Origin of the sequence: Ruminococcus sp. (assembly GCF_024691275.1) — a bacterium.
Taxonomy (GTDB): Bacteria; Bacillota; Clostridia; order Oscillospirales; family Ruminococcaceae; genus Ruminococcus.
Window position 1 is genome coordinate 1 of the sequence record NZ_JAILNU010000001.1, and the last position, 46,948, is coordinate 46,948.

The 46,948-nt window shown below is 42.5% G+C and carries 46 protein-coding genes and 1 tRNA gene; 18 read left to right on the top strand and 29 right to left on the bottom strand.

Annotated elements, in window-relative coordinates; translation table 11 throughout:
* Positions 1-67: 67 nt before the first annotated feature.
* The 6 genes from K6G33_RS00005 to K6G33_RS00030 all read left to right on the top strand — a co-directional run bounded on the left by K6G33_RS00005 (position 68) and on the right by K6G33_RS00030 (position 5,017).
* Positions 68-141 (top strand) — tRNA-Cys (locus K6G33_RS00005).
* A 163-nt stretch (positions 142-304) separates the two neighbouring features.
* The gene (tnpA, locus tag K6G33_RS00010) at positions 305-781 is read left to right on the top strand and encodes an IS200/IS605 family transposase (protein ID WP_296774847.1); all 477 of its coding nucleotides are present in this window, start codon (positions 305-307) and stop codon (positions 779-781) included.
* A 306-nt stretch (positions 782-1,087) separates the two neighbouring features.
* Entirely contained in the window at positions 1,088-2,530 is a 1,443-nt protein-coding gene (locus tag K6G33_RS00015; protein ID WP_296774849.1) for a choice-of-anchor A family protein, read from the top strand.
* A gap of 110 nt (positions 2,531-2,640) precedes the next feature.
* Positions 2,641-3,435, top strand: coding sequence for a hypothetical protein (locus tag K6G33_RS00020; RefSeq protein WP_296774852.1), 795 nt, complete (start codon positions 2,641-2,643; stop codon positions 3,433-3,435).
* Positions 3,435-4,124 carry a class D sortase gene (locus K6G33_RS00025; RefSeq protein WP_296774855.1) on the top strand — a complete coding sequence of 230 codons (690 nt, stop codon included), beginning with the start codon at positions 3,435-3,437 and terminating at the stop codon, positions 4,122-4,124. The genes K6G33_RS00020 and K6G33_RS00025 overlap by 1 nt, the downstream gene beginning before the upstream one ends.
* Positions 4,121-5,017 (top strand): hypothetical protein, encoded by an 897-nt coding sequence (locus K6G33_RS00030; RefSeq protein ID WP_296774857.1) that lies wholly within the window; start codon positions 4,121-4,123, stop codon positions 5,015-5,017. Before K6G33_RS00025 ends, K6G33_RS00030 begins: the two co-directional genes overlap by 4 nt.
* A gap of 466 nt (positions 5,018-5,483) precedes the next feature.
* Here the strand turns inward: K6G33_RS00030 and K6G33_RS00035 are convergent, their stop codons facing one another.
* Entirely contained in the window at positions 5,484-6,128 is a 645-nt protein-coding gene (locus K6G33_RS00035) for a SprT-like domain-containing protein (RefSeq protein WP_296774860.1), read from the bottom strand.
* A gap of 153 nt (positions 6,129-6,281) precedes the next feature.
* A complete protein-coding gene (locus K6G33_RS00040; RefSeq protein WP_296774862.1) occupies positions 6,282-6,455 on the bottom strand; it encodes a hypothetical protein in 174 nt (57 codons plus the stop codon).
* A 208-nt stretch (positions 6,456-6,663) separates the two neighbouring features.
* Between K6G33_RS00040 and K6G33_RS00045 the strand changes: the two genes are divergently transcribed.
* Positions 6,664-6,843, top strand: a complete 180-nt coding sequence (locus tag K6G33_RS00045; protein ID WP_296774865.1) for an antitoxin — start codon at positions 6,664-6,666, stop codon at positions 6,841-6,843.
* A gap of 582 nt (positions 6,844-7,425) precedes the next feature.
* On the opposite strand, the gene K6G33_RS00050 is transcribed toward K6G33_RS00045, so the two are convergent.
* The 7 genes from K6G33_RS00050 to K6G33_RS00080 all read right to left on the bottom strand — a co-directional run bounded on the left by K6G33_RS00050 (position 7,426) and on the right by K6G33_RS00080 (position 12,402).
* Positions 7,426-8,451 (bottom strand): hypothetical protein, encoded by a 1,026-nt coding sequence (locus K6G33_RS00050; protein ID WP_296774868.1) that lies wholly within the window; start codon positions 8,449-8,451, stop codon positions 7,426-7,428.
* A 120-nt stretch (positions 8,452-8,571) separates the two neighbouring features.
* On the bottom strand, positions 8,572-9,258 hold the full coding sequence (locus K6G33_RS00055) for a zonular occludens toxin domain-containing protein (protein WP_296774942.1): 687 nt from the start codon (positions 9,256-9,258) through the stop codon (positions 8,572-8,574).
* A gap of 305 nt (positions 9,259-9,563) precedes the next feature.
* Positions 9,564-9,806, bottom strand: a complete 243-nt coding sequence (locus K6G33_RS00060; RefSeq protein ID WP_296774871.1) for a hypothetical protein — start codon at positions 9,804-9,806, stop codon at positions 9,564-9,566.
* 198 nt (positions 9,807-10,004) lie between these two features.
* Positions 10,005-10,355 (bottom strand): hypothetical protein, encoded by a 351-nt coding sequence (locus K6G33_RS00065; protein ID WP_296774873.1) that lies wholly within the window; start codon positions 10,353-10,355, stop codon positions 10,005-10,007.
* Positions 10,355-11,716, bottom strand: a complete 1,362-nt coding sequence (locus K6G33_RS00070; RefSeq protein WP_296774876.1) for a hypothetical protein — start codon at positions 11,714-11,716, stop codon at positions 10,355-10,357. The genes K6G33_RS00065 and K6G33_RS00070 overlap by 1 nt, the downstream gene beginning before the upstream one ends.
* A 114-nt stretch (positions 11,717-11,830) precedes the next feature.
* Positions 11,831-11,995, bottom strand: a complete 165-nt coding sequence (locus tag K6G33_RS00075) for a hypothetical protein (RefSeq protein ID WP_296774879.1) — start codon at positions 11,993-11,995, stop codon at positions 11,831-11,833.
* A 56-nt stretch (positions 11,996-12,051) separates the two neighbouring features.
* Positions 12,052-12,402 (bottom strand): hypothetical protein, encoded by a 351-nt coding sequence (locus K6G33_RS00080; RefSeq protein ID WP_296774882.1) that lies wholly within the window; start codon positions 12,400-12,402, stop codon positions 12,052-12,054.
* Positions 12,403-12,730: 328 nt separating this feature from the next.
* On the opposite strand from K6G33_RS00080, the gene K6G33_RS00085 reads away from it, so the two are divergent.
* The 6 genes from K6G33_RS00085 (at position 12,731) to pyrB (ending at position 18,395) form a co-directional block, all read left to right on the top strand.
* A complete protein-coding gene (locus K6G33_RS00085; RefSeq protein ID WP_296774884.1) occupies positions 12,731-12,907 on the top strand; it encodes a toxin-antitoxin system HicB family antitoxin in 177 nt (58 codons plus the stop codon).
* Between the two features lie 21 nt (positions 12,908-12,928).
* Positions 12,929-13,186, top strand: a complete 258-nt coding sequence (locus K6G33_RS00090) for a hypothetical protein (protein ID WP_296774888.1) — start codon at positions 12,929-12,931, stop codon at positions 13,184-13,186.
* A 461-nt stretch (positions 13,187-13,647) separates the two neighbouring features.
* Entirely contained in the window at positions 13,648-14,637 is a 990-nt protein-coding gene (locus K6G33_RS00095) for a tyrosine recombinase XerC (protein ID WP_296774891.1), read from the top strand.
* Positions 14,638-14,732: 95 nt separating this feature from the next.
* Positions 14,733-16,604: an asparagine synthase (glutamine-hydrolyzing) gene (gene asnB / locus K6G33_RS00100; RefSeq protein ID WP_296774894.1), complete on the top strand. Its 1,872-nt coding sequence runs from the start codon at positions 14,733-14,735 to the stop codon at positions 16,602-16,604.
* Between the two features lie 15 nt (positions 16,605-16,619).
* A complete protein-coding gene (locus K6G33_RS00105) occupies positions 16,620-17,288 on the top strand; it encodes an HD domain-containing protein (protein WP_296774896.1) in 669 nt (222 codons plus the stop codon).
* Positions 17,289-17,312: 24 nt separating this feature from the next.
* Positions 17,313-18,395 carry an aspartate carbamoyltransferase gene (gene pyrB, locus K6G33_RS00110; protein ID WP_296774899.1) on the top strand — a complete coding sequence of 361 codons (1,083 nt, stop codon included), beginning with the start codon at positions 17,313-17,315 and terminating at the stop codon, positions 18,393-18,395.
* A gap of 336 nt (positions 18,396-18,731) precedes the next feature.
* Here the strand turns inward: pyrB and K6G33_RS00115 are convergent, their stop codons facing one another.
* Together K6G33_RS00115 and K6G33_RS00120 are read right to left on the bottom strand one after the other, a co-directional pair.
* A complete protein-coding gene (locus K6G33_RS00115; RefSeq protein ID WP_296774901.1) occupies positions 18,732-19,796 on the bottom strand; it encodes an FkbM family methyltransferase in 1,065 nt (354 codons plus the stop codon).
* A 20-nt stretch (positions 19,797-19,816) separates the two neighbouring features.
* Positions 19,817-20,266 carry a PH domain-containing protein gene (locus K6G33_RS00120; protein ID WP_296774903.1) on the bottom strand — a complete coding sequence of 150 codons (450 nt, stop codon included), beginning with the start codon at positions 20,264-20,266 and terminating at the stop codon, positions 19,817-19,819.
* A gap of 283 nt (positions 20,267-20,549) precedes the next feature.
* Here K6G33_RS00120 and rpsO point away from each other — a divergent pair, with 283 nt between their 5' ends.
* Positions 20,550-20,816: a 30S ribosomal protein S15 gene (gene rpsO / locus K6G33_RS00125; protein ID WP_028520517.1), complete on the top strand. Its 267-nt coding sequence runs from the start codon at positions 20,550-20,552 to the stop codon at positions 20,814-20,816.
* Between the two features lie 174 nt (positions 20,817-20,990).
* Positions 20,991-23,108: a polyribonucleotide nucleotidyltransferase gene (locus K6G33_RS00130; protein WP_296774905.1), complete on the top strand. Its 2,118-nt coding sequence runs from the start codon at positions 20,991-20,993 to the stop codon at positions 23,106-23,108.
* Positions 23,109-23,439: 331 nt separating this feature from the next.
* On the opposite strand, the gene K6G33_RS00135 is transcribed toward K6G33_RS00130, so the two are convergent.
* The 15 genes from K6G33_RS00135 to K6G33_RS00205 all read right to left on the bottom strand — a co-directional run bounded on the left by K6G33_RS00135 (position 23,440) and on the right by K6G33_RS00205 (position 37,665).
* Complete coding sequence (locus K6G33_RS00135; protein ID WP_296774907.1) at positions 23,440-24,090, bottom strand: V-type ATP synthase subunit D; 651 nt, start codon at positions 24,088-24,090, stop codon at positions 23,440-23,442.
* A gap of 10 nt (positions 24,091-24,100) precedes the next feature.
* A complete protein-coding gene (locus tag K6G33_RS00140) occupies positions 24,101-25,477 on the bottom strand; it encodes a V-type ATP synthase subunit B (RefSeq protein WP_296774909.1) in 1,377 nt (458 codons plus the stop codon).
* Entirely contained in the window at positions 25,477-27,246 is a 1,770-nt protein-coding gene (locus K6G33_RS00145) for a V-type ATP synthase subunit A (RefSeq protein WP_296774910.1), read from the bottom strand. Before K6G33_RS00145 ends, K6G33_RS00140 begins: the two co-directional genes overlap by 1 nt.
* A 21-nt stretch (positions 27,247-27,267) precedes the next feature.
* Positions 27,268-27,579 (bottom strand): V-type ATP synthase subunit F, encoded by a 312-nt coding sequence (locus tag K6G33_RS00150; protein WP_296774912.1) that lies wholly within the window; start codon positions 27,577-27,579, stop codon positions 27,268-27,270.
* Positions 27,572-28,516, bottom strand: coding sequence for a V-type ATPase subunit (locus K6G33_RS00155; protein WP_296774914.1), 945 nt, complete (start codon positions 28,514-28,516; stop codon positions 27,572-27,574). Before K6G33_RS00155 ends, K6G33_RS00150 begins: the two co-directional genes overlap by 8 nt.
* Before the next feature lie 8 nt (positions 28,517-28,524).
* Positions 28,525-29,118, bottom strand: coding sequence for a V-type ATP synthase subunit E (locus K6G33_RS00160; protein WP_296774916.1), 594 nt, complete (start codon positions 29,116-29,118; stop codon positions 28,525-28,527).
* An 18-nt stretch (positions 29,119-29,136) separates the two neighbouring features.
* Positions 29,137-29,613, bottom strand: coding sequence for a V-type ATP synthase subunit K (locus K6G33_RS00165; protein WP_296774917.1), 477 nt, complete (start codon positions 29,611-29,613; stop codon positions 29,137-29,139).
* Positions 29,606-31,579 (bottom strand): V-type ATP synthase subunit I, encoded by a 1,974-nt coding sequence (locus tag K6G33_RS00170; RefSeq protein WP_296774918.1) that lies wholly within the window; start codon positions 31,577-31,579, stop codon positions 29,606-29,608. Before K6G33_RS00170 ends, K6G33_RS00165 begins: the two co-directional genes overlap by 8 nt.
* A 33-nt stretch (positions 31,580-31,612) precedes the next feature.
* Positions 31,613-31,921 (bottom strand): hypothetical protein, encoded by a 309-nt coding sequence (locus tag K6G33_RS00175; RefSeq protein ID WP_296774920.1) that lies wholly within the window; start codon positions 31,919-31,921, stop codon positions 31,613-31,615.
* A gap of 231 nt (positions 31,922-32,152) precedes the next feature.
* The gene (locus K6G33_RS00180; RefSeq protein ID WP_296774922.1) at positions 32,153-32,611 is read right to left on the bottom strand and encodes an NUDIX domain-containing protein; all 459 of its coding nucleotides are present in this window, start codon (positions 32,609-32,611) and stop codon (positions 32,153-32,155) included.
* Entirely contained in the window at positions 32,604-34,382 is a 1,779-nt protein-coding gene (gene aspS, locus K6G33_RS00185) for an aspartate--tRNA ligase (RefSeq protein ID WP_296774924.1), read from the bottom strand. The genes K6G33_RS00180 and aspS overlap by 8 nt, the downstream gene beginning before the upstream one ends.
* 1 nt (position 34,383) lies before the next feature.
* Positions 34,384-35,718 (bottom strand): histidine--tRNA ligase, encoded by a 1,335-nt coding sequence (hisS, locus tag K6G33_RS00190; RefSeq protein WP_296774926.1) that lies wholly within the window; start codon positions 35,716-35,718, stop codon positions 34,384-34,386.
* 68 nt (positions 35,719-35,786) lie between these two features.
* Positions 35,787-36,188, bottom strand: a complete 402-nt coding sequence (locus K6G33_RS00195) for a methylglyoxal synthase (RefSeq protein ID WP_009984662.1) — start codon at positions 36,186-36,188, stop codon at positions 35,787-35,789.
* Between the two features lie 41 nt (positions 36,189-36,229).
* Positions 36,230-36,967 carry an AAA family ATPase gene (locus tag K6G33_RS00200; protein ID WP_173449456.1) on the bottom strand — a complete coding sequence of 246 codons (738 nt, stop codon included), beginning with the start codon at positions 36,965-36,967 and terminating at the stop codon, positions 36,230-36,232.
* Between the two features lie 191 nt (positions 36,968-37,158).
* A complete protein-coding gene (locus tag K6G33_RS00205) occupies positions 37,159-37,665 on the bottom strand; it encodes a shikimate kinase (protein ID WP_296774929.1) in 507 nt (168 codons plus the stop codon).
* A 161-nt stretch (positions 37,666-37,826) separates the two neighbouring features.
* Here K6G33_RS00205 and K6G33_RS00210 point away from each other — a divergent pair, with 161 nt between their 5' ends.
* Positions 37,827-38,786 carry a TIGR01212 family radical SAM protein gene (locus K6G33_RS00210; protein ID WP_296774931.1) on the top strand — a complete coding sequence of 320 codons (960 nt, stop codon included), beginning with the start codon at positions 37,827-37,829 and terminating at the stop codon, positions 38,784-38,786.
* A 16-nt stretch (positions 38,787-38,802) separates the two neighbouring features.
* Here the strand turns inward: K6G33_RS00210 and lysA are convergent, their stop codons facing one another.
* The 3 genes from lysA to lon are packed head-to-tail and all read right to left on the bottom strand — an operon-like array spanning position 38,803 to position 43,086.
* The gene (lysA, locus tag K6G33_RS00215; protein WP_296774934.1) at positions 38,803-40,101 is read right to left on the bottom strand and encodes a diaminopimelate decarboxylase; all 1,299 of its coding nucleotides are present in this window, start codon (positions 40,099-40,101) and stop codon (positions 38,803-38,805) included.
* A 24-nt stretch (positions 40,102-40,125) separates the two neighbouring features.
* Positions 40,126-40,734, bottom strand: coding sequence for a ribosome biogenesis GTP-binding protein YihA/YsxC (gene yihA, locus K6G33_RS00220; protein WP_296774936.1), 609 nt, complete (start codon positions 40,732-40,734; stop codon positions 40,126-40,128).
* Positions 40,735-40,746: 12 nt separating this feature from the next.
* The gene (gene lon, locus K6G33_RS00225; protein ID WP_296774938.1) at positions 40,747-43,086 is read right to left on the bottom strand and encodes an endopeptidase La; all 2,340 of its coding nucleotides are present in this window, start codon (positions 43,084-43,086) and stop codon (positions 40,747-40,749) included.
* 464 nt (positions 43,087-43,550) lie between these two features.
* On the opposite strand from lon, the gene K6G33_RS00230 reads away from it, so the two are divergent.
* Together K6G33_RS00230 and K6G33_RS00235 are read left to right on the top strand one after the other, a co-directional pair.
* Positions 43,551-43,853, top strand: a complete 303-nt coding sequence (locus tag K6G33_RS00230; protein ID WP_019678660.1) for a YerC/YecD family TrpR-related protein — start codon at positions 43,551-43,553, stop codon at positions 43,851-43,853.
* Positions 43,854-43,928: 75 nt separating this feature from the next.
* A complete protein-coding gene (locus tag K6G33_RS00235; protein WP_296774940.1) occupies positions 43,929-46,778 on the top strand; it encodes a glycoside hydrolase family 9 protein in 2,850 nt (949 codons plus the stop codon).
* Positions 46,779-46,948 lie beyond the last annotated feature (170 nt).

The window sequence follows — 46,948 nt, forward strand, 5'->3', positions numbered from 1 at the left end:
TCTGGTAGAGCGCCACCTTGCCAAGGTGGAGGTAGCGAGTTCGAGCCTCGTAATCCGCTCCAATAGCGGCGCTATAGCCAAGTGGTAAGGCGTGGGTCTGCAACACCCTGATCCCCAGTTCAAATCTGGGTGGCGCCTCCAAAGAGCACTTACAATTGTAAGTGCTCTTTATTTTTGGCTTCTGAACCCCCCCAGTTTTACTGGGGGTTCTGAAAGCTTTAGCTATGAGTAGAAAAATAAAACCTCCAATGCTATAATAGAAAAGGTCTGCCAACCAAACTAAAAAAGCAGAGGAGGTATCGTCATGACAAGAGACGATATAAGTAGTTTAGCACATTCCAAGTGGAATTGCAAGTATCATGTGGTGTTCGCACCAAAATACAGAAGAATGGTGATCTATAATCAGATAAAAGTAGATATAGGGCGAATATTAAGAAAACTGTGTGAGCAGAAAGGAGTGGAGATAATCCAAGCAGAGGCGTGTCCAGATCATATACATATGCTGATAGCAATACCACCAAAGTATAGTGTATCACAGATAATGGGATATCTAAAAGGAAAAAGTTCACTGATGATATTCGACCGCCATGCCAATCTAAAATACAAGTATGGAAACCGCCATTTCTGGTGTCGTGGTTACTATGTTGACACAGTGGGCAAAAATAGAAAGAAGATAGAAGAATATATCAGGGATCAGTTGCAGGGAGATATTGCAAACGACCAGTTAAGTTTCTTTGAAACAACAGATCCGTTCACTGGAGAAAAGTATAAAAAGAAATAAAACCCCTTAAGGGGTAGCTGAGAATGAAATGCAGTTGGCAGACCTTTCTCAGCCCTCTTAAGGGGCAGTGTCTGTATCAAGCCCTTTTAGGGCTTTTTCAAACCACCCGTTTAACGGGTGGTTTTGATTTACTATTGTTACAGCATATTAAAAGTCCTGCATCTCTCATAGAGATGCATTTTTATTTTGCCTGAAAATGTTAATACTTAACTAATAAAATATAGCAACTTTGTTTAAAATGTGTATTGCAAAATGTATATAATTATGTTAATATTATGTAAATAAAAAATTTTCGGGGGATCACATATGGATAAAATAAGATTCAAACGTTTCCTTAGCATTTTTACGTCTTTTTGTATCATGGGTTCTGTTCCTATCGCAGTACATAATCACAGAATGAAAGATAACGGTACGCAGACAGTCACAGACGCAAACAAGGACGAGCTGCTTGGTATCAGCAACAAAGACGAATATTTTCTCGGAGCAGCTTCACAGTTCTCGGTTTTCCTGCACGATGACTTTGCAGCGCATGGCTCTGACTGCGAAGGCAGACTTGCAGCAGGCGGAAACGCCAATATGGGCGCTCCTGTTTCCTATTCAGTAGGAGCAAAAGTCGAGGAGGGCAGCAAAGCTGCAAAGGTAGTTGTCGGTGGGAACACTCTTCAGAATTTCCAGCCGGATGACAAACGTTTTGTTGTCGGGAGCAGCGATCATGTAAGTCAGGAGATAATCGACCACGCAAAAGCTGGACAGTGCGAAATATACGTTGGTCAGCTCATTGACTTTGATGCGGAATTTGCTCTGATGAAGGCGAGAAGCAAATATCTTACCGATCTTGAACCAAATGCTGTTCTTGATATCGCCCAATATTATAATAAAGGCTGGACTATAACAGGTAACGACAAAAACCTAAATGTCCTCACTCTCAATGAGGAACAGACGGAAATATTCAATTCGGGTTATATCCAGTTTGAGATACATATTCCAGAGGGTTCTTACCTTGTTATTAATGTGCCGGGCGAAAATGTTCAGCTTCCGCTTACCACTATGAGACTTTACAACGATAAGGGAGTATTTCTTAGAGATAAGGGTGAAAATATGCCTGTGCTTTACAATCTTAAAGATGCTGTAAAGTTCAAATACACAGGTTCGATCCAAGGATCAACGCTTGCACCTGATGCCGACGGCGAAGGCGATGAGGGAGGCCACGTTTCGGGAGCTACTATTGCCAAATCATTTGACGGTGGAATACAATTCGGATATTCATCATTTAATCCGAAAATGCTGAATGCAGCTAACGACGCAACAACAACTTCATCAACAACCACCTCAAAGCCTACTACGACCACAACAACTACCACCACAACGTCCACTACAACCACTGCAACGTCTACTACTACGACAACAACGTCTACTACAACCACCACAACGACTACTACAACCAACACAACGTCTACTACAACCACCACAACTACTACCACCACAACGTCTACGACTACCACTACAACTTCTTCAACCACATCAACTACTTCTTCCGCAACAAGCACAACAACAACATCGTCGACTACAGCAACTTCAAAAGATCAGACAAATATTTCCAAATCAACAACTTCTACAACAGCAAAAACCACTTCGACCACAAAAGGAACAACAAATGCTCCAAAAACGTCTGATCCGTCCGCATTAGGCTCAATAACAATATTCGGCATCGTTGCGGCAGCTTTAATAGTTTCACGTAAAAAACAATAATTTATGAGAGAGGCACCTTAGGGTGCCTCTTTTGGGGTATAATATTTCTTGACAATAATGAACAAAAAAGGTATAATATATTTTGTATATTGATGATTGGAGGTATCACTATGCATTTCAGAAAAATGTTTACAGCTGCTTCAGCTGCCGCGTTTGCAGCTATCAGCTCTGCCGCTTTTTCGCTTTCAGCATATGCGACCACTGTTGATGATGTCGCAGCTGTTGCAAGATCATACGGCTATTCCGAAGATGATATACAAGCAGGTTATAATGAATATTATTCCAACCCAGATGCGTATCCGTCAGAAATACTTGATAAGGCTATCGCTAAACTCCATGAGACAGGAAATCAGATAATTACAGTCGGCCCGCAGGTAACGAACGTTCCGACCACCACTACAGCTGCTCAGGTCAATACAAACGAAGAGACACCAACTGTTAACAACGAAATCACTTTAACAGCTGATGACGGTTCGACTTTCACACGTATAAGCAAAGAAGCGTTCGTCAAAATGTCATACGATGAAAAAATGGCTTATATCAGAAGCTTCACGCCTGAACAGCAGCAGATCATCATAAACAACCTCAGCCCCGAAGAGTACCGGAGCCTGATGAAGCAGAGTCCTGCTGAACAGAAAATACAGATCGTAAGCAAGCTTTCCGAAGCTGTCGAAGAAATGGGTCTGAATATAACAGTTGATGAAATCACAGACGATTCACTCACATTGGCTATGCGAAACGGCAGCGGAGAGCTTGTCAATGTATCGACTGCAGGGGCATCTGTTGAAGATACAGGCTACGACAGACGCGGCATTCTTGCTGTTGCAGCATCTATTATCGTATCAGCTGCCGGCGCAGTATATTTTGTTATGCGCCGTATGCGTTCAGAAGGATCGGAGCAGTAATGGGAGATAAAAATAGAGGGAACAATATCCTTGTTCACGTTGCAACACCTTTCATTCTTTTCGCACTGTGTATCGGTTTCCTTATGATAGCAATGATAAAGCCATACGACAAACTGAAGGTTTATGTCAATCTTGCGTTTATGGATAATCTGAAAAATAATCCCGAATCAGCCGGTTCAGGTCTTGTAATACGCGATAATGAGATCGTTGACGAATATGACGGTGAGACATATGAAAACGGTGAGTTTATTCGTCCGCGTTTCGGTGAGATGTATGCAATAATGTCATGTTCTGCTTTTGATATCTCAATACCTGTATACTGGGGAAGCAATTCCGAGCTTTTTGAACATGGCGCTTGTCAGTCATCAGGCTCCACGATAATCGGCGATAAAGGAAATACAGTAATAAGTGCTCATGAAGACACTTTCTTTGCCGAGCTTTACAAGCTGAAAAAAGGCGATACTGTAACTTTAAAGACAAACTATGGACAGTTCAAGTATACCGTAAAGGAAAACATTACTTTCAATAAAAAAGATGGTAAATACGTCGCTCCATCAAGTGAAACAAAACTCACGCTTTACACCTGCAAACGCGACGTTCTTGGCAACGCAGACGAGCGAACAGGTGTCGTATGCGAACTTAAAGAAAAGAAATTTTACAAAACAACAGGGGAGGGAAGCTCACATTGAATAAAAAAAGCTCATACCTCTTCTCGTTGATCATTTCGATACTATTTGTATTTATGCTGATTGCAAGTTCGGCGGTATTACTCTTTGATATCAACGTATCAGCAAAAAAGCTGAAAGATCTTGCAGTAAAAAATGAATTAAGTTCAAAAATTTACACTGAAATCAGCAAATATTACGCAGAAAAGTATAATACTACGGGAATTCCCGCAAATGTTTACACAGATGCTATCAGCGAGCCATATATACAGTCTTATGTCGAGGCGTATATTGATTCAGCATTCAATGCTCTCGAAAATGACGGCAAAATGTCAGTAAAATATCCCGAAAACAAACAGCTTGAAGAAAACATCGAAAAATTCTTTAACGAATTTGCAGAAGAAAATAATTATAAGAAAGATGATAATTTTGAGCTAAAACTGCGAAACACAAAAGATAGTGCATATACAACCATCGGCTCATACTGTGATGTATATAAATTATCTGCAATGAGTGAGCACGGCATACTTCCGAAGCTTGCCAGAGTTTACTCTAACAGAATAATAGGCACAGCAGCAGTCATCGGATTCACACTCTTTCTTGTTTTGCTGCTCATAGCTGCAAATCGTCAGAAAAAAATCACAGCAATGTACTGGTGCGGAATATCAATACTTATATCAGGTATATTAGGCGGCGTTCCGAGCATACATCTGCTTGCTACAAAATATTTCGATTCATTCTCAATAAAACAAGCTCCTGTATTTACAGCGTTTACAAGTATCATGTATAAATTCACCGAAGCATTTACAGCAGCTAATATCGCATATATAGTTATTAGTATTTCACTTATAGTAACATATGCAGTTATACATGATAAGAAAAAATATCCCAAAACCAAACCTACTGAAATCAAATAAAAAACTATAGAAATGATATGCACCTCAAAAGTCATACGCTTTTGAAGGTGCATATTTTTATGATAAAAAAAGATCTTTCTGAAAAGCTGCCCGGTGTTTTCTCGGAACTTTTGAAAAAACTTCAGAATGGCAGCCGTTTTTATATGTCTCAAACTTGAAAACATTGAAAAAAAGTGTTATAATAGCGTTAATATCTTGCTTTGCGTTTTAACAGGGAAAGAAGCAAAGTTTCACCAAATGTAAGTTTGGTGCAACTTTAACTCTTTTTTAAAACGCAACTTTTTTGATATTATAGCATAAATCAATATTGTCCGTCAAGAATCATCATTGCACCAAGAAGCTCAAATTGACAACCTCGATAAGAATCAGGCTTATGTAATGCGCAAGTATAACAAAGCCACTCATACGGACAAGGCGAAAAACTCATTTCAAAAATATCTCTTAAAGTAAACATATAATCACTCCTTTAGCATTCGACCATAAAAACGGGTTCTACATCAGGACTGTAGCAGATGCCGCACATCACTTGTACCTCTTTTGTAGCTGTTATCTGTTGACCACAGCACGGACACACATACTTTCTTCTTGACTGTTTCGGCTTTTCTTCGCCGCCGTCTTTCTCGACTGGACGAAGCTTCTTGACCTCGAAAGAGATCACGCCGCTATTAGAATCAACAAAGCCTTTCATTTCGTCAGTTGGTTTTGTTCGACCGAATCCAATTTTATCTTCCTCGAACACTTCCAGTCCATGAGATTCAGCTATTTCCTTGAACTTCTTGTTGTGGTAAATGCCTGCTCTTGAAGTGTCCTTGATGCCGTTTTCAAGGGCATATAAATGGCACATCTCATGAAGCAAGGTTGCCATTACTGCGTATATATCACGGTCAAGGAAATCACTTGAAATATTGATATTATAGCGTTCTTGACGGCTCTGTTCCCATGTAGGTTTAGTATATATCCAACCGAAAGCGCCTTTCTTGTAACCGCTCTCGAAAGTGATAATCACTTTCGGGAGCTTGTTCTCAAAATAATGTTCGTTGAACAAGTTGAACATCTTCATGAACGCTAAGTTGAGTTCAGACATTGTATATATCTTTCTTTTCTTACACATAATTACAGCCCCTTTTCTTTTTTGAAAGTTAACTTTCAAATTCCTGATTTGATATATACGGGCATTCAAGCGAACACCCGTATATGCAGTTATAACAAGCCTTTTCTGAATCAATACAATCATGACTGTATCGAAACTTATCACAGATTTCATTCATGATATAACACCATACTTATCATCAACATAGTACAGACCTACAAACGGATTGAATACAGCTGTACAACGCTTACCGTCATATTCAGCTATAACATTGTTATTATCCTTATGCTCGATTATCTCAACCTCTGCCAGAGCGCCGAGACTGTGAACCATTGCCATTACTTTCATTTAAATCATTCCTTTCTTGAAAGTTAACTTTCAATTTATTTTGTAGTTCAAGGTGTGCACTTCCCTTTCACTATATATATTATAGCATACTTGCACACCTATTTCAAGAGGTATAATGCACAAACTTGCACACGTATAATTATATATTTTGTATACTTGCACACCATAAGAAAATATGATATAATAATAACAGAAAGGAGCTGATTACATGGGAAAGACAAGCACAACAAGCAAGAATAAGTATAACGCCAAGGCATATGACAGAATAGCTCTGCAAGTCAAGAAAGGACAACGCGAGGTAATCAGAGCACACGCCGAAGCTCAAGGACTGAGCCTGAACGGATATATCAACAAGCTCATCGAGCAGGACATGAAGCAGGGGAAGTAGTCCCCTGCTTCTTCTTTTCCGCCGCTCTGACCGAGCAGACTTCCGAGCGGCGCACGGGAATCGGTGTGCTTCGCACTGTCCCACCGTACCCAGTTTATATTGCTATATTCGCCCACATATATTTACAGTCCAGTGTATTCCCGTCGCGCCCGTTATTATCTGATATCGCGCCCTTTATTATAAAATACGCCCGTTTTTATTGTTTTCTGTGCGGACAGTTTCCAAGATGTTCACAGTCCGCACAGAAATAAGGTGTTGCCGCAGGCGGCAACCGATTTATAAAACTTTGATAACACCTTTCCTGCGCTTTCTGCAAACGTGTAAGCTTCGGCTTATCTACTTTCTTTATCCTCTTGAAGTTTGGTTTCTTCATACTCCTTCGCCTTTCTATCATAGATTTTCAATAAACTGCGTATATCACTTGATACTTGTCGGAATGTATTCAGTCGTTCGATGCAACAGGCAAGCTCCACGCAATCTGAAACATCAATTTTACGGTATCTGAGATTTGTTTGAAGCTGCATGACTGTTTCTTCAAGCTGTATTTCGTTATTAAGCAGATAGGCATATAATAAATGGAACTCAGACTGTCTCATTCTTTTCCCCTCTCTTGAACACATACTTAAAGCCGTTACTATCTGCACTCTCGATACTATCAAAATCTATATCAGCTACAATGATAAGAGGTTTTTTAAGATTCCGACTATGCCAGAAGAATTTACCAAATATCTTCTTACAGTCCTTTGTTATGTACTTAGTAACATAGAATGCTGTATTCATTCTATCACCAACCAGAGGGACACAGGTTGTAAAACCAAACTTCCATGATGCAAGGTTATAGACTGTTCGACCGCCGTACAGACCGAGCTTTTCAGCACGATCGTTTGATATAGGTTTTTTATGTCCCTGATACAGTTTAGTACCGCTGTCTTCAAGCTTAATCTTATCAGCTTTGAATAAACCATGAAAGTGTATGCCGCCTTTCTTATGTCTCTCAGCTATCATGATATACTGCATATTGTCTCTCTTTACTCTATCTTTTAGCCAGTCCTGAACAGGATTTAACAATTCTTTAGGGTCTTTACTATCAAAATTCTCGGGGTCTATAGTACCCGTGAAAAAATAGTCAAAATCATTATTTAGGACATAATCGAAAATCTGGTCTTTAGCTCTCTTGACACTATCAGAACGAGGTTCAGAAGATGATTTTGTTTTCTCCTGAGGAACTTTCTTTTTGAAGTAATTATAACAATAATCATACTCATGTATACTCATACCGATTTCATTAAGCTTAATAAGGAAATCATCATCTTTATCACAAGCAGTCAAATTCATAAATTCATAACTCATTAAACCACATCTTTCAAGTATCGTATAGACTTTATCAACTTTATCAGCAAAAGCTTTTCTATCAGCTTTTATTTGTTTATCTTTCCGTACATCTTCATTCTCCTGATTTTCTGTTAATATATATTTATCTTTAAATATACTTGACCGACATACTATAGTATTCGTTGTTCCGTCGGTATATAGCTTTGTTTTGCTGTTCTTATAAACTTCTCCGCTTTGTAGCGGAGTGAAGTCTACAAGGTTGAAAAGGTCTTGCATATATATCAACTCTTCCTGTTGCATTTGCAACATTTTCTTTCGGTTTGCCACTATTGTGTGGCTATAATCAAGTAAGCCACACGGACAGGGGAGCCCCTTCGGGGACTCCCCTGTCCCCTGTTATCTCTTGCGCCTTACTGCTTTCTTGTATGCCTTTTGTCCTTCCTTGCTGCCATCGAAGTATTCGTTATATGCTCCCTGATTCCTGAGTATTTCTTCATCACTAAGATACTCAGATGTAAGCAAGCCTTTTATCAATTGACTTGTATCGTATAAGTGACGATAGAAGTCTGTTTGTATTATTACTTCTGTATCAAGCACACGGCGTTTATACAAACGGTTTGAGCAATATGCTTCATATTCTTCTATATCGTATGTAAGTCCTGTCATCTTACGGCTGAAAGGGTGTTTACAGCTGATGCTACAATCAGTGACCGTTGCTGTAATATCTCTTATCTGTTTATCTAACAGGTTAAAACGCTGTACAGTAGCATATATCATCATATGTCTTTTACGTACCTGACACAGGTGTTGGAACACAGGTTTAGGAACACTGTTCTTACCCGTGCTAAAGTCACGGGAATTAAAAAGAGTGCCTATTTCATCAATGAGTACAAGAGTATTATCAGGAGCATTAAGAATGTCTTTAGCTGTTTTTAGAGGGATAATGTCAGTATGTTCAGGAAAATTTGTAAGATTAATATTTGTAAGGATATGCAACTGAGGATATTTCTTAGCAAGCTTATACGCTTTAGCGGTCATGAGAGAGGTTTTACCTTGTCCGAACTTACCTGTGAAAAGGTGTATTCCCCAACCGAGGTTTTACCTTGTCCGAACTTACCTGTGAAAAGGTGTATTCCCCAACCTTTGAAAAGCTTTTTATGATTGTACCAAGCATATATACAACGATCATATATTTGATAGTAAAGGAACAAAGGAAAGACAAAAAGGTTTTTAAAAAGCAATGAGATAAACCACATTATCGTGTACCTCCTGTGAGAAATCCTTTAAGCAGAGTATACATAAACTTTACAAACCAGAGCATGAAGCCTGCACCTGCTGCGAACTGCAAAGCCATAGTAAAAGCTTCGTATTTCTGAGTTGGTACATAGTCAAGATTGCAACCCAGAGCCAAGAAAAGCTGATGTATTATATTTTCCGTCATCATCTCCAACTTCGGTCACCTCACTTTCAGTTACGATTTTTTCAGGGGGAACAGATTGTTTTGAGGGGGTTATTTTTACACGTTTTTCTTTATCATGCCATTTGATAACGTCAACGGCAAATATAAGAACAGATATTAATGAACAAATATTTAATGCAAAAATCAAAAGAACAAGCATAGATTTAATCATAGATTATTCACTCCTTTTTGAAAGTTAACTTTCAATTATTCAAATACTTTTTTTATGAAGAAGATACAAATACCAAGAAAGGCAATAGAAAGCCAGTATTGCCAGATAGTAAACGTAAATGAACCAAATGTCAGGGAGACATTAGCGAATTGGTAAACCGTTGATATAACAGTCTTTAAACCTTCCATACAATTCACCTCACGTAATATCAATAATTCTCGAAATGAAATCGACAATTGCCTGAATGACAAACTTTAAGATAAATGCACCGACAAAAAAGCCGATGATCCAGAAGATAAAGTTTGAACTGAAAAATGAAAAGCTGTCGTCAACATCAAACGAGTTAAAGATTTTTTGACCTGATTGAATGAAAGATTCTCGGGAAGATGAAAAGAACTCTGTTACTGATGTAGTGATATAGTTACGGAAAAGAAATAAGTAAGTATCAGCAACGTCCCAGATATCGACTTCACCAGTTACAATGTCCTTCAGACCGCCGAGAAAGTCGGTAAAGAAAAACTCTATTTCTGAAAAGATTTTATCAAGCATTATGTCACCTTCTTAACAACTGCAATTATAAATATTGTAATCAATCCAGTTGAAACAATAGTCATAAAGGCGGGGAAATATGAAAAGATACTGCGGAAGAATCCGAAGAAACTACCAAAATAAGCGTTAGCATTTACAGTATTATTCTGAGGTATAAGATAATCGAAGCCTATAATGTTATTGCTGTTATTATTATGCTGATTTTTTATAACGACATTACCGTTATTATCCTTATACGCAGAAGAAGCATTGAAAAGGTCACTGTTATCTATATCAGGATTCCAAGGGTGTACACCGTAACCGTCAGAGTTAGGGTTGAACTCGGCAGGATCTGTAATAGAAAAGGTTGACCTATAGACTTCCTTAGCTCCTGTTAAATCGGCTGAAACTTGTTTGCTGCTCACATCATTAAGCGTATTAAGACAACCATAAACAACAACGTCATATGATGTATTACGCTTTAAGTCCATTTGCGACCAACCAACATGATAATACTGTGACTGAAAACCAGAAGGTATAGTATGCCATGCACAAGGAGAATAAACAGAATTACCTTGTAATCCTGAGATTTGAAAGCCCGTCCATTCGTCGGTAACATATGCGAAAGTTGGTTGACCAATAAAACCTTGACTATTCAGAACAAGCGATGTAGGAAAAGAAACAGAATCGCCGTGAGGAACTATAAACCAAGCGAACTGTGCATTCTCGCCATTATTAGAGATACAAAGGTCAAGGGTATTAGAAGTATAGTCCTTACCGTTAATGCTCTGAGAACGTGTTACTGTACCTGTTAAATCAGGTATAAAAGATATTGACAGATTTAAAGGGTCAGGCGGTGTAAAGTTATCAAAGTTTGTTTCATAATCTACCAGTAAACAATTATCACGAATTTTACGACCAGCGCTATCCCAGATAGAAACAGTATGATTATCAAAATCTATTTCATATAAAGAGTATTCACGAAATGCCGAAGAAGTGGAACAATATTGATGATCATGTTCGTAAACGCCGTTTATAATATGAGCGGTATGATAACGATCATAACAATAAGGTGAAATATGAGTTGAAGAAAACTTGATAGTATTACCATTAGCCGTGATATTGATATCTTCATACTGTTCATCAGTGTAAAGAAAACACATAGTATAAAATCTTTTATAGTCGTTTTGTGCATATACGCTTTCATCTGTCTCAAACTTAATACACATATAGTGTGAGAACGAATATGAGATATCAGAAAGCATATCATTCATACTGTAATATAAAGGCTCTGTTATTGTTTCGGCGTGGACGAATAACGGAGCAGAACAGTATATCATCATTGACAGTATAGCAGTGACGATAATAAAAATCCTTTTCAAATAAAAAACCTCCTGTCATTTACAGACAGGAGGAAACGAACGAGAGAGCTGTGTGGGCAGTTGCCCTCCTGCCCATTTTTTAATTATTCTTTGAAAGTTAACTTTCAAATATGCTTAGTGGGAAATAAGACGATGAAAAAGACCGATACCAGCGCCGACAATTGGAATGCCTATGAAAAGCATTGCGATCTCATTACCAGTAATCATTGTTACAGCCTGATTGAATACAGTAGTAACGTTAGTAAGTGCTGTTGTTATCATTGATGCTGTTTCACCCATGCTATTTACTCCTTTCAAAATAGTTTTTTTATCATGCCGCTAATGCGGTTATGAGCTTACTTTGTTTCGTGTTTGACTTCCGAAAACCACGTTAACTTCCATTCGCTGCCAATTGGTGCAAACTGTGTTGTAACTTCCTTATTGATTAAAGCAGACAGTGAGTTATCAATAAGTTTATCAACATCATCATTAGTCATGGTTGGTGTTACAGGTATGTGCAGGATATCAATTATCTGCTGTGCTTTCATCTTTTTTTCTTCAAAGTAAGAGAAGCCCTTAATGTTATCCTTGGCGGCTGTGTCCGTTATGAATCGTAGATTACGATTGCTATAATAGACGTCCTCACCTGTGTCCTTGCTCTTGAATGTTCCGTGATTGCTTTCAAAACCGATAAATATTGTTCTCATAATTTTTTTCTCCTTTCACCTCGGTTAGAGTGATTTTAATTTTTATTTTCGTCCCTTTGCTACGGGCTTACGCCTGTAGCAGACCGCTTCTGAACTAACTCGCTTTATAAACTGGGCGAGTGGATTTCGGAAGCTTTTTTTCGAGCTTCTCCGCTCCCTATAAAATATTAGCGGAGTGATCTCGAAAAAATCTCGGGACATATGGTACTCTTTTAGTACCATAATTATAGTACCATATCGGTACTATAAAGTCAATAAGCAATAGTACCAAAATGAGACTGGATTTTTTGTGTAAAAAGTAGTACCATAATAGTACGGAGGTGATACAATGTCAGAAATGAACTTTAATCTTAGAATATCTGAAAAACTCAACGCAGAGCTTATAAGAATAGCTAAAAAAGAAGGCAGAAGCAAAAACAAACAAATAGAACAAATATTAAAAGAATACGTCGAACAGTATATTGAAAGAGAAAACGAAAAAGCAAAATCTAAAGAAACTGCATAACTATTATTAGGAGGTTTTAAAATGACTATTGACGATCTGATACATGAAGTTTACTTAAAAAAGCAATATAACGCTATTGGACAGTTGATTATTATTAGCGCTATTATATTAATCACAATATTTATATTTATTATAATGATTAATTCATTCAAATCCAAAAAAGAACTTAAAAAAATAAGAAATGAACTACAAATCGCAAACAGACAGTTAACACACAATGAAATGAAACAGGAAAGTAATAAAGAAACTGAAGAATATAAATATAATTCTACATACTAAAAATAATGGGGGAAGCGGTTCCCTTCTCCCATTGCATAATCTTTACATATCATGTAACATATGTGCGCTGTAGCGCGCCCCCTTGCCGCCGCAGGCGCAGCTGAAAAAGAAAAAAGCCGTTTCCTGATGCGGTAATATCCATATTTGCGCCGCGATATAATTACTGACAATCCGTCAGGATATCCGCGAGCGCTTCCAGAACCGCCGTTATGATGCTGTTACAACGACATACAAGGCTATTATTATGTAGCCTATACTATTATAGTGTCAGGTCAAGGGCGGTAATTTCAAAGGCAAAATAAAAGCCCTGAACGCCATTACAGCGAACAGGGCAAAAATATCTGAGGAAGAGAAAGAAGCTAAAGAACTATGTAAGTTTGGTGCAACTTTGAATAAAAAATGAAGTGCTCTTTCATTTTCCTCTTTTAAAGCATTTCTTATACAATTAAAAGAGGTCACCTATGAATAATTACAATTCTCCTTCCAATCCGGAATTTCTTAATAATTATCTCGTGCATATAAAAATAGTCAAACTCCTTGCTGCTCGGACGATCCAGGAATATTACACCGATATAAGACTATTTCTGCGCTACGTATACGAAAATAATCATAATACCGGTAAACCGCTCGAAGAAATCGACATTCATGATATGTCAGTTTCCGAGGTAAAAAAAATCTCTGTCTCTGATATTTACAATTTCATTTTCTATGCCTCTGACGAACGTCAGAACAAAGACCGTGCCCGCTACAGAAAGATCTCCTCACTTCGCAGTTTCTTCAAGTATCTTGAAAAAGTTGCGCATATTATAGAAAGCGATCCTACTAAGGATCTTGATGTACCTGTGCCTAAAACTTCACTGCCGAAATTCCTTTCGCTAAACGAAAGTCTTAGACTTCTCGAAACAGCTGATACAGCCGATTCAAAGCGTGATTACTGCATTATAACTTTATTTTTGAATTGCGGTATGCGTTTAAGTGAGCTTGTAGGCATCAATATCGGAGATATTGATTTCGACGAGAACCGCCTGAAAGTACTTGGAAAGCGCAGCAAAGAACGTATGGTTTACCTTAATGCTGCCTGTGTAGATGCTTTACAGAAATATTTGGTTATAAGAAAAAGCAATCCCAAAGCTGCTGATGAACCTGCTTTGTTTATAAGTAATCAGAACCGCAGGATATCCAAGCGCCGTGTCCAGCAGATAGTCGAAGAAACTCTCCAAAAGGCACAGCTTGACGGAAAAGGCATAACGACTCATAAACTTCGCCATACTGCTGCAACGCTTATGTATCAGTACGGCAATGCAGATGTTCTCACTCTTAAAGAGCTTCTCGGACATGAAAATATCTCAACTACCGAAATATACACCCATCTGAATAACGAATCGGTTCGTCAGGCTGTTGAAAGCAATCCTTTAGCTAAAGTAAAGTCAGATGATACCAAAGATAAATAATAATTTTAATTACAGTCACACTGTTGCAAATTCTTCTTTTTTGTAGTATAATATTTTGGGAGATTTATTAGGTAGGAAACTCGGAGGTATCATATATGTGTGGAATCGTAGGTTTTACGAACAATATAAACAATTCAGATGAAGTCCTTGGCAGAATGATGGACCGCATAAAGCACAGAGGTCCTGATGCTGAGGGAAAATATATTGATGAAGGTATTGCTCTCGGTCATCGCAGACTCAGTATCATAGATGTAAGTTCAAGCGGTGACCAGCCTATTTTCAACGAAGACGGTTCACTGGTCATTATTTTCAACGGCGAGATATACAATTACCGCAGCATACGCGAAAAACTCGTTGCGGCAGGTCATACCTTCAAGACTAATACCGATACGGAAGTTCTCATACATGGATATGAAGAATATGGTGAAAAGCTGCTGAATATGCTCAGAGGTATGTTCTCGTTCGTTATCTGGGACAAGAAAAATAAAGAACTTTTCGGTGCAAGAGACTTTTTCGGAATAAAACCTATGTACTATGCAAATATGAACGGAACTCTTATGTTCGGTTCCGAAATAAAAAGCTTTCTTGAGCACCCTAAGTTCACAAAAGAGCTCAACACTTCAGCTCTTGAGAACTATCTCACATTCCAGTACTCCCCTACTTCCGAAACTTTCTTTAAAAATGTTTACAAACTCCCTCCTGCACACTATTTTAAATTCAAGGACGGAAAATTTGAAGCCAGACGTTATTGGGACGTTCGTTTCAATGCCGATGATAAGCCTGTTCTCGATGAATGGGTAAGCAAAATATCGGATACCTTCCATAATTCTGTCGAAGCACATAAAATAGCCGATGTTGAAGTAGGCTCGTTTCTTTCGAGCGGCGTTGATTCAAGCTATGTCGCAGCTATCGCAGACGTTGACAAGACCTTCACTGTCGGATTCGGCAGCGACGAGAAGTATAACGAGATAGGCTGGGCAAAAAATTTCTCAAACGCCATAGGCAAGGAAAACACAAGCAAGGTCATAACTCCCGAGGAATACTGGAGCAGCCTTGAAATGATACAGTATCATATGGACGAACCTCTTGCCGACCCTTCTGCTGTTGCACTTTACTTCGTGTGCAATATTGCTTCGGAAAAGCTTAAAGTCGTTCTTTCCGGAGAAGGTGCTGACGAGATATTCGGCGGATACAACGTCTACAGCGACCCTGACGGTACATTCTATGACAAGCTTCCTCGCGCTGTAAAACGCGGTATAGGAAGCATCGCTTCAAAGCTTCCCGCAAAACGCGGAGTCAACTTCTTCGTCCGTAAGGGCAAGGACGTTGAGGAACGCTTCATCGGAAACGCCTATATGTTCACACCTGCTGACAGAAAAGCTCTGCTGAAGATAAACACGAACGCCCCCGACCCTACTGTTATAACCAAGCCTTTTTACGATAATGTAAAAAGCAAGGACGACGTAACAAAAATGCAGTACCTTGACCTTCATATGTGGATGGCAGGAGATATCCTCCTGAAAGCCGACAAAATGAGCATGGCTAATTCCTTGGAACTGCGCGTCCCCTTCCTTGATAAGGAAGTCATGTCCCTCGCTGAAAAGATCCCTACAAAATACAGAGTAACACACGATAAGGGTACTGACGAAACAAAATATATAACCAAATATGCTATGCGACTTGCAGCTAAAAAAGATACTCCCGAACAGACTGCAAAAACAGCTGCCAAAAAGAAGCTGGGCTTCCCTGTTCCTATAAGAGTATGGCTGAAAGAAGATAAATACTATCAGCTGGTCAAGAACTATTTTGAGAGCGAGAGCTCAAAGGAATTCTTCAATACCGCTCCCCTGCTCAAACTCCTTGACGATCACCGCGACGGAAAAGCTGATAACAGCCGAAAGATATGGACAGTGTTCATCTTCCTCGTATGGTACAAGGTTTACTTTGAAAATAACGGAAAATACTGATATACAGGAGATCCTATGCCAAGTATAGTTACTTATAAATACATCAAACAAAATCCTGATATAATGGAATATATACGCCGTGCTGACAAGGCTCTTGAAGCCCTTGGCTATACCGAGCACTCGTTCCCTCACGTTGAGAGGGTCGCTCATACATCGGCGTTCATTCTTGAAACTCTCGGATACGACGAGAGATCGGTAGAGCTTGCGCGTATTGCATCTATCATGCACGATATCGGAAACGTCATAAACAGAGTGGATCACGCTCAGAGCGGCGCTGTAATGGCGTTCAGACTGCTTGATAATCTGAGTATGCCAGCCGATGAGATATGCTCTATAATATCTGCTATCGGCAATCACGACGAGGGCACAGGACAGCCTCTCGACGCTATTTCCGCTGCCATGATAATCGGCGACAAGACCGATGTGCGCCGAAGCAGAGTCCGCAACACCGACCTGCTTACATTTGATATACACGACCGCGTGAATTACGCTGTTGAGCGCTCAACTGTAATATTCAACGAAAGCAAGACCTCAATAATACTTGAACTCCAGATAGATACCGAAATATCATCTGTTCTTGAATACTTTGAGATCTTTATGGAACGTATGCTGCTGTGCAGAAGGGCTTCAAAGTTCCTTGGTGTGCAGTTTGAAATGATAATAAACGGCAGTAAAATACTGTAAAAAAATCCAACGGAGGTTTAAAATATGATTTCAGAATATCAGCATCTTATAGATCTTAATGATTATCCTGTAGCATGGTGGAAAAAGGTGGTCGAACTCGGCGAGGAGATATACAAAGCTCCCGAAAAATTCGCTCATGAGTGCGACGGCAAGATCATGGCAACTCTGTTCTACGAGCCTTCCACAAGAACACAGATGTCGTTCCAGACAGCTATGATTCGTCTTGGCGGTCAGATAATCGGTTTCGATAATCCCGCAAATTCATCTGTTGCAAAAGGCGAAACGATCAAGGATACCACCAAGATCGTCAGCAATTATGCTGATGTTCTCGTTATCCGCCACCCTATCGCAGGTGCAGCTAAGGCAGCTTCACTTACTGCTGATTGTTCTGTTATCAATGCAGGTGACGGCGGTCATCTCCACCCTACCCAGACCCTGACAGACCTTCTCACTTTAAAGATAGAGAAGAAAACTCTCTCAGGACTGACCATCGGTATGTGCGGAGACCTTCTTAACGGAAGAACCGTTCATTCCCTCTGCAAGGCTCTCAGTATGTTTGAGAATAACAAGTTCGTGTTCATCTCAACATCTCAGCTGGGTATGCCTGCATACATAAAGGATATCATCAAGGCTAACGGCAGCAGCTTTGTTGAGGTAAACACCCTCGAAGAAGTTATCGGCGATCTTGATGTGCTCTATATGACAAGAATACAGCAGGAACGTTTCGCAAGCGAGGAAGAGTACCTTGCTCAGAAAAACACCTACGTGCTCGACAGAAAGAAGATGCTTCTCGCAAGAAAAGATATGATAGTTATGCACCCGCTCCCTCGTGTTGATGAAATAACAGTAGATGTCGATGACGATGCAAGAGCTATGTACTTCAAGCAGGCTAAATACGGTATGTATGTACGTATGGCCCTCATAATGACTATCCTTAAAGAGAAGAAGCAGTCCGAAACACTCAAAGGAAAAGTTTTTGGCGGCGTAAGATGCTCAAATCCTAAATGTATCACCAATCACGAGGAATACCTTCCAAAGAGCTTCCGTTCAAGCGGCGACGAAACACTTCTTGAATGTGAATACTGCGACGAAAGGAAACTCATATAAGTAAAATACCGTGCAGTTTTGAAACTGCACGGTATTTTTTGTGATCTTACCCACGACTAAGCCGTGTTAGAGTATATTCGGTTACTTAGAGTTGTGTATTATTTTATTCTATAGTGTTAAAAAGAAGCAGTACTGCAAAAACGAAAGTTATTATCACACATATTTTTTTTGCTTTGAAATTTGTTTTTTTAAATTTGATTACTTCTTCAGCTGAAAATAAAAACTGACTCCGTTTGTACCGCGAAGCCAGTTCGTTGCTTGTTTCAATTTATCATATTTTTTCTGTACACAAAAAATAATGAGATCCATTACCGTACTGCCTCAGAGCATTTGATTTTATACAGTTGCGTAAAGATTTGTTTCCCATGCAGGGATATACAGCTGATGTCTGATGTAGAGCTTATACGCAGGATTCAACTTCTTTATGAGCAGCGGTAGCTCAAATATGTCCTCATTCCTGTGATAAAGCGATACCATCATTTTAGGTGCGTAATGTGATATAGTGAACGCAGAACCCCATATAGCTTCTCTTTCAAAGCCTTCAACGTCCATTTTGATGATAGTTGCAGGCTTTTTGTCAAGTATGCTGTCCACAGAGAGTGCTTCGACCATATTTTCCGAACCTGCTGTTATCGCAGACTGCCGTCCTGCCTTTGCAGCAAATGGGAGTTCGGTATCGACACACCATGCTGCTGAATTATAAATGTGAACATGAGGCATACCGTCAACAAACTTTGAAAGCTTCTTAAAGTTCTTTTTATCGGGTTCAAGTGCATATATTGAGACATATTTCCCGTGTGTGAACTCAAGGATCTCCTTGACAGTATCGCCGTTATATGCACCAAGATCCACATATACTTCATTAAGATTAGGCTTTATTATCTTCTTATATATCTCAGCTTTTGATGAAGTTACTGCGGAAAGATACTCTATCTTGCCGCTGATCTTGAAGTTGATGATATTCGCATACACCTTGCGTGAATAATCATCAGCAAGACTGTCATAGACCTGCTGTATCTTATCGGCATTCTCCAGACAGTATTCATATGTGAACAGTCCCCTGCCCACTACAGGCACATCAGGGACATATAATGTATGCTTTGATGCTATGGCGTGTATCTTATCAACTATCTCCTGATAGCCCGCCGCAAAAGCAAGCACCACCACAAAATCTTCTACAGCTTCTTCTATCTCTGAAAGCTTATGGACTCTGTAGCCCTCGAAAGAATGACCGCGTACAAAATCGTCACTTGCAAAAATACCTGCTACAGTTATTTTCTTTTCACGGAAAACAGCCATTATCTTCAATGCGCCGTCTCCCATTCCGTAGATGAATATAGGACGTTTTTCAGCTTTAAGCCTGTCCCAGCTGGATTGTTTTTCTGTAATAAACGAGAGCATTCTCCCAATCACCTCTGAACTCAAAAATCTCCGTCATGGTCGTGCATATCATCATCATGATCGTCATCATGATCGTCATCATAATCATCAATGTGATCGTGACCTCCGTGCAGACCGACCATATCCCTTCCTCTGATACCATATCTGTCGCGCATGATATTGAGGTACTTGTCTATAAGCTCAGACACCTTTCTGACATTTTTAACGCAGTGTACTTCCTTTGAAGGAGTATCTGCATCTTTGCTGTAAATAATTATCGTTCCGCAGTTCACAAGCCGCTGAAAGAACGGATATTTTACCTTTTTATCAATTATCTTATAAAGATCTATCTCATCTTCATCTATATTCAGAAAGCCTGTACGGGTTATAAACTTGGTTTCGGTAAGATAATAACGCGTAAACGTAAGAGGCAGACCTAAAAATGAACGTTTTTTATCTGTCCATACATATTCAAAAGCATTTTTTTTCATAAATTTAATCCTCCAATCCGTCATGACGCAGACCTCTGTATATATATTTTACCACAAAATGCCTTCTTAGTCAACAGTATTTTGCACGAAAACAGCTGACACGAGCGTAATATGACGAAAAATAACAGCGCCTGCATGACTTTTCGGAAAAAACATAAAAAAAGACTTTACAAATCATAAATAATGTGGTATAATATTATCACCGTGTACTTGGTTCGGGGCTTGACCTCGATTTTCACCCCCTTCTGAGTTGACGGAATATATTTTTTAAGAGGTGCTTCAAATGTTATTGAAGGATGAAAAGACAGCCGTTATTGAGGCTAACAGAACTCACGAAAACGACACAGGATCTCCTGAGGTTCAGATCGCTATTCTCACAAGAAGAATCAACGATCTCACAAACCACCTCAAGACCCACAAGAACGACCACCACTCAAGAAGAGGTCTTCTCAAGATGGTTGGTCACAGACGTAACCTTCTCGGATATCTCAAGAAGAAGGACATCAACAGATACCGTGCAATCGTAGAAAAGCTCGGTCTCCGTAAGTAATTACAATGCAAATGAAGGCAGCGGGGTGGTTCTACTACCCTTCTGCCTTTACGTCTATCAGAGTGCAGGGATTAGAAGTCAGAGGTAAGGGCAATTATTTATGAATATTACTTTTACCTCTAACTTCTAAAGTCTCTCCTCTGATAAAAAATAATCAAATTGGAGGCAAAAAAGATGTTTGAAAACTACAGAACTTTTGAAACCACTTATGCAGGCAGACCGCTCGTAGTTGAGACAGGTAAGACCTGCGGACTTGCAAACGGTTCATGCTGGGTAAGATACGGCGAAACCGTTGTTATGGCAAATGTTACTGCAAGTGCAAAGCCAAGAGAGGGTATCGACTTCTTCCCTCTTTCAGTTGACTATGAGGAAAGACTTTACTCAGTAGGCAAGATCCCGGGCTCATTCACAAAGCGTGAGGGCAAGCCTTCCGAAAAGGCTATCCTTACATCACGCTGCGTTGACAGACCTATCCGTCCGCTCTTCCCTAAGGATATGAGAAACGATGTTTCTGTTGTTATGACAGTTCTTGCTGTAGAGCCTGACAACTCACCTGAGATCGCAGGTATGATCGCTACTTCGATCGCTATCTCTATCTCCGATATCCCGTGGAATGGCCCTATCGCAGGCATCAACGTTGGTCTCGTTGACGGTGAGATCGTGCTCAATCCTACTCTCGAGCAGAGAGCTAAGACCGACCTCACTCTTACAGTTGCAGGTACTGCTGAAAAGATCGTTATGATCGAGGCAGGCGCTAATGAAGTTCCCGAGGATAAGATGCTCGAAGCTATCCTTACAGGTCATGAAGAGATCAAGAAGATGGTATCATTCATCAGCGATATCCGCGCTCAGATCGGTAAGCCTAAGTTCACATTCGAGTCAATGGAAGTTGACCACGATATGTTCGACGCTATCGAAGCATTCGCTTCAGACCGCGTAAAGATCGCTCTCGATACAAACGACAAGAACGTTCGTGACGAGAGACTTGCTCCTATCATTGACGATATCCACGCTAATTTCGATGAAAAGTATCCTGAGCAAATACCTATGATCGACGAGTGTATTTATAAGCTCCAGAAGAAGATCGTTCGTGCATGGCTCTACGAGGGCAAGCGTGTTGACGGTCGTGGCATAGACGAGATCCGTCCTCTCGCAGCTGAGGTAGGCGTTCTTCCGAGAGTACACGGTTCAGGTCTCTTTACAAGAGGTCAGACTCAGGTTCTCACTATCGCTACACTCGGTCCTGTAAGTGACGCTCAGAAGATAGACGGTCTCGACGAGGAAGACTCCAAGAGATATATGCATCAGTATAATTTCCCGAGCTATTCTGTCGGCGAAACAAAGCCAAGCAGAGGTCCCGGAAGACGTGAGATTGGTCACGGTGCTCTGGCTGAAAGAGCTCTTGCTCCTGTTATCCCACCTGTTGAGGAATTCCCATACGCTCTCAGACTTGTTTCTGAGGTACTCTCCTCTAACGGTTCTACATCACAGGGCTCTATCTGCGGTTCTACACTTGCTCTTATGGACGCAGGCGTTCCGATCAAGGCTCCTGTTGCAGGTATCTCCTGCGGACTTATCACTCTGCCCGACAGTGATGACTTCATGACAATGGTAGATATCCAGGGTCTTGAAGACTTCTTCGGCGATATGGACTTCAAGGTTGGCGGTACTCACAAGGGTATCACAGCTATCCAGGTAGATATCAAGGTTGACGGTCTTACACCAGCTATCATCAAGGAAGCTTTCGAGAAAACAAGAAAGGCTCGTCTGTATATCCTCGACGAGATCATGCTCAAGGCTATTCCTGAGAGCAGACCTACAGTCAACAAGTATGCTCCTAAGATGCTCCAGACAAAGATCCCTGTTGACAAGATACGCGAAGTTATCGGACAGGGCGGTAAGGTTATCCAGAAGATCTCCGCAGACTGCGACGTTAAGATCGACATCAGCGACGACGGTAATGTATTCATCAGCGGTGTTGACGGCGACAACGCAAACAAGGCTCTCCAGATAATCCATACAATCGCTAACGATCCCGAGGTAGGAGCTATCTACAAGGGCAAGGTTGTAAGAATTATGGACTTCGGCGCATTCGTTGAGATCGCTCCGGGTAAGGACGGACTTGTTCACATCTCCAAGCTGGACAAGCAGAGAGTTGAAAAGGTTGAGGACGTTGTTTCTATAGGCGACGAGATCGTTGTTAAGGTAACAGAGATCGACCGTCAGGGCAGGATCAACCTCTCACGCAAGGACGCTCTTGCTGAGATCGAAGCTAAAAAGAATAATAAGTAATGACAAATACCGTGTACATCAAGTACACGGTATTCTTTTAAGGTAAGTTATGCTTTCCCAGGCGAAATAATTGGCGTACATAAAAATTATCATTCTTCAAAATGTGGTTCTGATAACTATTATTACACATTAATCGTTGAATACGACGGAAATACCGTTGAATCTCCATATTACAATGAAAATCCTTGTTATTGGCTATCAAATACTCGATGCATGGTTTATATTTACCACGGAAAATGCTTTGTAACTGATTTTACTCTAAGAGACGAAAATGAACCCTTTACAAATATCCCCGAAAAATAATTAAGGCGGTCAAGTTGACCGCCTTTTTTCAATGATATTTATGACTCTCTTTCAGCACCATGTCCTTTACCTTCATGAGCGAAGTTGTGGTACTTCTTTCGTTTTCCGAAAGCTTCATGGTGATATACTTGATAGTCTCCTCGTAGTCAGGTATCATGATATGCTCCAGAGCATTAACACGTCTTCTTGTCTTTTCGATCTCGTCTGCCATAAGCTGACAAGCCTTCTCGACTTCCGCAAGACGTATCATTTTCGGAAGTATCGCACTTAACGCACTTACTGCTCCGTCGAGGTCGATAGATGTGAACGCCATACCATATGAGTATATATCATTCGCATCACCTGAACGATATTTCGTCTTGAACTCAGGTATATAGACGCTCATTACATTCTTCTCACCAACTTCAAGCTCGACTTCCTGCTTTGGCAGCATAAGTGCTGTTTCAAGCACCTCTCTCTGCATTACCGAGCCTGCTACAGCCATATAGCGGTTTGCCTCTGATATTGCAGCTTCGACCTCGCTTCTGAGCTGACGGTTCTCTTTAATCAGTATCATGAACTGACGCATAAGCTCATCACGTTTGTCTTTCAGCAGCTTGTGTCCACGTCTTGCTGACGTGAGCTTCTTTTTAAGCTTGCTTAGCTCCATTCGGGTGGGATTAACATTAAGTCTTGCCAATCAGCTCACCTCATTTCTGAGTATCATAGTACTTGACCAGATATTCCTCTCTGATTCTTCTCAGCTCACTTCTTGGAAGGAGTTTAAGGAGCTCCCAGCCGATAGCAAGTGTTTCCTCAATGCTTCTGTTGTTATCAAATCCCTGCGAAACATAGCGCTTTTCAAATTCATCTGCAAATTTAGCATACAAAAGATCTGTAGGTGTGAGAGCAGCTTCACCGAGAACGACCATGAGTTCCTTAGCGTCTTTTCCTCGTGCATATGCTGAGAAAAGCTGGTTCATGGTGTCAGAGTGGTCTGCACGGGTCTTGCCCTCGCCGATACCCTTATCCTTCAGACGTGAAAGCGACGGAAGTACGTCTACAGGCGGATTTATGCCCTTTCTGTAAAGCTCACGGGAAAGGATTATCTGTCCCTCAGTGATATATCCTGTAAGGTCAGGGATCGGGTGAGTCTTATCATCTTCAGGCATAGTGAGGATAGGTATCATGGTAATACTTCCCTCTTTACCGTTCTGACGGCCTGCACGTTCATATATAGTAGCAAGGTCAGTGTACATATAACCTGGGTAACCGCGTCGTCCGGGAACTTCCTTACGTGCTGCCGATACCTCACGGAGAGCGTCGGCGTAGTTGGTGATATCCGTGAGGATAACCAGTACGTGCATTCCCTTTTCAAATGCAAGATACTCAGCAGCTGTAAGAGCCATTTTCGGTGTAGCAAGTCGCTCGATAGCGGAGTCGTTAGCAAGGTTGATAAACAGAACTGTTCTGTCAAGAGCACCTGTGCTCTTGAAGCTCTGTACAAAGTATTCGGATTCCTCAAAGGTGATACCCATAGCGGCGAATACAACGGCGAACTGCTCATCTTTTCCGCGAACCTTAGCCTGTCGAGCTATCTGTGCAGCAAGCTGTGCGTGTGGAAGTCCGCTGGCTGAGAATATAGGCAGCTTCTGTCCTCTTACGAGGGTGTTAAGTCCGTCGATAGCAGATACACCTGTCTGAATGAACTCCTGCGGATACTGTCTTGCAACAGGATTCATAGGAAGTCCGTTAACGTCCAAACGCATCTCAGGGATTATCTCCGGACCGTCGTCGATAGGTCTTCCGAGACCGTCGAAAACACGTCCCAGCATATCCTCAGATACGCCCAGTTCCATCTGGTGACCTGAGAATACTACACTGCTGTCCTGTAAATTTATACCTGCGGCATTCTCAAAGAGCTGTACCAGAGCGTTAGAACCATCTATTTCAAGCACACGGCAGCGTCTTCTCTCGCCGTTTTTCAGTCTTATCTCGGCAAGCTCACCGTATGTGACGTTCTCAACGTCCTTTACAAGCAACAGAGGTCCTGCTGCTTCTTCAATTGTTCTGTATTCTCTTGGCATCAGTCTTCCTCCTTGGTAAGCAGCTCATTCAGCTCTGAGGATATCTCCACACTGAGCTTATCAAATTCTGCATCTGTTTTTTCTTCCTCAACGTACTTGAAACGTCCGATCTTTTCTCTTACGGCAAGGTTCGCAACAGCTTCAACATCTGCGCCCTTGTCAAGTGCATCGGCCGCTTCATCATTGAAGTTGAGTATGAGCTTCATCATATAAAGCTGTTTTTTAAGGCTGGTATACGTATCTACCTCATGGAAGGCAAGCTGATGCAGGAAGTCCTCACGTATTGAACGGGCAGTCTCCATTTTCAGACGATCCTTAGCCGAAAGTGCGTCCATACCGATGAGCTTTACGATCTCCTTGAGCTCTGACTCATCATGAAGTATAGACATGAATCTTGCACGGGAATTCATCCAGTCCTTGGATACGTTATTATTATACCACTCAGCAAGGGAATCCGCATAAAGCGAATAGCTTGTGAGCCAGTTTATAGCAGGGAAATGTCTCTGATAAGCAAGGTTTGCATCAAGTCCCCAGAACACCTTTACGATACGGAGAGTAGCCTGCGAAACAGGTTCCGATATATCACCGCCGGGAGGCGAAACAGCTCCGATAACTGAGAGAGCTCCTTCCCTTCCGTCTGTACCGTTGGAGATAACTCGTCCTGCGCGCTCATAGAACTGAGCAAGACGGCTTCCAAGGTATGCAGGATAGCCTTCATCACCGGGCATTTCTTCAAGTCGTCCCGACATTTCACGGAGAGCCTCTGCCCAACGTGAGGTCGAGTCAGCCATAAGAGCTACCGAATAGCCCATATCACGGTAGTACTCAGCGATAGTTATACCTGTGTATACCGAAGCTTCACGGGCTGCAACAGGCATATCGGAGGTGTTTGCAATGAGAACGGTACGTTCCATGAGCGACTTGCCTGTATGCGGGTCTATAAGCTCAGGGAATTCGTTCAGAACGTCGGTCATTTCGTTTCCACGCTCACCACAGCCGATATATACGATTATGTCAGCTTCTGCCCACTTTGCGAGCTGATGCTGAGTTACAGTCTTACCACTTCCGAAAGGTCCCGGGATAGCAGCTACGCCGCCCTTTGCTATCGGGAACAGACAGTCAACGACTCTCTGACCTGTTACCAGCGGCATATTTGGAGAGAGCTTCTTCTTGTAAGGTCTGCCGCGGCGTACAGGCCATTTCTGGATAAGTGTGAGTTCCTTGTCGCCCTTTGCAGTCTCGATCACGCATACTACATCATCTGCATGGAACTCACCGTCGGATATCTTCTTTACTGTACCCTCGATACCGTTTGGGACCATTATCTTATGGAGTACTATATCTGTCTCGGGAACTGTTCCGATAATATCTCCGCCGATGACTTTATCGCCTGCCTTGACAGTCGGAGTGAACTTCCAGAGCGGTTCTCTTTTAAGTGAAGGCACTTCAACACCTCTTGCGAGATTGTTTCCGCAGACCTTCCTTATATCGTCAAGGGGACGCTGTATACCGTCGAAGATGCTTCCTATAAGTCCCGGACCAAGCTCAACGCTCATAGGCTCGCCTGTTGATTCAACATTCTCACCTGTTCCGAGACCTGAAGTTTCCTCATAAACCTGTATGGAAGCACGATCACCGTGCATCTCGATTATCTCACCGATAAGACGCTTTTCACTAACTCTTACAACGTCGAACATATTCGCGTCTCTCATACCCTCTGCAACTACAAGCGGTCCTGATATTTTGATTACTGTACCTTTGCTGTTCATTTCTGCTTATCCGCCTCTTTTCTAATTTAATATATCCGAGCCTACAGCCTTTTCCACTGCCTCGTGCAAAGCTCTCATTCCGTCGCCCGTATTTCCCTCTATTGCAGGTATAAGGACAATAGACGGGAGCTTGCTGCTCCGATATTTATTTATAGTATCTCTCACCAGTGCCGCAGCAGGTTCTGTGATATATATTACCGCAAAATCATTTGCTGCAAGACGTGAGATAAGTTTGTTTATTTTTTCAGGTTCTGTCTCACGGAAAACGGAAAGACCAAGTGCTGCAAAACCTGACACACTTGCGCTGTCACCGATAACGGCTGCTTTATACATATAGCTTTCTCATCCTTTCCGTGATAGTCTCCTTGTCAGCACCGAACTCCTTACATACAGAGAGGATACGAAGATTCTTTATTTCTGCTTCCTTTGCTATGAAGTAAGCTTCAAGAGGTTCAGCGCCGAATGCCTGCATACGTGCTGTTTCGGCAAGCTCTATCAGTACATCATCACACCACTTCTCATACTGTGCAGTTGACTCTTTGAGCAGTGCTCCTGCATTTGAGTAATGGGAAGCTTCAAGGAAACTGAACAGTGATTCTGCACCGCCAAGTGCTGCCTTGATGAGAGCATCTTTTTCCAGCTCATCGCTTCCGCATACAGCTGTTTCCATGAACTGAGCTGATTTATTCAGAATGCTGCATCTGTAAGCAGTCTTTATGTCAGCGCAAACCGTAAGAAGATTGGCATAACGCTTCATAAAATCGCTACCGTATCTTACAGCACTCTTCTGCATAGCCTTTAGCGCATCTGCATCAATAAGCGAATCCGAAAGCTGTCCGTCAAGCGTTCTTGTGACGAGCTCATATGCTTTAGCAGCGGTATCCCGCATATACTCAGGCAAATTGTCATACTCTTTTGTATTTATCGCGTCAACAAGCACGGGGAGCTCCACGTTTGAAGGTGATATATAATAATGCTGAGGATCTCTGTTTGATATGATAGCTTTAAGAACTGCTTTGAGGTTATGGAAATCGTTCCTGTAGAGCAGTATCTCAAGCTCCTTGCAATCGGGGGCATACTCTCTGAGCATAGCCCAGACCTCTGCAAGTCCGTCGCTGTTTGCTCCCGAACCTCTTTTGGAGGCTATTATGGAATCCACTTCCGCCTTGCTCCTTGCATTTACGAGCTGGTCGATGTCGCTTTTTCCGAGGAGAGTATTCTCCATTGCTCTGACAGCACCTACAGCGTTCGCATACTTTGTACCGTTCATACCATCACCTACCTGAACAGTGCTCTTGCAGCTATATCTCTGACATCTTCCTTTTCAGCTTCAAACATAGCACGGAAACTGCAATTCTCCGATATCAGACCATAGCTCAGGATAAAACCGTCATCTATGTCAGCTTTTTCCTTTGACAGAACGATGCTGCCGCCTTTATTCTTGGCAAGCTCGCTGAGCTTCTGCTCAAAATCCGCAGGAACTCTCGCAAGATCATTGCTTCCAAGGCTTATAACGCCCTTATCCGACTGCATATGACGTTCTGCCAGCTTTAATATCAGCTCAAAGTATTCCTTATCAGGCAATGATCTGAGCTTTGTTATTGTTTTTTCGATCGTTTCATCTATAAGCTCGACCTTTGCAGCAAGAATTCTGCGCTTCATATTTGCATCTACAGATGCACAGGAATTCTCAAAGTCCTTTTCTGCCTGCTGCTTGGCTTTCAGAAGATGCTCTTCATATGCCTTATTAGCATTGACTTCGCCTTCTTCTTTGATAGCCTTTGCCTTTGTTGTCGCAGCTTTCAGGATACTGTCTTCTGTCTGCTTCTGCTGAGCTTCGATGAGGTTGAGGATCTCGTCAAGTCCCGACATTTCTCCACCTCCGCTTTATCAGAGTGCTATATTGTAGATGATAAGGATAGAAATAAGGAGCGCAAGGATAGCGTATGTCTCTACCATAGCAGCCATGATGATACCCTTACCGTTGTGATCCGGCTTCTTAGCTGTGATGCCTACGCCGGCAGCAGCTGTCTTGCCCTGAACGATTCCTGAGATAAGTCCGACTACTGCGATCGGGAGTGAAGCAACAAGGAACTGAAGTCCCTGAGCTGTTGTAAGATCAGCTGCTGAACCGCCGATAAGTCCTATACGGCTGAGAAGGATAATAGCTGTAAGGAGTCCGTAAAGTCCCTGTGTACCGGGGAGAAGCTGAAGGATAAGCACCTTGCTGAATTTAGAAGGATCAACCGAAACTACACCCGCAGCAGCCTCGCCAACGATGCCTACGCCCTTTGCAGAACCGATACCTGCCAGAAGTGCTGCAAGAGCAGCTCCTATAACCGCTAAAACTATTCCTAAATTATCCATTGATATTTTCCTCCTTGAATTTAATATACTGAGTATTTACTGTAAGCGGTGAGAATTCTCTTCCGCCGCCTGTATAGAATTTCGAGAACAGCTCTACGAACTGTAATCTGTCTGTATGAACATATGCACCAAGAAGATTGATCGCAAGGTTTGCGGTATGTCCAATTATGAAAACTATCACGAGAAGAACACCCTTTACAGCCATATTCTTAGGCATTGTTCCAATAAGATTTATAACGCCTGCGATCGAGCCTGTTGCAAGTCCCAGCGCAAGAAGTCGTGAATACGAAAGAATATCACTGAGATATCCTGTTGCCGTATTGTAAAGTGCATACACTCCGCCGAAAATCTTTCCGAATATCGACTTTGAATTTCTTCCCGATGTAAGCACGAGAAGTACAACACCTGCGATCATCAGGTAGGCGCCGATGGTTTTAAGCTGATCGGGAACGCTTGTGAGTATGCTTGCCGCAAGAGGTGCAACGCCGATAACTGTAAGGTATATTGGTACTGTATCAAGAACTGCATCGAGCTTTTTTCCTGCGTCCCACGACATCTTGAACGATACTGCCACACCAAGGAAAAGGTGAAGGATTCCCAGTGCAAACGAGTAGAGCAGAAGTTTTATCGGATCGTCGATAGGCTGGAACCAGAGTGCAATGCTGCCGATCTCCTTATGGAAGAACTCTCTGCCGACTACCTGTACTATATCTCCGAACCAGCTTCCGAACAGCGTTCCCCATATCACAGTTGATATGCCGCAGTTTCTGAACATTGTCAGGGTTTTACGCATACTGATCTCAAGCTTGAATTTTTTAAGGGCGATAGTCGTGCCGATAAGCATTACAAGACCGTATCCTGCATCAGAAAGCATCATTCCGAAGAAAAGATAATAGAAGAATGCCATTACAGGTGTAGGATCCACATCTCCCTTTCCGGGGAGAGCATACATTTTCGTGATGCCTTCCACAGGTTCCGAAAATTTGCCGTTCTCAAGGAGAACAGGAACGTCCTCGTCCTCGGAAGGATCGGTAAATGTTATTGCAGCGGTATATCTGGATTCTATCTCCTTTTGCAGCTGCTCTGCGTACTTCTCGGGGATATATCCATTGAGCACGAAAGTACTTTCCGTAAATCCAAGGCCGCTCAGAGCGTCATACTTTTCCTTACGCATTTGCAGGTAGTCGATAACAAATCTGAGCTGCTTTCGGTTCTCGGCAAGCTTTTTAATATTTGCCTTTGCGTCCTCGGAAGCCTTTTCAAGCTTTTCTATCTCAGCTTTATACGATGAGATAAGCTCATTCGGTGTTTTATTTTCGGGATCGGAAACCGATACAAATGCAAGCCTTCGCAATACGTCGCCTGCTTCGTCAAAAGAGCCTTTGCTGCACAGTATAAAAAGATTTGTCTGTTCCTTTGAACCGCTGATGACCTCGACACTGCAATTCTCAGGCAGCTGTTTTTCAAGCTCCTCGGCAGTCACAGGATACGGAAGCGTACCTATATAAGCCGAAGTAGTGGCAGTTCCTTTAAAATTGAGCGGAACATCAAGAGCCTTCCATGAATCGAGCATATCGCATCTTACTTCAAGCTGTGCGACAGAATTGGCTGAATCATTTATAAGGCGCTGATTTTTTATGATCTCATTTGCTGCGCCCATGACTTTTTCCATCTGCATTGCTTCCTTGCCGAATTCATGCTTCTCGACCTCAGTCTTTCCGCTGAACATATCTGCAAGACTTGCAGGCTCAGGCGCGTGATCGTCAATTATTTCAAGCGCCTGAACAGCTGTATTGCGGAACTTTTCAAACTCACCCACAACAGCTGTAACATTGGTATTTTCGAGCTCTTCATCATCATTGCGTGATATCTCGACAACACCTCGGCGCTGGAGCAGTTCGATTATCTTTTTACTATCTGTAAGCATAGCAATAAGCTCGATCTTTTTCATTTTGAGCTTCGCCATATTTTACATCACTCTCCTCTTGTCAGACAATTATCAGAAAAATCTGCTGATGATCTCATCAACAGCAGAATTCATATTCTTTTCCGCAAGCTGCCTGATCTTATTAATGCGGTCAGAACATTCAGCCTCTGACTTTTTTTCGTAAGCCTTCAGCTTTTCATCGTATGCGCTGCGTATCTTAGCTGCTTCCGCTGTTGCTTCACTTATTTTTTTCTGGATCGCAAGTGAAGACCTTCCTGATGCTGTGCTTATAATGTCATCACGCTGCCGTCGCGCATCAGCATTTTTCCTGTCAGAGAGCGCTTCTGCTTCGAGTATTTTCTTTACTGCTTCTGACGCCATTAAAATACCTCCTTCAAAAAATGACCAACGGTCATTTGATACATTGATTATACCACCCTTTCAAAGTGCAGTCAATAGATAAATTATGAATAAGTTTTGATAAAAAACAGAAAGGGAGCTTACCCTACAGACAGCTCCCTTGCAAATAATCCATTGACAATAAATATTATACCTCAAATCGGTAAAAATGTCAATGAAAATTTTCATAAATTATATAATTTTTTATTGTTTTTATACGCCAAATATCTCGTACTCTCCTGCTTTTAGAGAAATCGACCTGTAATCGCCTTTTTCAAGGGTATTTTCACGGTCATTTATGTACGCATTGAGTATAGCACGGCTCATATTTGTGATGTCACTTCTGTTAACAGCTTCCTCAGGTGTCAGAAGGAGTACTTCACTGTTCTCATAGCCGTCAGAAACAGGCTCGCCGGATATATATTTCAGACGGAACACGATTATCCACTGTTCTGTGCGGAACTGCACTGCAAAAACCGATTCCGCCTGCACGTTTACGCCTGTCTCTTCAAAGAATTCGCGCTTGACAGCTTCTGTAGGAAGCTCGCCCTCTTTTACATATCCTCCCGGGATAAGTATACGTTCCTTTGCGGCACCGTATGTATGGCGGACAAAAAGTATCTTTCCGTCTATATCGAGTATTCCGCAGACAGCATAGTATCTATTACTCATCTTCTTTTTTCACAACGCTTATGCCAAGGACTTCAAGGCTTTCATCGTCAACTGTTGAAGGACATTCGGACATGAGCTCGCTTGCATTCTGTACCTTCGGGAATGCTGTAACGTCACGGAGACTGTCAGCCTTACACATTATCATTGCGATACGGTCAAGACCGATGCCCATACCGCCGTGAGGCGGTGCACCGTAGCGGTACGCGTCAACAAGGAAACCGAACTTAGCCTGTATCTCCTCATCAGTCATGCCAAGAGCTTCAAACATCTTCTGCTGGAGCTCGAAGTCTGTGATACGCATTGAACCGCTTGAAAGCTCTGTTCCGTTAAGAACAAGATCCCAAGCCTTTGCACGTACATTCGCAGGATCGGTGTCAAGATATTCGAGGCACTCCTCCATAGGCATAGTGAATGGGTGATGAGCAGCTACCCATGTATCGTTCTCGTCATCGTGCTCGAAGAATGGCATCTCTGTTATCCAGAGGAAATTGTACTTATCATCAGGAATAACGTCCATTCTCTTGCCACAGATAAGTCTTATAGCGCCGAGTGTTGAAAGAACAGTCTTTGTCTTGTCAGCACAAATGAGAACAAGGTCGCCCTCATGTGCATCAACTGCTGCACATATCTTTTCAAGGTCGCCGTCAGCAAGGAACTTCTTGAACGAGCAGTTAGGCTCGTCAGCCCAGCGGATATAAGCAAGACCCTTTGCACCGATGCCCTTAGCGTGGTCAACGAGCTTGTCGATCTCCTTACGTGTGTATGTAGCTGCGCCATTCTTAACATTGATAGCACGAACTGATCCGCCGTCCTCGATAGCGCTCTTGAATACAACAAAGTCTATATCCTTAACTGTGTCTGTAATATCCTGGATCTCAAAGCCGAAACGTGTATCAGGCTTATCAGAGCCGTAGCGACTCATTGCATCTGCAAATGTAATTCTCGGGAGCGGAGTAGGAACATCAACGCCGATAACTTCCTTGAATACACGCTGGATAAAGCCTTCAACGCACTGCTGGATATCCTCTGCATCGACAAAGGACATTTCAAGGTCGATCTGTGTGAACTCAGGCTGACGATCAGCTCTGAGGTCTTCGTCACGGAAGCAGCGGGCAAGCTGAACATATCTGTCATAGCCTGCGATCATAAGGAGCTGCTTGTATATCTGAGGTGACTGCGGAAGGGCATAGAACTTGCCCTGATGAACTCTTGATGGGATAAGGTAGTCTCTTGCGCCCTCAGGTGTGGACTTCATCATCATAGGAGTCTCAATTTCAAGGAATCCGTTCTCGTAGAAGTATTCACGAGTTACCTTTGCTATCTCATGGCGCATAATGATATTCTGCTGGAGCGGTGCGCGTCTGAGGTCAAGGTAACGGTATTTAAGTCTGAGCTCGTCGTTTACCTTTGTCTCGTTTGTAATCTCGAAAGGGGGTGTCTGAGCCTTTGCAAGGATCCTGAGATCATTTACAAATATCTCCACATTGCCTGTTTTGAGCTTATCGTTCTTGCTCTCACGCTCACGTACCTCGCCCTTTGCCATGAGAACATACTCGCTCTTGCAGATCGAAGCCTTCTCAAAGATCTCACGATCAGTCTCATCGTTGAAAAGGAGTTGAACAACGCCTGTTCTGTCTCTGAGAACGATGAAGATAACACCGCCCTTGTCTCTGATCCTGTCAACAAAGCCGCCTACTACGACTTCCTGTCCTGCTTCGGTAACTTCTCCGCAGTAGTGTGTGCGCTTTAAACCTTTCATACTGTCTGCCATTTTACTTATCCTCCCCTGTGAATGCAAACATCGAACTATTCTCGGCATCCATAACGTCGAGAACCTTATTAAAATACTCATTCTCAAAATTTGCTGTAAACTTGTCATCGAGCTTCAGTTCCTTCTCGCGACCTGTCTCCATCTCCTTGAGACGAGCTTTTCCTTCATTAAGTTCATTATCGCCGATAACCATAGTGTAAGCAGCGCCTATCTTGTTAGCATACTTCATCTGAGCCTTTACGCCTCTGCCCATAAGGTCATATTCAGCGCAGTATCCATACTCACGAAGTCCCTTTACAAGCTCCATTACCTTTTCAAGAGCAGCATCGCCCATTGTAGCGAAATAGATATCACACTTTTTAGGTGTAAGGTAATCACAGCCCAGTTTTTCCATAAGAAGCAGTATTCTCTCGATTCCCATCGCAAAACCGAGCGCAGGGATATGCTGTCCGCCGAGCTGTTCGATAAGACCGTCATATCTGCCGCCTGCGCAGACTGTTCCCTGAGCGCCGATCTCATTTGTGATAAACTCAAAAACAGTCTTTGTATAATAATCAAGACCGCGAACGATCTTCGGATCAATAACATAATCTATGCCAAAAGTTTCGAGATGCTTCTTGAAGGTCTCGAAATGATCCTTGCACTCATCGCAGAGATAATCGAGGATCACAGGAGCGTCTTTGCCTATTTCTTTACAGATAGGGCTCTTGCAGTCAAGAAGTCTCATAGGATTCTTGACGAAACGTTCCTTGCAGGTATCGCAGAGTTCTTCGAGATGCGGCTCAAAATAAGCTCTGAGAGCCTCGTGGTACTTTGCACGGCAGCTCGGGCAGCCGATAGAATTTATATGCAGCTCCACATTCTTGAGTCCGAGCCTTGAAAGAAGTGTACTTGCAAGTGAGATGACCTCTGCATCGGCAGCAGGAGATGCACTTCCCGCCATTTCCAGACCGAACTGGTGGAACTCACGAAGTCTGCCGGCCTGCGGACGCTCATGACGGAAGCATGAAAGCATATAGAAAACCTTCTGCGGCAGAGCTTCATTAAGAAGTCCGTTCTGGAGCAACGCACGGATAGTACCCGCTGTACCCTCAGGACGAAGAGTGAACTCTGTCTCCTTAGCTTTTACCGTGTACATTTCCTTCTGTACAACATCGGTAGTTTCACCTACAGAGCGCAGAAACAAGTCTGTATTCTCAAATGTAGGTATCCTTATCTCAGAAAAACCGAAGCTCTCTGCGGTCTCTCTTGCAATCTTCTCAATAGTGTGCCATTTATAGACATCTTTAGGTAGAACGTCCTCAGTACCGTTTGGGCGTTTGATATTCATAGCCATAAAAATCAGCCTTTCCTGTTTGTTTATTACATGAAAATTGTCCCTTTATGAAGGGACAATTAAACATTTCAGATGCTCGGATTACCGACCTCACGCCAATCAAGGTCGCCTCTCTCAAGGGCAAGTATAAGCGCTTCGGCGGTAGCGATATTTGTTGCAACAGGTACGTTGTGAACATCACAGAGTCTGAGGAGGTTCATTCCGTGAACATCTGCTGCCTTAGGATTGATAGGGTCTCTGAAGAAGAGAAGAACATCTACTTCGTTACATGAGAGAAGTGCGAGTATCTGCTCTGCTCCGCCCTGTCCGCTCAGATATCTTTTAATGGGGAGCCCTGTAGCTTCGCTTACCTGCTTTCCGGTTGTGTTGGTTGCTATAAGTGTATGCTTGGATAAAATTCCGCAGTAAGCACTGCAGAACTGCACCATCAACTCTTTTTTAGCGTCATGCGCAATAATTGCGATCTTCATATATAGGTCCTTTCCCCGCAAAGCGGAATGTTTTTCTGAAATTATACAGTCTTTACTGTAAGCGGGACAAATTCTCCGCCAAGACGCTTTGAAATTGCATCAAATGCTCTGAGAGCCTCACTGTCTGTCGGGATAGGAGTTCCCTTGCCCGTAGCTACTGTCATCTTGAAATCATCAGGGATAACGCCGATAAGCTGTACGCCGACCTTGTCAATGATCTCGTCAAGGTTGGAGATAAGCTCTGCGCCTATTATCCTCTTGCTGATCTTATTGATGATAAGACGCTGGCTCTTGTTTCCTCTGTTATAGAATTCATCAGACATAAGACTTGCATCTCTGATACACACAGGATCAGGAGTGGATATCACAAGGATAAGGTTTGCCTGTTCAACGATATCAAATACATGGGAGTTGATACCTGCGCCTGTATCTATGATTATATATTCAAAGTACTTCTTTACGGAACGACATATTTCAACGATCTTCTCAGCACTTACCGCTGTAAGTGTTTTAGGTGCGCAAAGGATACCGAGATTTGATGCCATTGGTATCTGAGCAACTGCCTCAAGTGCAGTTTTTTTACCGCTGAGCACATCGCCAAGGTCATATTTTATATTGTCTTCAACACCAAAAATGATATCAAGACACCTCAGACCAAAATCGAGTTCAACAATAAGAGTTCTGTGTCCCTGCTTAGCAAGAGTATAACCAAGACCTGCACATACGGTGGATTTACCTGTTCCGCCTTTTCCTGAGGTAACAGCAATAATTTTAGACATTTTTTTTCCTTTCCGATATCCGCAAGCCAAAGCAGTTTTGCTGCATAGACGGCACGGAAGTCTGATAATTATTATAATAATAACCTACTGTACATTATAACACATAATTAGCTAATTGTCAAAGAAGTTTTTAATACAAAATATAAAATTGTGCAAATCAGCTCTTTTCCGAGTTTGTGATTGTATACTTTTTACAAATGCTTCTCCAACTCAGCTATTGCCTTGCTGACCGTTTTTTCGACGTTACAGCCGTTCTCGTCTATAATGATATCTGAATATTTTTCATAAAGAGGTATGCGTTCCTTGTATAGTCCGCTCAGTGACTGTCCTTCACGAATGACCACACCTCTGTTTTTTATGTTTCCGAGGCGGTATCTGAGCTTTTTGTAATCGAGCTTCAGGTAGACAATGATCCCGTTTTTGGCGAGATTCTTCATTGCAGCCTCACCGTATACCGCACTTCCGCCTGTTGCAATAACAGCACTGCTTGTACGGAATCCGCTGAGTATGCGGTTTTCTGTACTGATAAATCCGTCAATACCCTTTTCGGCAATAATATCTTTAAGGAGCTTTCCTTCTTTTTCCTGTATGACAAGATCGGTATCAACGAACTTATATCCAAGGATCTTAGCAAGGATAACTCCGACTGTACTTTTGCCTACCCCGGGCATACCAATAAGAACGATATTTTTCTTCACGCTTCATACCCCTATATCTTAATACATAATCTTATTTTAACTCACTTTGTGCAAAATGTCAATAGATAATCGCGCCATATATTGCGATATTTATTTTTTATATACTAAATATTGACAAAAATCACATATTATGGTAACATATTTTCACAAGGAGGAGTAATATGCATCATAGTCCCTTTGTTTTTTCGGCTGATAACAAGCGCTATCACACGCTGAATTATTACAATAAAACAGTTTTCGGCAGAAAGATATATAAAGCTGTTATAGACTGCGGTTTTACCTGTCCGAACATTGACGGTTCAAAAGGCAGCGGCGGCTGTATTTTCTGTGACGGAGGAAGCGGCTACTTCACAAACAGAGGTCTTGATATAAATTCGCAGCTCGAACACGAAAGAGAACGCATCTGTGCAAAATACGGCAAAGATGCCGGATTCATCGCATATTTTCAGGCAAATACAAACACTTACGCTCCCATAAGCGTCCTGCGCGAGCTTTATTCAAAGGCTGCCGTTTTTCCGAATGTATGCGGCATATCTGTCGGCACACGCGCCGACTGTCTTTCCGATGAGGTCGTAGAACTGCTGAAAGAAGTCAATTCCCGAACTTCACTCACTGTGGAGCTCGGTATGCAGAGCTGTCACGACAGCACTCTTCTGCTCATCAATCGCTGCTATGACCACAAGGAATTCTGCGAAGGCTATATGAAGCTGAAAAAAGCAGGTATAAGAACTTGCCTGCACATCATAAACGGGCTTCCGCGTGAGACTTCCGAGATGATGCTTGAAACTGCAAAAGAAGCGGCAAGGCTTTCTCCTGACGCTGTGAAATTGCAGATGCTCCACGTTATCCGCGGCACAATGCTCGAAAAAATGTATCGAAACTGCGATTTTACGCTGCTTGAACGCGATGAATACACAGACATTATTGTGAAGCAGCTCGAAGTTCTGCCGCCTGAGGTCGTTATTGAGCGTATCACAGGCGACGGCGACAAATCAAAGCTCGTCGCACCTATGTGGAGCGCAGACAAAATAGCTGTTCTCGGAGGCATTGACAAAAGGCTTGCCGAACTGGATACGTGGCAAGGAAAAAAATACGAAAAAAGTAACAGGCAAGGTTCATGACCCTGCCTGTTTGCTTTTATATGTCGTTTCTTATAACATCATCAAGGCTCTCTCTCTTTACCGCGATCCTTGACTCGCCGTTGTTTACGAATACCACAGCAGGCTTCTGAAGTCTGTTGTAATTTGATGACATAGAGTAATTATAAGCACCTGTTGCGCATACAGCTATTATATCGCCTGATTCTGCGTGCTGGAGCGGCATATTCTCACCGATAAGGTCACCGCTCTCGCAGCACTTACCTGCAATAGTAACCTTTTCGCTGCGTTCCTCGTTTGCCTTGTTTGCAACTATAGCTTCATACTCAGAACCGTAGAGGATATATCTCGGGCTGTCAGCCATACCTCCGTCCACGGATACATATGTACGTATATTCGGTATCTCCTTACGAGCACCTACTGTATAAAGTGTGATTCCAGCAGGAGCTGCTATGGAACGACCCGGCTCAATAAACATAGTCGGGAGCTTTACGCCGAGTCTGTCACACTCAGTTCTTACAACGCCCGAAACTCTTTCGAGGTATACTTCAAACGGAGCAGGATCATGATCTTCAAGGTATTTTATGCCGAAACCTCCGCCAAGATTGAGTCCGTCTATCTCGTATCCGAGTTCATTCTTGATCTTAGCAATAAACGCAAGCATCACTCTTGCAGCTTCCTCAAACGGCTCGATATCGAATATCTGTGAGCCAATATGGCAGTGCAGTCCGTAAAGCTTTACATTTTTGCAGTTTACAGCCTCTTTAACAGCTTCAAAAGCTTCGCCCGTTTCCAGCGCAAAGCCGAATTTACTGTCTATCTGACCTGTTTTTACAAAGTCATGTGTATGAGCATCAATACCCGGCTTGATCCTGAACATTATATTCGGCTGAACATTCAGCTCTGCGGCAATGCTTTCAAGTCTGCGGAGCTCGCTTATATTGTCAACGATTATGTGTCCAACGCCCTTTTCAAGAGCAAAGCGGATTTCTTCATCTGTCTTGTTGTTGCCGTGGAAGCCCACCTTCTCCATAGGGAATCCTGCCTTGTAAGCTGTGTAGAGCTCTCCAATGGAAACTGCATCAAGACCGTCGCCTTCACTTGCAACTATCCTGCACATCTCCATGCAGGAAAACGCCTTGCTTGCATAGTGTACTTCGCCCTTGCCGTTGTAATACTTTTTCATGCTGTCATGGAAACGGCGCAGAGTATTTCTTATCATCTGCTCGTCCATAACATACAGCGGCGTGCCGTATTGACTTGCAAGTTCGACTGTGTCAACTCCGCCGATGGTCAGATGCCCCGCGTTATTGACACCAAGATTTTCGGATACAAACATTTTTAACATCCTTTCAGGTTATATTTATTCGTCAGAGACCTCATTGTCATCTGCGATTTCCTCAACTATCTGCCTGAGTTCCTCCACGCCTTCAAACGTCTGCGATGAGAACGGTATTACATGGATATCTTCAAAGCAGGGTATCTCGTCTTTAAATGCTTCAAGACGCTTTTCACGTTCGGTCTTGTTGAGCTTATCAGCCTTTGTGAGAACGAGCACGAACGGCATCTCTTCATCAATAAGGTAATTTATCATATGAACATCGTCTTTTGTAGGTGCATGGCGCATATCCACAAGCATGAAAACAAGTCTGATATCCCTGTCCGAACCGAGATAGCCCTCGATAAGTCCCGACCATCGCTCCTTCTCGGATTTTGCGACCTTTGCATAGCCGTATCCGGGAAGATCGACAAAATATATATTTTCAAGGCCATAGAAGTTTATGGTGGCAGTTTTTCCCGGGACAGAACTTACTCTCGCAAGGTTCTTTCTGTTGAAAAGCTTATTGATAAGAGTTGACTTGCCGACATTTGAATGTCCCGCAAAAGCTATCTCTATCCTTTCGGGAGCAGGTATCTGCGAGAATTTTCCATATGCTGCGGTAAACTCCGCCTTATTGTAATTGAGCTTCACTGCAGCTCCTCCTTATTTTATCAGTGCTGTATCGAGCACATCTGTCAGATCATCAGCGTAAACGAACTCGATAGCGTCCTTGACGACCTTGTCTACTTCTTCAAGATCAGGCTTATTGGCAACAGGTATGATGACTTTCTTAATGCCTGCCTTATATGCAGCCATTGTCTTTTCACGAAGTCCGCCTATAGGAAGTACCTTTCCGTGAAGTGTAACTTCGCCGGTCATTGCAATATCTGCTCTTACCTTCAGCCCTGAAAGCGCCGATACAAGTGCAGTTGTCATTGTAACGCCCGCAGACGGACCGTCCTTCGGAACAGCGCCCTCGGGAGCGTGTATATGCAGATCGTCTTCCTTGTAGAAATCGGCAGGTATACCGTATTTATCGGCAATGCTGCGGACATAGCTTACTGCTATCTTCGAGCTCTCCTTCATAACATCTCCCAACGAGCCCGTTACCTCTGTCTTTCCTGTCCCCTTCATAACGAGAACCTCGATAGGCATGAGAACTCCGCCCACAGATGTCCATGCAAGACCGTTTACCACACCGACCTGATCTTTCTTGGACGACAGATCCGCAAGGTACTTGCGAATTCCCAGATAATCGGGAATATCCTTAGCTTTTATAGTAACTCGTTTAGCTTCATCTGCTGCTATTTTCTTTGCTGTTTTCCTGCAAAGTGACGCAATGCTCCTCTCAAGAGAACGAACGCCCGCTTCCTTAGTGTAATACTGTATCAGCTCGTCGATAGCATCATCTGTTATTTTAAGCTGTGAAGCCTTCAAACCATGCTCTTTCAACTGCTTTGGTATGAGATGCTCCTTGGCGATGTGGAACTTTTCCTCGGCTGTATAGCTCGGCAGTTCAATAACTTCCATACGGTCAAGAAGCGGAGCAGGTATGGCACTTACGTTATTTGCAGTTGTTATAAATACCGCCTTGCTCAGATCAAAAGGCACCTCTATGAAATGGTCGCGGAACGCATTGTTCTGCTCTGCATCAAGTACTTCAAGCATAGCAGACGAAGGGTCGCCCTTTATATCGCTGCAAAGCTTGTCTATCTCATCGAAAAGAATGAGCGGATTTGCCGAACCTGCCTGTGATATGGCAGTGATGATACGTCCGGGCATAGCGCCGACATATGTCTTTCTGTGACCGCGGATATCAGCTTCATCACGCACTCCGCCCAGAGACACTCTTGCATACTTTCTGCCCATTGCCTTAGCAACCGACTTTGCAATAGATGTCTTTCCGATACCGGGAGGGCCCGCAAGACAGATTATCTGTCCCTTTATCTCGGGATTAAGCATATGTACTGCAAGAAATTCAAGTATTCTTTCCTTTACCTTTTTCAAGCCGTAGTGATCCTTTTCAAGAACAGCCTCAGCCTTGTCTATGGAAAGCTTTGCTTTCGTGTACTTGCCCCATGGAAGATCAAGAACTGTATCAAGATAATTCTTGATAACGAAAGCTTCCTGTGACGACGGCGGCAGCTTTGTAAGCTTATCAGCTTCTTTGAGGAGCTTCTCCTTACTCTTTTCATCGAGTTTGAGCTCCATGATATCGTTTATGTAGCCGAAAGCCTCTTCACCCTCATCTTCACCGAGCTGCTCCTGAATTACCCTGAGCTGCTCGCGGAGGTAAAATTCACGCTGTCCCTTGTCTATACTGTTCTTAGTCTGCTCGTTTATGAGGTTCTCAAGTTCGAGTATCTCGACCTCTGATGTCAGGCAGGCAAACAAGACCGAAAGCTTATTGATAACATTGGTCTCTTCAAGAAGAGTCTGCTTGTCTCTGTAATTGAGGTTGCAGTTGAATGTAACTGTCTCAAAAAGCTTTATCGGTGAATCTTGCGTCATTATGGATGTAAGGAGCTCCTTAGGCATTTTCGGGAAGAATGAAGCATATCTTTCAAATACATCCTTGACCGAACGCATAAGAGCTTCCGCTTCGACCTCATCATACTTCGCCCTTGAATAGGTTGGTGTACGCTTTACCTCAGCCTTGAGCACAGAACCGTCATCAATGAGATGAACAAGATTAGCCTTATATACACCTTCCACAAGGACCTTCATAATGTTGTCGGGCAGCTTGAGCACCTGTTTGATCTCCGCAACAACGCCGACCTTGTAAAGGTCGGAAGCTTTAGGATTTTCTATGTAAGCCTCATGCTGTGTAACAAGGAAAAGCTTTCCGCCCTCTTTCAGGGAGCGCTCTATCGCAGAGACCGATTTACTGCGCGAAACATCGAAATGCATCACCATTTTAGGAAATGCAACAAGACCTCTCATAGCCACTGTATAGAGGATATTGGATTCTTCTATTTTATCACTTTTAATGATCTGTTCCATAAAATCACCGCGTTTCTATATTTATCATATCTATCCTTATGAACAAAAATGTGTTCTATTTTATTATACTATAAATCGAAATAAAATTCAACCCCCATTTAATCCATATAATAAAATTAATTTATCATCTCGCATTTTAAGAATTAAATCATGATACAAACTTTTTATTTTGATGTCGATTTTCAGGGTGTTTCTTGTTGATTTGTACGAAATCTTGTGATTATTTGGTGCGTTACGCCAAATTTTGCGGACTTTTAAAAATATTCTTTACTTTTTGTTGAGAATATGATATGATATACACAAAGGTGTAAAAATCAAAAAAGATTGCTAAACATTTCACAGACTTTTTGTGTAAATCATTTTTTCTTTTTTATGAAAAGGGGTTTACTTTTACGGAATAATGTGCTAAAATGTAAAGTATGAAATTGTTTAATTACGCCTTTTGGGCAGATTGGAGAATTAATATGATCGACAAAATAAAATCCGAAAGCATGGATCTGCTTTTTGAAGCTATTCTTACTCTTGATTCCGTTGATGACTGCTACAAATTCTTTGATGACCTTTGCACAAGTATCGAATTAAAGGCTTTCGCTCAGAGATTACACGTTGCCAAGCTCCTCGACGAACACAGAGTATATAATAGTATCGTTACCGAAACAGGTGCAAGCACTGCTACCATCAGCAGAGTAAACCGCTCACTCAAAGACGGCAACGATGGCTACAACATAGTTTTCGATAGGCTTAAAAAGAAAAATCTGCTTAAATGATCTTTGGTTATTGAGTTCGGTCCCTACAAGGCAAGGATCGTATTCATGAAATAAATATCTGAAAGGAAGATTTAAATGAAAAAGGCGAAGATACTCAAAAAGTCAATAGCCTGCCTGTCAGCTGCTGCTACACTTATGTCAAGCAGTATAGTGACAAGTGTTAACGCTGCTGTCATTACTGAAGGCAAAGAGAACAATTACCACAACTTTGCTGAAGCACTTCAGCTTGCTTTGTGTTTCTATGATGCAAACAAGTGTGGTGATAAGGTTGCTGACGACGGCTACTACTCATGGCGTTCCAACTGTCACGTTATCGACGGTGAGATTCCTCTCCAGCCAATGAGCCCGATGCCTACTGTGGGCAAGGGCAAAACCGACGACCAGCTCAAGACAGATCAGGGTCTCGGTGCAGGTGACGAAGGAAAAACAAAGCCAAATCTCGGTGACGATGACCCCACTCTTTATGTCGGCGTAAACATGAGTGAGAAATTCATCGAAAAAAATAAAAAATATCTCGATCCCGACGGAAACGGTACTCTTGATCTCACAGGCGGCTGGCACGACGCCGGTGACCACGTAAAATTCGGTCTCCCCGGAAGCTACTCTGCTTCTACTGTAGGCTGGGGTTATTATGAGTTCCGCGATGCTTACGAGGATCTCGGTCTTCAGAAGCACGTTGAAGATGAGCTCCGCTGGATAAATGATTACTTCATGAAGGCTACTTTCATGGACGAAGACGATAATGTAGTTGCTTATTGTTATCAGGTCGGAGAGGGTAATAACGACCACAACTACTGGTGTCCTCCTGAGCTTCAGGTAGATGATACAATGGTAGCTTCTTCTTCATGTGCTGTTAAGCGTCCTGCTTACTTTGCAACAGAGGAAATGCCTGCTTCGGATCAGTGCGCAGGCGCTTCTGCTTCACTCGCTATAAACTACCTCAACTTCAAGGATACAGATAAAGAGTACGCTGAAAAGTGTCTCAAATACGCTAAGGCTCTCTACGATTTCGCTGTAAAGACTCATATCGAAGAGTGGAAGCCCGGCATGGTTCCAAGCAATTCAAGCCTCGGCTACGACGGCGGCTTCTATACATCAAGCTATGACTACGATGAACTTGCATGGGCTGCTGTATGGCTCTACTACTGTACAGAAAATTATGATTATATAAATGATATCATCTCAGTTGATACTTCTGAGCCGATTTCTGACAGTGGTTCATATGATGCAGATGCTCAGACAGGTCAGCAGCCTTCTTACGCTTACACAGGCTATATGAAGCGTATCATCACTGATACAGGTAACTGCTGGCAGAACATATGGGTTCACTGCTGGGATACTGTATGGGGCGGCGTTTTCGCTAAGCTCGCTCCTATAACAAACACTGCCCGTGACTGGTACATCTTCCGTTACAACCTCGAATTCTGGTCAGGCTGCGCTAAGACTATCGACAGCTCAAGCTGGGGTTATGAGCCTGTACACGGTCATAAGTACTTCGGCAGAGACGATTATCTCTGGAACACACCTATGACTTGCGATCAGATCCCTGACCTCAAGGACAGCGAAACAAGCGGCGACTTCATCGCTAAGTCTCCTAACGGCTGGGCAGTTGTTTCAGGTTATGGTTCAGCTCGTTACAATACTGCTGCTGGTCTTTGCGCTTGCGTATACGCTAAGACTACAGGCGATGATACATTCCTTCCATGGGCAAAGGCTCAGATGGAATATATCCTCGGTAAGAACCCTATGGGTTATTCTTACGAAGTAGGTTATGAGTCAAACTTTGCTTCACATCCACACCACCGTTCATCACACTGCTCAGCTACACAGAGCATGGATGATCCGATAATCCAGGTACACACCCTCTGGGGTGCTCTCGTTGGCGGTCCTGACCTCAAGGACGTTCACGTTGATGAGACAAAGGACTACATCTACAACGAGGTTACTGACGACTATAACGCAGGCTTCTGCGGCGACCTTGCAGGACTTTACCACTTCTACGGTGCTAAGGGCAAGGAGTACGAAAAGGAAAACTATGTAATCGAAGGCTTCGATATGTCTAAGAACGCTATCGGTTACGATCAGGTTGATGCTGACGGCAATGAGCTTCCTGTTGGTTACTTCGTATCAGGCGGTAAGGCACAGGAAAAGAAGGACGGTATCCAGCTCAAGCTCGTTCTCAGCAACAGAACTACTAACCCGCCAAGATTTGAGTGCGATGTAAAGGCAAGATATTACTTCAATATTTCTGAGCTTATAGATCAGGGCTACGGTATTGATTATATCGTTCCACGTATCGACTATGACCAGGAAGCAGGATATACAAACAATAAGTCTCATGCTACACTTTCAGAACCCGTCAAGTACGACGATAAGGGCACATACTATGTTGATGTAACATGGAAGGACTGCAAGTTCTACGGCAGCCGTGTATATCAGTTCGCTCTTACAACAAAGATGGATCCTGAAAAGAACATCTACCCTGAGTGGGATTCTTCAAACGACTACAGCTACGGTGATCTGATAAGCTTTGAAGACGATAACGCTGCTGCAGCTATCACAAACAAGGTAACACTGTACGCAAATGACAAACTCATATGGGGTACTGAACCAGACGGAACAACTCCTGATGCTGATACACAAAAGCGCGATACAGATGTTAAGCCATCTAATGAGCCAACAAAGGTTTCTTACGGTGATGCAAACTGCGACAAGGGCGTTGATATGTCAGACGTTGTTCTTGTAATGCAGTCACTGGCAAGTCCTAACAAATATGGTCTGAACGGTTCACAAAAGAACCATATTACTAATCAGGGACAGGCAAATGCAGACTGTGATCTTACTTCAAAGGGCGTTTCAACAAATGACGCACTTGCGATCCAGCTCTCACTGCTCAATAAGGTTTCACTCCCTGTCACAAAGTAAAAAATCAAAACGGAGGACGTTTGTCCTCTGTTTCAGCCTGTCCACAAAGCCCCTCTGCGAGCAACGCAGAGGGGCTAATTACACAGAATATCAGGCAAAAACAAGATCAGAACACAAAAATGGGATATATACAGTATAAAACAACGAAGGCTGACGATCCTTTCTGAGGT

Coding starts and splice junctions, on each gene's coding strand:
- K6G33_RS00045 (WP_296774865.1), top strand. CDS start 6,664: ATGGGAAAGACAAGCACAACAAGCAAGAATAAGTATAACGCCAAGGCA.
- K6G33_RS00105 (WP_296774896.1), top strand. CDS start 16,620: ATGCCAAGTATAGTTACTTATAAATACATCAAACAAAATCCTGATATA.
- K6G33_RS00200 (WP_173449456.1), bottom strand. CDS start 36,967: ATGTCTAAAATTATTGCTGTTACCTCAGGAAAAGGCGGAACAGGTAAA.
- rpsO (WP_028520517.1), top strand. CDS start 20,550: ATGTTATTGAAGGATGAAAAGACAGCCGTTATTGAGGCTAACAGAACT.
- lysA (WP_296774934.1), bottom strand. CDS start 40,101: ATGTTTGTATCCGAAAATCTTGGTGTCAATAACGCGGGGCATCTGACC.
- K6G33_RS00040 (WP_296774862.1), bottom strand. CDS start 6,455: ATGAAAGTAATGGCAATGGTTCACAGTCTCGGCGCTCTGGCAGAGGTT.
- tnpA (WP_296774847.1), top strand. CDS start 305: ATGACAAGAGACGATATAAGTAGTTTAGCACATTCCAAGTGGAATTGC.
- hisS (WP_296774926.1), bottom strand. CDS start 35,718: ATGGCTATGAATATCAAACGCCCAAACGGTACTGAGGACGTTCTACCT.
- K6G33_RS00195 (WP_009984662.1), bottom strand. CDS start 36,188: ATGAAGATCGCAATTATTGCGCATGACGCTAAAAAAGAGTTGATGGTG.
- K6G33_RS00060 (WP_296774871.1), bottom strand. CDS start 9,806: ATGATTAAATCTATGCTTGTTCTTTTGATTTTTGCATTAAATATTTGT.
- K6G33_RS00120 (WP_296774903.1), bottom strand. CDS start 20,266: ATGAAAAAAAATGCTTTTGAATATGTATGGACAGATAAAAAACGTTCA.
- K6G33_RS00080 (WP_296774882.1), bottom strand. CDS start 12,402: ATGAGAACAATATTTATCGGTTTTGAAAGCAATCACGGAACATTCAAG.
- pyrB (WP_296774899.1), top strand. CDS start 17,313: ATGATTTCAGAATATCAGCATCTTATAGATCTTAATGATTATCCTGTA.
- K6G33_RS00075 (WP_296774879.1), bottom strand. CDS start 11,995: ATGGGTGAAACAGCATCAATGATAACAACAGCACTTACTAACGTTACT.
- K6G33_RS00165 (WP_296774917.1), bottom strand. CDS start 29,613: ATGGATAATTTAGGAATAGTTTTAGCGGTTATAGGAGCTGCTCTTGCA.
- K6G33_RS00180 (WP_296774922.1), bottom strand. CDS start 32,611: ATGAGTAATAGATACTATGCTGTCTGCGGAATACTCGATATAGACGGA.
- K6G33_RS00235 (WP_296774940.1), top strand. CDS start 43,929: ATGAAAAAGGCGAAGATACTCAAAAAGTCAATAGCCTGCCTGTCAGCT.
- K6G33_RS00020 (WP_296774852.1), top strand. CDS start 2,641: ATGCATTTCAGAAAAATGTTTACAGCTGCTTCAGCTGCCGCGTTTGCA.
- K6G33_RS00160 (WP_296774916.1), bottom strand. CDS start 29,118: ATGTCGGGACTTGACGAGATCCTCAACCTCATCGAAGCTCAGCAGAAG.
- asnB (WP_296774894.1), top strand. CDS start 14,733: ATGTGTGGAATCGTAGGTTTTACGAACAATATAAACAATTCAGATGAA.
- K6G33_RS00085 (WP_296774884.1), top strand. CDS start 12,731: ATGTCAGAAATGAACTTTAATCTTAGAATATCTGAAAAACTCAACGCA.
- K6G33_RS00210 (WP_296774931.1), top strand. CDS start 37,827: ATGCATCATAGTCCCTTTGTTTTTTCGGCTGATAACAAGCGCTATCAC.
- K6G33_RS00150 (WP_296774912.1), bottom strand. CDS start 27,579: ATGTATAAAGCAGCCGTTATCGGTGACAGCGCAAGTGTGTCAGGTTTT.
- K6G33_RS00050 (WP_296774868.1), bottom strand. CDS start 8,451: ATGCAAGACCTTTTCAACCTTGTAGACTTCACTCCGCTACAAAGCGGA.
- K6G33_RS00145 (WP_296774910.1), bottom strand. CDS start 27,246: ATGAACAGCAAAGGTACAGTAATCAAAATATCAGGACCGCTTGTAGTT.
- K6G33_RS00090 (WP_296774888.1), top strand. CDS start 12,929: ATGACTATTGACGATCTGATACATGAAGTTTACTTAAAAAAGCAATAT.
- K6G33_RS00015 (WP_296774849.1), top strand. CDS start 1,088: ATGGATAAAATAAGATTCAAACGTTTCCTTAGCATTTTTACGTCTTTT.
- K6G33_RS00140 (WP_296774909.1), bottom strand. CDS start 25,477: ATGCCAAGAGAATACAGAACAATTGAAGAAGCAGCAGGACCTCTGTTG.
- K6G33_RS00130 (WP_296774905.1), top strand. CDS start 20,991: ATGTTTGAAAACTACAGAACTTTTGAAACCACTTATGCAGGCAGACCG.
- K6G33_RS00025 (WP_296774855.1), top strand. CDS start 3,435: ATGGGAGATAAAAATAGAGGGAACAATATCCTTGTTCACGTTGCAACA.
- aspS (WP_296774924.1), bottom strand. CDS start 34,382: ATGGCAGACAGTATGAAAGGTTTAAAGCGCACACACTACTGCGGAGAA.
- K6G33_RS00155 (WP_296774914.1), bottom strand. CDS start 28,516: ATGAACGGTACAAAGTATGCGAACGCTGTAGGTGCTGTCAGAGCAATG.
- K6G33_RS00035 (WP_296774860.1), bottom strand. CDS start 6,128: ATGTGTAAGAAAAGAAAGATATATACAATGTCTGAACTCAACTTAGCG.
- lon (WP_296774938.1), bottom strand. CDS start 43,086: ATGGAACAGATCATTAAAAGTGATAAAATAGAAGAATCCAATATCCTC.
- K6G33_RS00115 (WP_296774901.1), bottom strand. CDS start 19,796: ATGCTCTCGTTTATTACAGAAAAACAATCCAGCTGGGACAGGCTTAAA.
- K6G33_RS00065 (WP_296774873.1), bottom strand. CDS start 10,355: ATGCTTGATAAAATCTTTTCAGAAATAGAGTTTTTCTTTACCGACTTT.
- K6G33_RS00095 (WP_296774891.1), top strand. CDS start 13,648: ATGAATAATTACAATTCTCCTTCCAATCCGGAATTTCTTAATAATTAT.
- K6G33_RS00230 (WP_019678660.1), top strand. CDS start 43,551: ATGATCGACAAAATAAAATCCGAAAGCATGGATCTGCTTTTTGAAGCT.
- K6G33_RS00170 (WP_296774918.1), bottom strand. CDS start 31,579: ATGGCGAAGCTCAAAATGAAAAAGATCGAGCTTATTGCTATGCTTACA.
- K6G33_RS00175 (WP_296774920.1), bottom strand. CDS start 31,921: ATGGCGTCAGAAGCAGTAAAGAAAATACTCGAAGCAGAAGCGCTCTCT.